Origin of the sequence: Ruminococcus sp. RTP21484sp1_RTP21277st1_D2_RTP21277_210401, from assembly GCF_040924225.1 — a bacterium.
Taxonomy (GTDB): Bacteria; Bacillota; Clostridia; order Lachnospirales; family Lachnospiraceae; genus Blautia_A; species Blautia_A faecis.
Genome location: NZ_JBCOMJ010000013.1, coordinates 57672 through 115342, shown reverse-complemented (window position 1 = coordinate 115342; position 57671 = coordinate 57672). Strand labels below are relative to the sequence as shown.

The window sequence follows — 57671 nt, the reverse complement described above, 5'->3', positions numbered from 1 at the left end:
GTTTCAGACTTTTTTCCAGTCCATGGACAATTGCATTTTCTACCAGTGGCTGGATGACCATTTTGGGTATCAGGCAGTCATAGGCATCATCAGAAAAATTATATTCAATGGTGAAGCGGTCTGCGAAGCGTTCCTTTTGGATCATCAGATAAGATTTTACGATTTCCAGCTCTTCCCGCAGAGAAACCAAGTCGTTCCCTTTAATGCTGTATCGAAAAATCTGGGAAAGTGCACCTGTAACCAGAATAATCTTATCAGTCATGCCTTCTGCAGCCATACCGCAGATCATGGTAAGCGTATTGTAAAGAAAGTGCGGATTAATCTGGCTTCGCAGAAATGCAATTTCTGTTTTGCGGTTGTTGGCTTCCAATTCATACATTCTGGTATAGGAATCAAAAATGGTATGATTCAGTTCTTCGGTTTTGATCAGCATTTCGTTAAATGCGTTAAAAATATCGTTGATTTCAGTAGACCCAATTAAGCCCTGATGAATCTGGGCACCTTTTCTGATTGCTTTTCTGTTTCCGGCGGAAATACTTTTCATAAAATCGATCAGCTGTTTCAGCGAATCCAAAAATGGCTTGTAAAGGAAGGTTACAAAGAGGAAAACCAGCAGAAGTATAGCACCTGTAGCGAGAAACTGACGCTGGGAAATAGTTTGGATCTGGCTGGTTAGCTGACTTTTGTCTACAAGCACATAAAGGGAAAGTCCAAGCTTGCGAAAGGAATAGCATTTTGCGATATAGGTTACCGGGGAGCTGTTTGCTTTTACTTCGTAGGTGTCTGTTTCAGACTGAGGTGCGGGGGTGCTAAGAACGGTACGGTAAAGGCTTCTTGTTCCATAAATCAGCTCTTGCTGTGCATTTGCAAACAGGATTTCCGGTTCATAAAGCTTCTGGCTATTCATATTGGTCATAGAGTTGCTAAGCAGATGATTAATGTCAATGGCCAGAAAAAGGATGCCAAGGCGCTGGCTCTGTCCGGTACCTAAGGTACAGATCGGTATGGCAAGGATATGGCAGTTGGTTCCGTTTATTAAGGAGGTGCCAACGGTGCAGTAGGGAAACGAGGTTTCCTCAAGCTTATCGGCAAAGGGCTTGTAGCTGAAAGCAGATCCTCCAAGGGAGGCAAAGGTACCATCCTGTCCGTAAACTGCAATATCAGAAATATATGGATTCAGAAGGAAGGTGTTTTCCAGCTGTGTTCGCAGCTCCTGATAAGCTTCATAGGAACTCTGCCTGTTCTTACTGCTGAGAAAATCCTGAACTACAGAGCTGTATGCAACGCTATAGCATATGTTTTTGTAGCTATCGTAGGCTTCCAGGGTATTTTTGGCAAGCTGCGAGGAATAAGAGTCCAGACTGCTGCTAAGAAAGTCGGTCTGTACCCGAACGTAATTCTGAGTGTTGTATAGTGTAATGCCTGCCGTGCAGACAATAAATAATACTAAGATAATAGAAAACTGCCGTCTAAGGGGAAGCAGGATTGTTTTGTGCTTTTTCATATATAATGCCTGTCCTTTCTTAATCATATTTTACAATAAATTCTTTACAGGGTGTCATGGAAAATTATTGGACAAACCTGAGAATATTCCATGTTTAGCGGAAAAACTCTGAAAAAAATGTAAAATATACATGAAAAAATTATGAATCTTCCATTCAAACACTGCGATTTATACAATACAATAATTACATCAGAAACACAAGACCGGAAGGAGAGAGAAATATGGCGAAAAGGTCAAACACCACATCCATTCCATATGCGGCAAAGAAAAAAACATTCTGGCAACTGCTATGGAAACAGAAAGCCCTTTGCATTATGGCACTGGCACCGATGATCATGCTGATCATTTTCAAATATGTTCCAATGTATGGAATTCTGATCGCATTTAAGAATTATAAAGCATCAAAAGGTGTCTGGGACAGTAACTGGCTGGAGCCTGTACTGAAAAATTTTATCAAATTCTTTAAAAATGTAAACAGTGGACAGATTATATGGAATACGCTGAAAATTGGAGTTCTGAATTTGTTATTTACGTTTCCGGCGGCAATTATCTTTGCTATTCTGCTGAATGAGTTAAGAGGAAAGGTATTTAAAAGTGCAGTACAGACAATTTCCTATATTCCTCATTTCCTTTCTGTAGTAGTTATCTGCTCTATGTTAAACGGATTTGGTTCTACCAGCGGACTTTTCAACGATATAAGAAATCTTTTGGGAATGGCGAGAGTGGATATGAATAATGGAAGTCAGTATTTCCTTCCTTTATATCTCGGTTCGCAGGTATGGCAGACAGTAGGATGGAGTTCCATCATGTATTTGTCTGCATTATCCAATGTAGATGTAACCTTGTATGATGTAGCAAATATTGACGGTGCAAACCGCTGGCAGAAAATCAAAAATATTATCTGGCCGACTATTAAGCCAACTACTACGATTCTTCTGATCATGAATCTTGGAAATGTGCTGAACAGTGATTATACCAAGATCCTTCTGATGCAGAACGACACAAACAGAAGTCAGCTGGAAGTAATCGGAACCTTTGTTTACCAGAAAGGTATCGTGGAAGGTAAATTCTCGTATGCAACAGCCGTAAACCTGTTTATTTCAGTCATTGGTTTTGCTCTGGTATTTGGAGCAAACATGATTACCAGAAAAATCAACCCGGAAAACAGTTTGTGGTAGGAGGAAAAATTCATGTCATTTGGAAAAGCAAAAAAACAGAATAACAAAATACATATTGGCAGCAGAGTATTTGACGTGTTCCTCATTGTGTTCATGATCATTGTAGCGATTATATTTCTATATCCGTTCCTGAATGTAATTGCCACTTCACTGTCTAGCAACCGCATGATCACAACCGGTCAGGTTACCTTCTTTCCAAAGGAATTTCATCTGGACGGATACAAAGCCTTATTCAAGGATGAGAATATACTGGGAGCTTACTGGAATACGATTGTAATTGCAGTGGGAACTATGATTGTCAGCCTGGTTTTGAATTCTCTTATGGCTTACGTTATGATGGCACCGGAATTCGTACTGAGAAAACCATTGTCCATTATCCTGCTGATCACTATGTTTTTCAGTGGTGGTACAGTTCCTGCTTACCTGTTGATTCAGAATCTGGGCTTGTATGACAGCTGGTGGTCACTGATTTTGCCAAATGCGGTAAGTGCTTATAATATTTTCATTTATCGTTCGTTCTATCAGGGAATTTCCCCGGAGATCAGGGAAGCCGCCCGAATTGACGGAGCCAGTGAGTTCCAGATTCTTACAAAGATTTATGTGCCCCTTTCAAAAGCATTGTACGCAACCTTCGGTCTGTTTTCCGTTGTTGGCGTATGGAACAGCTACTATGAAGCACTTCTTTACATTAAGGATCCTGCAAAACAGCCGATTCAGATGCTTCTTAGAAAAATTGTATTTACATCCAATACTTCAAACATGAGTAATGCACAGCAGATGATCAGTAATGGTAACCTAAACAGTCTGAATGTACAGTATGCCTGCGTAATCGCAACCATAGGACCAATCCTTCTGGTATATCCGTTCATCCAGAAATACTTTGCACAGGGCGTACAGGTAGGAGCTGTTAAGGGCTGATATTCAGATTATATGGAAGCTGGGGGACAGCTTTCCTTATAAATAAAAGACACACGTTTACTATTCAACAATGTCTACAAAAGAAAATGGAGGAAATTATGAAGAGAGAAACCACCAAAAGACTTACCGCTATGGGAATGTCAGTAGCAATGGCTGCAGGACTTTTCACAACCATAGGAACAACTGCTGTATGGGCAGAGGATTCAGCACCAAAAGCAACAGCTGCAGATAACGGCATTGAGCTTCCGGAGCTTGAGGACGGAACCTTACATCTGGAAGTAAGCATCGCAGATTATCAGCAGTCTTCTGATGGAACACTGGTTCAGGAAAAATGGCAGGAGGCTATGGAAAATTACCTTGGCTGCAAGCTTGACATCACATGGACAAGAACAGCTGCAACGGACTATACGGCAAATGAGCTGGTTGTACTTCAGTCCGGTTCAGTTCCGGATATTGCCACTGTAACAAAGGGATCAGCTGTCAATGAGTACGGCGAGGACGGAATCTTATTAAATCTTGCTGATTATTCCGATTATATGGTTTACTATCCGGAATATATGAAAGAGACAAACGGTGGCGAGGATTTCGCAAAGAATGAGGACGGATCCATGTATTACTTTATGGACGGCTTCTATAACCCGGATGATATCCAGGGAGCACAGTCCTTCACAGCATTTGCGTATCGTTTTGACCTTCTTAAGGAAAACGGCTGGCAGCCGGCTGCTACACTGGATGAGTTTACACAGCTTTGCTCTGACATGCAGGCAAAGATTGACGATGGATCACTTGATCTTGATTATGTTATTATCAACAACACAAAGGATTACTCCCTGTACCGTGGATTTGTTGGAATTTTCCACACATGGGATTGCCTGTACTACAACGGTGAGGAATGGGTATTCGGACCGATTGAGGATAACTTCCGTGAGTGCCTGAAATATCTGAACAGCTTATATGAGGCAGGATATATTGATCCTGAGTTTGCAACAGCAGACTTCAATCAGGGTCAGACAAAAGCTACCACAAATGTTGGCGGTATTTGCCCGACACTTTGGTCTGGATCTGTAGCGAGCTGGAATACTGCTAAGACAGATGAAAATATGGAATGGGGGCTTGCATATCTTCCGGAGAATACAGAGTATGGTACTGCCTGGAAATGGGGTTCCAGACAGGCTGCAAAATCTCTGAATGCAAATATGGGTATTTATATCAGTGCAGAAACCGAGCATCCGGAATATGCAGTAGCAATGATTGACTATCAGTATTCTGATGAGATGGTAAACCTTATGAACTGGGGTGTTGAAGGCGAAACCTATACAGAAACTGATGAAACTAAGACTTTCGTAGATGATATTTTGAACGATGCAACACCTGCAACAAAATCCGCTGAGTATGGACTTACCTCTTCTAGCGTTTGCAGAACCGGTATTCCATTTAACCCGATTGATTTCAACGCAATGCTTGAGGTTGCTTGTAATCCGGAGCCATGGTGGAATGCTGAAAAAGGTTACTATGAAGGAAAATACTGGGTTGAGTCTGATGCCAACGGCGGAGAGGATTCTGTTTCCCCATACGACAGAGCACCGGTTACTTATCTGACTGCTGAAGAGTCTTCTACAAAAGCAGAGCTTGGATATGGCGGAACCTGCGAGACACGAGCAAAAGAGCTTGCGCTTCAGTTTATCACAGGTGAGAACGACATTAATGATGACGATGCATGGGAAGATTACATTGATGACATCAAGAGCCAGACAGATGAAGACTTTGATGAAATCCTTGAAACTCTGAATGAGAAAACTGTTAAATAAGACAAACAATAAAGCTTTAAAAATTCTGCTTTCATAAAGAGAAGCCCTCTTCAGCGGAAAGGCACAGGTTATGTGTTTTCGCTGGGGAGGGCTTTTCACATGTGGGAAAGTCTGCTATGATAAGGATATTGGAAAAACAAAGTAAATGTTTTGAGAAAAGGTTGAGAAAAAATGAAGTTATTATTGGTGGATGATGAGGCACATGTGAGAGAAGGAATCTGTGCCCGGATATCCTGGAAAAAACTGAGAATTACAGAATTAAGGACTGCCAAAAATGGCTATGCGGGTCTGGAGCTGTCACGCAAATTTAAGCCAGATATTGTTCTGACAGATGTGAGGATGCCCTGCATGGATGGAGTTGAAATGGCATTTGCAATCCGGAGAGAACTGCTTGACTGCTGCATTATATTTATGAGTGGTTATTCTGATAAAGAATATTTGAAGTCCGCAATTGCATTGAAAGCTATCAGTTATGTGGAAAAGCCGATGAATCTGGACGAACTGTCCGATGCTATTGCCAAAGCAGTTCTGCTTCAGGAGGAAATGAAACTGAAGAAACAGGAAAGCGAAGAGCTGGCAGATCGGCTGAAAAAGAGCATGGATGCTTACAAAAACCAGCTGATGATGGATCTGACGAAAAAAAGCTTTGGCAGTTGGCATAGAGAGTCAGAAGTATACGCCGCTTTTCCCGGATTATTTGGAAAAAAGGACTATTTTGTATGTCTCATTGAAATTCTGGGATATACAAATGAAAATTCCGAAGGTGAGATCAATCTCCAAAAAAAGATTGCAGGGAAGTTGGCAACTGGTCTGGAAAATGCCGGGATTGCCACCTGTATTGGGCGAAAAGATGAAAATCTTCTATTGGTTTATGTTGGTCTGAATGAAATGAATGGAGAAAAATCAGTAGAGCGTCAGAAGCAGATTGCTGATACTTTGGGAGAAATTTTGGAGGAAGACTGTTTTTACGTTTTGGCAGCAGGAAGCTTAGTTGAAGATGTACTTCATATTTACCAGTCCTATAATGATGGAGTGGCACTCCTGATAACGACGTTTTATTATGAGAAAAACTGCCGCCTGGTTTATGAAAGGCTACAAGAAGGAGCTTATAAATTAGGAGAAGAAGAACTGCAGCAGTTTACTAGGCTGGTGAAACATGAGGACTTTGAGAGCACTGTGGATTTTGTTACAGGAATTGTAAGCAGGCTGCGGGAAAATCCGGATAGTTTTATTTATGAGGTAAAGGATTTCTTTGCGAGAATGTTAGATGTTCTTTTCCAGACTCCAAATGGACTGGATGATTTTGGAGAAAAACGGGAAAACAGGGAGAATATCCGGGATTCTATAAGAGAAATGAAGTTTTTGACGCAGCTAGAAGCATTGGTGGTGGAGCAGCTGCAAAGCTATTTTGACAGTAAGGTGCAGACTGGGCAGAAATTATTAATTTCTGACAAAATCAAGTATTATGTTTCCTGCCATTTTCGGGAACCGGATCTGTCCCTTGCAACTATTGCTCAAAAGCTTGAACTGACCAGTCCTTATCTTTGCAGCACGTTCAAAAAAGAGACCAATACCACGCTTACTAATTATATTATGGAATATCGGGTAGAGCAGGCGAAGAAATATCTTCAGAAGGAAAACTATAAGGTGAAAGAGGCTGCATTGCTTACAGGATATAGCGACTGCAATTATTTTATAAAGGTATTTAAGAAATGCGAAGGTATTACTCCGGCGGAATACAAAAAAGAAATTATAAAACTGTCATCAACAGGTGGAAGCGGAGACTGTTATGAAGACAATAAGTAAGCTGTGGAGGCAGAGCAAATTAAAAACAAAGCTTTTGTGGATTTACTGTTTGCTGATTCTTGTTTTTATGGTATCTTTGACAGCACTTGCGTTTTCTGTTTTCAGTAATAATCTGCGGACAAAAATCATGTATTCTGCCGAGCATGGAATTTCTCAGACACGAGATTTTATGAATTATAAATTTTCTCAGCTGTTGGATGGTCTTTCACAGATTGCTAATGATAGCCGAATCCGTGAAATTACCAGCAACAGCAGCCGTCAGGAAATCAAACAGGAATACTGGGATATGCTAGAGATTAAAGAGAGACTTACCTCTTACCAGAGCCGGGAAGAAATCCAGCGGGTGCGCTTGTATGTGGATGGAGATCACATGTATTCAGCGGATAAGATCAATCTGTTCAGTGTAGAAGAGGTTTCTTCTCAGAAATGGCTGCAGGAGCTTCAAAATAGTACAGCAGATGTGGGTGCATTTTCCAGTGAGGAGCTGGAAGATACAAGCAGTCAGCCGGTTTTGGCTTTTGTTCAGAAAATCAAAAGCATTGTGGATTATCAGAAGGTGACTGGATATGTGCGGGTGGATTTTGGAAAAAAGAATATTCAGGAGATGCTTCTAAAAGCAGATCCTACGCCAGATAGTGTGACATGCCTTATCAACAGCAGCGGACAGGTAATCGCATCGTCCAAGGAATTGGAATATCCAATGGTAAAGCCGGACTTTGAGGCAGCAGTGGAGGCCTACCTGAATGATACGTATGAGATGAAGGAAGTAGAAGCAGAGGGACAGAAATATCTGATTTCTGAAAATTATCTCTATCATTCAGGCTGGGTAATGGTGACTGTGATTCCATACAGAGGAGTGATGCAGGAGGTCTACAGCAGTCAGAAGAAATATATTTTGATGGCGCTCGTTGCCCTGATTCTGGTTGGAATACTGATTTATGTGATTGCAAACTCTGTTACCAGCAGAGTGGAAAAATTAGCAGCTCATATGCAGAAAGTACAACAAGGGAATCTGGAAGTGATTCAGGAAGATGCAGGAGAGGATGAAATAGGAAGCCTATACAGGGCATTTAATGAAATGGTTCGAGGAACCCGTAATCTAATGGATGAGAAATACGAGCTCGGTAAACAGGCGAAGACAGCAGAATTAAAAGCACTGCAGTCACAGATCAATCCTCATTTTTTGTATAACACTCTGGATATGATTAAGTGGTTCAGCTATAGCGGCAGGAACGAGGATATTGATAAGGTGGTTACAGAACTTGCCAGATTTTATAAGCTGACACTGAATAGAGGGAAAGAAATTGTGACAGTGGAAGATGAGATTGTGCATTCCAAGGCTTATGTGAGTATTCAGAATTACAGGTTCGAGGGCACCATTGAGCTTGTTACGGATTTTTCAGAAGAGGTTCTGACACGGTCCATACCCAAGATCACTCTTCAGCCGCTGATTGAAAATTCTATTCTTCATGGAATTCTGGAAAAAACGGATGAAGGAATAATCCGAATTACGGGGGAATGTAAAGGTGATGAGACCATTCTTTATCTGGAAGACGATGGGATCGGTATGGAGCCGGAGCAGGTGCAGAAAATTCTTACAGGTCATGGAAGTTCAGTAAGGGGCAGTGGATTTGGTATTTATAATATTCATAAACGGCTGAAAATCTTATACGGGGAAAAAGCCGGACTGGTTTATCATACGGAACCGGGCAAAGGGACTATGGTGGAAATTCACCTGGGCAAAGAAGTATTGTAGGAATTCTTTTCTAATAAATATTGAACAGAAAAAGGAAGGCAGATGCAGATTTCTGCCTTCCTTTTTCTGTTGCAGTTTGGTGAATGGTGGAATTTTAGACTTTTAAGTACATCAGCATAAAATAATACGATAAAATGGTAATATCTTACGATTTTTGGAGAGAGTTGGTTTTGCTATAATCATATCATCAAGAAAAGGGGATGGAGTAGAAATGAAAAAAGTTGTACCAAAGAGAAGCTATCCAAAGAGTAAAATTGGTTTTTTTCAGCAGATGAAAAAAAGCCGTACGTTGCTGCTTATGCTTATGCCGGCAGTGGTGTTGGTTTTTATATTTGCTTATATTCCAATGGGCGGTGTGATTCTGGCTTTCAAGCAGTTTCGTTACGACCTTGGAATTTTTGGAAGTCCGTTTGTGGGATGGGATAACTTCAAATTTTTCTTTCAGTCTGGGGATGCGCTGAATGTTACCAGAAACACAGTGTTGTATAACCTGGCATTTCTGATTGTAAATACCACATTAGAGGTTGGATTTGCAATCGTGCTTAGCGAAATGGTAAATAAGGTAGTAAAGAAAACCTTACAGTCTGTAATCTTTCTGCCATATTTTATTTCCTGGGTAATTGTAAGTGCTATTGCATACAGCCTTTTTAACTATGAAAACGGTGGTTTAAATGCACTGCTGAATCTTCTTGGAATGGAAAGTGTAAATGTATATGCAAAGGCTGGCTGGTGGAAATTCATTATCACAGGATTTTCTGCGTGGAAAGGTGTTGGATACGGAATGGTTGTTTATCTTGCATCCATTGCCGGGGTGGATTCTTCGCTTATAGAAGCAGCTCAGATTGATGGGGCGAACATTTTTCAGAGAATCCTTTACGTGACGATTCCAAGTATTAAGCCGACCATCATTACAATGTCGCTTCTTGCAATTGGAAAGATTTTCAAGGGAAGTCTAGATCTGTTTTATCAGCTCATTGGAAACAACGGAGCACTTTTTGATGCCACAGATGTAATTGATACTTATGTATTCCGATCGTTGATCACAGACGGAGATGTGGGAAAAACAGCAGCAGTTGGTTTGTATCAGTCGGTATTGTGTTTCGTAACTATTATGGTAGTAAATGGAATTATAAAAAGAACAGAACCGGATTACGCTCTGTTTTAGAAAGGAAGAACTACGATGCATACATGGAAAAGAATGTCTATAGAAGAAAAGACCTTCCGGGCAGTTGGATACACACTGATTACTGGCTTTGCAATTCTTTGCCTAATCCCGTTTCTAATTATTATTGCCTCTTCCTTTTCAAGTGAAAGTTACATTATCCAACATGGATATGGGTTGATTCCGGGGGATTTTACACTGGAAAGCTATGCTTCTATTTTTAAAAATCCGGCTTCTGTATTTCGGGCTTATGGCGTGACAACAGTTGTTACAGTAGTTGGAACAATCGGCGGTATTTTTATTAACACAATGACAGGATATGTTTTACAAAGAAAGGATTTTCCGTGGCGAAATAAGTTCTCATTTTACTTTTTCTTCACAACATTGTTCAGCGGTGGATTGGTCCCATGGTACATTTTGTGTATCAAATATCTGAAGCTTGGAAATTCTTTACTGGCACTGATTCTGCCGACTATGGTTTCTGTGTGGAATATTTTACTGGTAAAAGGGTTTATGGCGGGAATTCCATTTGAGATTACAGAATCGGGGAAAATTGACGGGGCAGGAGACTTTCGAATTTTTGTTCAGTTAATCCTGCCTCTTGCAAAACCTGTTATCGCAACAATTGGACTTTTTACAGCGCTGACTTACTGGAACGACTGGTATAACAGCATGCTGTTTATCACAGATGAAAATTTATATAGTTTGCAGTACCTGCTGTATAAGTTGGTTGGAAGTGCCCAGGAAATGCGCAGGATTATGGATGAAACGGGAATGAATATGGATGTAGTCCCAGTTGAATCTATGAAAATGGCATTGACTGTGGTTGTAACCGGACCGATCATTTTACTGTATCCATTTGTACAGAAATATTTTGTAAAAGGCTTGACTGTTGGAGCAGTCAAGGGGTGATATCAATAATTAAGAAAACAAAAAAATTAAATTATAAAGGAAGGAAAAAACAAAAATGAGAAAGTGGAAAAGAGCAGCGGCGATTGCCCTGACAGCAGCTATGGGAATGAGTACCTTTGCAGGTTGCGGACAGAAGGAAGAAACAAAAGAAGAAGCCAAAACGGAGGCAAATGCAGAGGAGACAGAAGAGAATACTTCTTCTGAGGACGCTAAAGATACAGAAACCTCTTCTGCAAAAGAGTACAACGGACAGGATGTATCAGATAAGGTTGAGCTTGTTATGTATGTAATTGGTGATGAAGCCGAGGATGAGCAGAAGGTTTTGGGGAAGATTAATGAGAAATTGGAAGAAAAGATTAATGCTACTTTGACAGTAAAGCATATGTCTCTCAGCGACTACGCACAGAAATATTCTCTGACAATTGCTTCAGGAGAGGCAATCGACATTATCTACGCATCCAGCTGGGCAGGATATACCACAGAAGCTACTAAGGGAGCGTTTGCTGAGGTTTCCGATGAGGTTCTGGAAAAATATATGCCTCTTACGAAGGAAAACGAGCCGGAGATTGCATTTGAGCAGGCACAGGTTGGCGGAAAGGCATATTTTGTTCCTGCAAATAATGCTGCAGTAATTGGAAATACAGTTTTGATCCGTGGTGACCTTCGCGAGAAATACAACATTGACAAACTGGAAAACTTTGACGATCTTGAGAAATATTATGAGGCAGTAGCTGAAAATGAACAGGGCATTTTTCCATATGCAGCATCCCAGAACAATGAGCAGATGCGTGTTATGATGCTGGATAATAACTATAATATCTTAGGATTAAATGGAACAGATGATAAGCTGTTCTACTACAGAGCAGATGAGGAAGCTGGTGCAGATAACGTAGTATGGCTTTATGAGACAGATGAGTACAAAGAGTGGGCTGCAAAAATGAAAGAGTGGTCTGATAAAGGCTTTTGGTCCAAAAATGCAGTTGCAAACAACACAAGCCCAAGAGACGCATTTACAAATGGAACAAGTGCGTCTCTGATTTGGAACCTTGGTACCTGCGGAGCTGTTGCAAGCGAAGTAGAGAAAAGCCATCCGGACTGGAAACCTGAGATTTATGATTTCAACCTGGATAAGAGAAAATTTCTTGGTTCCTATACAGGTGACGGTGCTGCTGTCCTGGCATCTTCCAAGAATCAGGAAAGAGCGTTCATGGCAATTGATCTTCTGAAATTTGATGAAGAATGCTATAACCTGGTAAGACTTGGAATTGAAGGCGAGAACTGGATCAATCCAGATGGGGAAGCAGATGCAGACACAAGCCATAAGACATGGAGAGCTGGTGACCGTGAGACTGCTTATCCATTTGGCTCTGCACTTTCCTGGCCATTCAAGAACAGCATGTATGAAAGAGATAGAGAAGACAAGTTCGTAGATGAGGTTGAGCTTACAAAAGAGTGGAAAGCAAAACAGGAGAGTGTATCTTTAACAGGATTTACACTTGATGATTCCAGTATAAAAAATGAACTTTCTAATTTGAATAATGCAAAAACAAAATATGTACCACTTCTGGATCTTGGTCTTATAGAAGATGTAGATGCAACTCTTCAGGAGTTCAATGACCAGGCTGAGGGGGCTGGGCTTGAAAAGGTGATAGATGCTTACAAAGAGCAAATTGAAGAGTATCTTAAGAATAAAGCAGAGTAAAAAGGTATGCAGCAAGGCAATTGTATATCCAGATTAAATGAAATAAGGTATAGAGAAAGGATTCCGGTATCAGGAATCCTTTCTCTATACATAAAAAATTTTAAGGCCTGGATATGAAAAATCTACATAGGAGATATACGTTTTTTCCATTCAAAATATATCAGGTAAATTTTATAATAAATTATTCATAAAGAGGGAGGAATATGCAATGAAACTGTACGATCTGATGACAGATAATCGCCGGGAAAATATCCTGGTAGGAAGTAAAAAACCTGTATTTGGCTGGAGAGTTGAGACAGAAAAAAGGAATGTGCGCCAGGAAAGCTATCGGGTGCAGGTCTGGGATGAGCAGGGAAATTCTGTTTGGGACAGCGGAACTGTAGAAGCTTCCCGGATGGCTGGAATTCAGTATGAAGGAAAGGAGCTTCAGTCAGGAAAAAGAATGACCTGGCATGTAAGCTGTATATTTTCCAGCGATGAGGGTGTGATAACTGCAGACGAAGAGAGCTCCTTTGAGACAGCCTATTATAATCGCGAGGACTGGAAAGGGAAGTTCATTGGCGAGACAAAGGACCATGAATATCACCTGTACCGGAAGAAATTTGGCTGTAAAAAGGCGGTGAAGCTAGCCAAGCTTTATGTGTGTGGAATGGGGGCTTTTGAGTGCTGGATTAATGGAGAAAGAGTGTCTGATCATGTAATGGAACCGGGCTGGACAGATTTTCGAAGGACCTGCTTTTATACGGCATATGATGTGACGGAATATTTTGCAGAAGGGGAAAATACAGAGAACGTAATTCTGGTAAAGCTGGGGGATTGTATGTTCAATGTTCCGGGAGGACGTTATGTGTATTTCCAGCGTTCCTACGGAAAGGCCAAGCTTCTGTGCCAGCTGGAGCTGGTTTATGAGGATGGAAAACGGGAATATGTGGTGACAGATGAATCCTGGAAAAGAGCCAAAAGTCCGATTGAATTCTGCTGTATTTACGGTGGAGAGGATTTCGATGGAAGACGGTGGACAAGGGAATATTTAACATCAGAAGCGTCGGAAATCTGGGAAGCTGCCGTGTGTGTGGAACCACCTTTAGGGGAACTGAAACCAGCACCAATGGAACCATTAAAGATAAAAGAAATCTATCAACCGGTTGATGTGAGAGAAGTGGAAACAGGGGTATGGCAGTATGATCTGGGAAAAAATTTTTCCGGGTGGGCAAGGATTTTCCTGAAAACAGATGGCAGCAGAGCAGGACAGAAGGTGGTGCTGAAAACTGCAGAAAAGTTAGATGAAAACGGACGGATTGATCAGTCTGTAACAGGAAAAGATTACGCCTGGACATACATTTTAAATGACAAAAAAGAACAGGAATTTGCACCGGATTTTACGTATACAGGGTTCCGTTATGTGGAGATAACAGGTGCTGTTCCAGAAAAAGAAATCACTTTACAGGGGGAATTTATTTATCCGGATATCGACCAGGCGGGAGATTTTTCCTGTTCGAATACCCTGTTTAATCAGATACATGAGATTGTTTTACAGGCAATCAAAAGCAATACAAAAAGCTATTTTACAGATTGCCCGCACAGGGAAAAGCTGGGCTGGCTGGAGCAGACACACCTGATCGGACCTTCCATTATGTATAATCTGGATGTGCATAATCTGTATGCAAAAATTGAAGGAGACATGGCAGATTCCCAACGGGAGAATGGTTTGATACCGGATATTTGCCCGGAATATGTGACTGGATTTGATAAGTGGCATAAGGGATTTCTGGATTCACCTGAGTGGGGAAGTGCCTGTGTGCTGGCTCCCTGGTATGCATATAAACGCTACGGAGATCTTCCATTGCTGGAAAAATATTTTCCGGTAATGAAGAAATATGTGGAGTATCTTTCGTCTAAAACACACCATGAAGTGCTTCATCACGGGCTTGGAGACTGGCTGGATATTGGTCCTTGCACCCCGCATTCCCAGAACACTCCGGTTCCCGTTGTGGCGACTTGTATTTATTATTATGACCTTCAGATTATGGCAAAAATAGCACAGCTTCTCGGGAAAAAAGAGGTTGCAGAAGCGTATCAGAAGAAAATGAAACTGGTATTTGAGGAATACAATCTGCAGTTTCTGGATGACCAGACCGGACGTTATGCAAACGGCAGTCAGGCGGCACAGGCCATGAGCCTGATCGTGGGACTGGTGCCGGAGGAGTATCAGGATAAAGTGGTTTCGCAGCTGAAGGATGACGTGGTAAAAAGAGGCTATGCCATCACAGCTGGTGATGTGGGACATCCGTTTTTGATTGCTGCACTGATGAAATATGGCATGTCAGATGTGCTCAATGAGATGACGAATATTACAGATAAACCAGGATACGGCTATCAGGTCGTAAATGGAGCAACAACCCTTACTGAGGAATGGGACGGACCAGAGCCTGGAAACATTCACGGTTCCCAGAATCACCTGATGCTGGGAAGTATTGAAGAGTGGTTTTATGGATCTCTTGGAGGGATGGAACTGGTTCGCGACGGGCTTTCATTTGAAGAAATCCGAATTCAGCCACACCTGGAAAAAGCCGTGGACTGGGTAAATGCCTGGACCATGCATCCGTATGGAAAAATCAATGTAAAGTGGAAAAAGGAAAATGAGAAAACCAGGGTTTGCTGCCAGATTCCGCCGGGACTTACAGCGCATTTGGAATCACCGGATGGGAAGGAAATCATGACTGTGGGAAGCGGATATTATGAGTATGAATTCTGAGAAAACATTATATAAAAAGAATACAGAACCTGTGCTTACGAAAGAATTATTTCAAAATCCAACCAGTGAATATAGGGGAACTCCCTTCTGGGCCTGGAACTGTAAAATTACAAAAGAGCTGATTGACAGTCAGCTGGACTGCTTTGAAAAAATGGGATTTGGAGGCGCCCATCTGCATGCCAGAACTGGTCTTGAAACGGACTATCTGGGAGAAGAATTTCTGAATCTGGTGCGTTATACGGATGAGGAAATGAAAAAGAGAAACATGCTTTGCTGGCTGTATGATGAGGATCGTTTTCCTTCCGGAGCAGCAGGGGGAATCGTCACAGAGAATGTGGATTACCGTGCCAGATATCTGCTTCTTACCAGGGAACGCAAGGAAAATATGTGTGCTTCCCGGGAAGAATTTCAAAGAGAAGCAGCCAATGGAAAAAAGCCTGCAGGTTATTATGTGTGTGCCTATCGTGTGTTGATTCAGGAAGGATTTCTGAAATCTTATAAAAAAATAGATGGTCCATGTCCCTTATACAACAGTAAAAAAGAAGAACAGGAACAGGGAAAACTGTGGTTGGCTTACATAGAATTAATGCCGGAAAGTCCATGGTTTAACGACCAGACTTATGTGGATGTATTGAATAAAAAAGCAGTAGAACGGTTTATAGAAGTGACTCATGAACGTTATTATGAGACACTGGGAGATGAATTTGGAAAGTCCATCCCAGCCATTTTTACAGACGAACCGCAGATGAAAGGAAGTATGGTATTTTACAACGGAGATTGTGAGGAAGATATTACCCTTTCCTTTACAGATGACCTGGGAGATACCTATAAAGAGAAATATGGAGTAAATCTTCTGGAAGTTGTTCCTGAGCTTTTGTGGGAACTGCCAGGGGCAACTTATGGAGCGTACAGTGTACACCGTTTGCTGTATCATGACCATCTTACAGAACGCTTTGTGTCTGCTTACTGTGATACCATTGCAGATTGGTGTGAAGCTCATAATATTGCCATGACAGGACATTACATGTCAGAACCAACCTTATACTCTCAGACACTGCGCCTTGGAGAAGCAATGCGCTGCTATCGAAAACAGCAGCTTCCAGGTGTGGATATTCTCTGCGGAGACCCGGAATATTCCACAATCAAACAGGCGGTAAGCGTTGCCAGACAAAATGGCAGAGAGGGCGTTGTAAGTGAGCTATACGGAGTAACACATTGGGATTTTGATTTTAAAGGGCATAAGCTGCAGGGAGACTGGCAGACTGCGCTTGGGGTTACGATAAGGGTTCCTCATCTGGCGTTCATGTCCATGGAAGGGGAAGCGAAACGTGACTGGCCCGCATCCATCAACTATCAGTCCCCCTGGTGGGAGCAGTACTCCTATATAGAAAATTATTTTGCAAGAGTAAACACTGCACTGACCAGAGGAAAAGCACTGGTGCGGGTGGCTGTGGTGCACCCGATCGAGTCTTATTGGGCTGCATATGGAAATACAGTGCAAACTGGTGAGATTCGAGAGCAGATGGATGAAGACTTTAAAAATGTGATTCAATGGTTGTTATTTGGCCTGGTGGATTTTGATTTTCTTTCAGAATCTCTGATGCCGGAACAATATCCAGATGGAGAACAATTACCGTATGAAATGGTCATTCTTCCAAATCTGCAAACGATTCGAAGCAGTACGCTTGCTATTTTAAATACTTTTGTAAAAAATGGAGGAAGAGTTGTTTTTCTTGGCAGCATTCCCATGCTGATTGATGGAGTCCCGGGAGATAAGGCGAGACGATTTGCTCAGAAAGTGGAGCAGATTCCGTTTCAGAGAAAGGCACTTCTGGATATTACAGAAGACTGCCGGGATATTGAAATTCGTCTGCAGAATGGCAGGCGAAGTGACAATCTGTTTTATCAGATGCGCCAGGACCATGACTGCAGATGGTTATTTGTGTGTCATGTAAACAGAAAAAGAAACCGCGCAGATCAGGGGGAGCAGATGATCATACGGATTCGGGGAAGCTTTGAAATTGAGAGTTATTATGCACTTGACGGAAGCATTTGCCCAGTGGAAACCTGTCAGAAAAAAGGTGATACGGTGGTAACGCTGACCATATATGGAGAAGACAGTCTGCTGTGGAAACTGATTCCGGTAAAAGCAGAAACAACAGCTTCTTTACATAGGAAAAAAGAAAAACCTTCCGGAAGCTTTGCTATAAAAACGGGTATTAATCATGGAACCTATGGTCTGGTGGCAGCAGCTCCGCCACGTAACAGTGATACTTGCAGAAAGAAAAATTTGCTTACCATTTATGAACCGGAAAGCTATTTGCTGGAAGAACCAAATGTTCTGCTTCTTGATAAATGCAGCTGGAGACTGGATGGAGCAGAGTGGCAGCCAGAGCAGGAAATTCTCAGACTGGATAATCAGATTCGCACCCTTCTTCATTTTCCACATCGTCAGGATGCTTATACACAGCCTTGGAGAATCAAGAATGCTCCGGAAAATCATGTGGTGGAACTGCAGTATGAGCTTTATTCAGAGATAGATGTAGAAAATTTTGCGCTTGCTATGGAATGTCCGGAAAAAGCTGAAATTTATTTTAATGGAGTAGCTTGTAAGCAGACAGATGGTGGATTTTTTGTGGATTCTTTTATAAAAAAAGTACCAATGCATAATTTGAAAAAAGGAAAAAACAAGTTGCTTTTGAAAATTCCTTACGGGAGAAAAACAAATCTGGAAAACATTTTTATATTAGGAGATTTTGGGGTGCAGGTCAGTGGGACATTTGCCTGTATTACCAGTAAGCTGTCTCATTTGTATTTTGGAGATATTACCAGACAGAGGATGCCATTTTACGGTGGAAACATAGTGTATGTTATGAAGTTTGAGCTTAAGAAAAATCAGAAGATCTGTATAAGAGTACCTCATTTTTCAGCTCCGGTTATGCAGGTAATATTGGATAAAAAGCCCAGAGGATTAATTGCATTTTCACCGCATGAGCTTGAAGTTGGTGAGCTGGAAGCAGGCATTCACAGGTTAGAAATCAAAGTATACGGAAATCGTTTTAATAGTTTCGGAACACTTCATAATAGCAATGATGAATTTAAATGGTATGGACCGGATTCTTACAGAACAAGCGGATCTGAGTGGATAGAAGGCTGGGAATTAAAACCATTTGGAATTCTGTCGCGGGTAGAAATTCTGGAAACCTAAGGATATGAAACATTAATTTATAAGCGTAACAACGCAGAGTGTCGGGGGAATAAGCAATGAGAAAACAGGAGCTGATATGGCTGGATACGGTAGAAAATCCAGAGGGACAGATGGAATTAATCATAAAATACAGAGGGAGCACAAATGAAGAAAATGCTGCAGTCTTTCTGGAAATCAGAGATAAAAATAATGTCCTTTTGAAAGAAAAAGGTGAGCTCAGACAAGACACTGCCAGGGTGAAAATAGCTGTATTTAAATGCCAGGGAGTACAGTGCTGGACACCTGAAGATCCGGCTTTGTACCAGGTGAATATAGTGCTTGAGTTATCAGATAAGAATAATGAGAAGACCTATATAAGGCATGGACAAAAGCTTGGATTTCGTTCTTTGAAGCGGAAAAATCAGCAGGTTTTTTGGAATCATAAGCCTGTAAAGCTGCTGGGAATCTGTTACCGTGAACCAGATTTTAAGATGGAAAATTGGGAGACGGTTTTGCGTCGTGATCTGGAATTATTTAAGGCAGCACACGTTAATTTTATCCGCAGTATTTACTATCCATTCAGTGAAAAAATGTTGGAGCTGTGTGATGAAATGGGCTTCTGGGTGGAAAATACAGCTCCTTTTTATGAACTGGGACAGACCCCAAAAAACATCAGTGAGCTGCCACATATGCAAAAAGAATTTGAAACAGCAGCAAAAGAATTGCTTGCAAATGGAAGCCATACCAGTGTGCTTCTCTGGTCACTGGGACATGATTGCGCATGGGGAGTAAATTTTGGAATCATTCGTGACCGCATCAGGGAACTGGATGATATTCGCCTGATGACCTTCCATTTGCCAATGTCCATTCCAGAAGAAGAACCACAGATGGATGTATGGCCGGTTCATGATATTGACTGGCGACTTCCTTTTGACAAGACATATGATCAGATGGTGATTTTTCACACACCCGGGGCAGAAAATGAGATTGGATATATGATTGCAGATGCAGACTATCCAGTGCCTGTACTTCACGAGGTCTGGTCACCGGTAGTATGCCATAACCGGGATGAAATTCAAAGAGATCCTGGAATCCGTGATTTCTGGGGAAAAAGTATTCGTACTTTTGTAGAAAAATCAGCTCGGACTCCAGGGTGCCTCGGTGGAGCAGTGCTGGCTGGCGTGGATGAGGACGGCAGCTTTGAAGGGCTGATGGATTATGAATGGGGAATTCTGGACGCGAATCATAATCCGAAGCCAGAATATTATCACTTGAAAAATGCATATGGAGCAGCTTCAAAAGAAGCATATGCGGAGTTGGAAAATGAGAATTCTGTGGTGGAAACAAAGATAAATTGTTTCAGAAGGCAGAATGAAATCCATAATATAAACTGGAAAATTCAGTGGACAGAAGATGCCCTTCACATAGAAAATGACAATATTTTTTATATTTTTTCCAGAAAAAAATGTCTATTAAAGGAAGCTGGGCTTATACAAAAACAAGGAAAAAAAGTACTGATAAAAGGCGGCCCGTTTTTGAATACAGCAGGATTCTTACTTGGGAAATGGATAGGGAGAAGCCTTGAAATTTGTTCTGTGGATGAGGCGGAAAATGTACAGATAAAGATAAGCGGAACCTATGAAAATACCCTTGATATTTGTTTTTATCTTACTCTTTTTCAGAATGGAATACTAGAAACTGCATATGAAGTTCAGAAACTATTCCGCCATATGTCACACCGTGTGAAAGCAGAAATCGGCATTTCAAGTGGTGGCTTAGGAGAGAAGGGTGGAGCTTATTATGTAACAGAACCGGATAGAGTACGAATGGTTTCTCAGGGGTGTAAGGTTCGGTTAGAACCGGCACCTGAATTAACAGAAGGAGCTATTGTAAATAATTTGGATCCGCGAATAAATTATGTAGGTAATTGGATAAAAATGGAAGATTACTGTGGAAATCTTAACGGATCTGAAACATTAAGCAATACAGCAGGAGATTACGCGGAACTGAGTTTTACAGGGACAGGAATCACTGTTTATGGACCATGGGATATTTTATATGGGATGTGTAACGTATATTTGGACGGAGAACTCTGGAAGAAAGATGTGAGTCAGTACCCACCGAAAGTGGATTTTCCGGGAATGAGCAGAGGCTATGAAAAACGCTATAGACAGATACTGGCAGAGGTACATGGACTGGAAGAAAAAAAACATACACTTCGCATAGAGGTAACCGGAACAAAAGAAGCAAAAGCGCAGAATACATACACTTCGATTGATTATGCAGTATTGGAAGGAAGCAGTTATACAGGTGGATTCAAAATGAATATTGCAGTAGACTTTAATTATCCCAGAATGGTACGAGGCTGCGTTCGAAGACCTGATGTAAAGCTGATTCCAGGCGTGCGGGAGTCTTTCAGAATACAAATGCTGTTGGAGGAAGACAAATGAATATGACTATAGATGAATTAAAAAATTATTCTATGCCAAGAGTGATTCCCCTTCCAAAATGGAGTAAAGCGGCAGAAAATTCAGTAATCTGCCTGGATGGAAGCTGGAAAGTAACAGACAAAAAAGATGGTGCAGTACAACAGGTTCAGGTGCCCTTTGACATGGGAATTCTTCACAAAAAGGGATTATCACAGCACTACAGATATGAGAGGGAGATACAGCTTCCAAAGAGAGAGGAACAAAGTCGTATTGTGCTGAAATTTCAGGGGATTAATGGTTTTGCTACAGTCTATGTGGATGGAAAACAGGTGGCATATCATGAAAACGGATTTATTACATGGAATGTGGACATTACGGAGGAAGTATGTGGAAAACAGACGCTTTCACTTGCTATCGATGTGGATGAAGAATCAGATATTGTCAGTGCCTATAGCCATGGCGGGATGCTTCACAGCAGCTGGCTGTATGTATTGCCGGAAGCTTATGTGAACGCACTTTACTTGTCACCATTGTTTGATGAGGACATGGAAACCTGCAGTCTGCGGGTGGATATAGACCTGGCAAATATGCCTGAAAGCATAGATGGGAAGGGGAAAATACGGTCTGCGGAAATGGCTGCCGGGAAGGAAAAAGGTCGGCTTGCTAGTGCTGCTGTATATAAAGCTGAGTTTGCTTTATATGATCCAAACGGTATAAAAACAAAGGAGAAATCTCTGGTTTTAGACAATAAAATAAAAGGCTATTACACCGATCAGCTGTACGTAGCCAACCCGGTTCTCTGGGATGCAGAGCACCCAAGACTATACAGATTTGAACTTATATTATATAAATTAGATTCTATCTCTGGTACCTGGGAACCACTGGAACAGATAAACAAAAAGGTAGGACTTAGAAAGCTGGAACGCAAGGGTAATCGTCTATTTGTAAACCATAACGAGGTGAAATTACGCGGTGTGTGCCGCCATGAAATCAGTCCAAGAAATGGACGTGCATTGACCAATGAGCTGATTGAACAGGATGTAGCATTGTTTAAAGAAGCAAACTGCAACTATATTCGAACCTCCCATTATCCGCCAAGCGAATATTTTCTTGACCAGTGTGATGAGCATGGAATTTATGTGGAGGATGAACTGGCACTGGCATTTATTGCAAGGACATTGCCCTATACACAGCGCGATCCTAAGGAAACAAACCGTTATCTCAGTCATTTTGCAGAAACAATGGCGAGGGATTACAATCATCCTTGCGTAATTATCTGGTCTCTTTGTAATGAGTCCTTTGGAGGTCATAACTTTGATCTTCTTAATCGCTTTGCGCATTTGAAGGATCCTACCAGAATGACAAAATTCAGCTATCCAATGACTATTCGGGAAGAACATGAAATGCCGGATATCTGGAGCATTCATTACTCTGAATATAATGCTGATCTGGCAGGAAAAAAGGACAATTTAAGTGTGGGAGGTGCACCTGGAAAAGATATGCCTGTGCTTCATGACGAATATGTGCATGTAGCCTGCTACAACCGTGAGGAGATGCGAAGAGATCCAAACATCAGAAGCTACTGGGGCGAAAGCATCCGTATTTTCTGGGATAATATCTGGAATACAGAGGGTGCTCTTGGCGGTGCAATCTGGGCTGGAATCGATGAAACGGATCTTTATGATGGTGGGAACGGACAGATGGAATGGGGAATTATTGATGTCTGGAGAAGAAAGAAACCGGAGTTTTACATGACCAGAAAAGCCTATTCTCCAATTAAAGTTATTCACAGCGAAGTAAAGGCTCAGGAGAAAAAGGTTCTGTTGATTATAGAAAATCGGTTCTGTCACACTAATTTAAATGAGGTCAAAGTGAAGTGGAAATGCGGTGATGAAAGCGGTATCTGGAAGCTTCCGGAATGTGCGCCGGGAAAGGTAATTAAGGTTTTACTATCACTGGAAAATGCAGAGGATCAGTCTCCGGTGACACTGAAATTTCTGGACGGAAATGACTGCCAGATAGATGAAATGAAGGTGTTTTCCCGAGATTATGTGGAAGCTCCGCTGTTTGAGTTAAGTGCAGATGAAACAGAAAATATAAAAGCTTTAAAGATTCATAAAGAAAACCAGGAAGTTTTCATAACGGGAAATGATTTTAAGTTTTCTTTCAATGTTAAGACCGGTCTTCTGACCGGCGGCTGGGCAAGGCGGAATAATAAAATTCTGGTTGGCGGTCCAATATTAAATGTACCATACCTGAAGCTTGGAGCCTGGTATATGACCTCTTTTGCGGTGAAAGAAAAACAGAATTTTGTAGAAGTTCGAATTCAGGGCGGATATGAAAAAACGCTATCTATAGAGTGGATAATAGAGATTCAAAATGACGGAACCTTCTACACAACATATGAGATTCTTCACCTGGAAAAGCATCTCCCCAAGCAGATAAAGCTTCGTGTAGGTGTAGATTGCGGCGGGCTGGATGAGCTTGGAATAGCATATATTCTGGATCCATCTGTGGACACTTTATCCTGGAGAAGAAATCTGGATCCAGATCAGGAGGGACGAATTTCTCTTTATCCCACGGACCATATTTCACGAAATCAGGGAACGGCAAAGCGCTTTACCAGATCCAATATCTGGGGTGAAATGCCAGTGACTTCCTGGGGAGAAGACATGCGAGATGATATTCTTTTTGGGCGTTATGATGGAGAATATCATGGAAGTAATGATTTCAAAAGTACCAAAGAGGATATTGCAGAAGCGTATGTTTATAATGAGAACCGAACTAAAATACAGGATGCATTTAATAGGGAAAAAGATGCTGATAAAATCGGAATGCTGAAAATATTCGGTGCCAAAAAGAAGTCCGATCAGAATGAAAGTCGGGAAGTCTCCAAAGCTAATATCCGTTTGGAAGTGCTCGATCCGAAAGAAGAAAAAATTCTGGAATCTGATTCGCGAATTGCCTATACCGGAACCTGGTATCAGGTAACGGATAAGAAGGAAAGTGACCACGGAACGGAGATGTGGAGCAGGGAAAAAGGCGCCGCATTTACCTGTAAATTTCAGGGCACCGGAATCCTATGGTACGGCCCTCAGGATCCTGCGTTTGGTATGGCAGACGTATATATAGACGGGGAAAAGAAAGCATCCCATATCAGCCAGAGAAGTGCCGGAGTTGATTTCTCCTGCTGCTCTGCAGGTTACGATAAGTGCTATCATTTGCCGATTTTTTCTATTAAAGACCTGCCTTATGGAGAGCATACGATTCGTATTGAGGTGTGCGGGGAAAAAGCAGAAGACGCCACGGATTGTTACATAGTTCTGGACTATTTGCGAGTACTTGGAAGGAATCATACAGAGCCCGTTAAGCTGATGATAAACCAGGATTTTTCCTACCCGCATATATCCTGGGGAAATGTGAGAAAGCCCCCGCTTGTTATGAGAGATGGCACCTGTGGCACTGTTAAGATGAAGCTGTGCACAGTCACTAAAACATGCCAGGTTGATAAATAATAGATTATAAAACAGGAGAATACATAAAATGATCGAATTAACAGACCCGAAAATACAGAAGTATCTGACTCCTTACCGTTATGAAAAACCAGTACTTCATGGATCCGGAATTCTTGGTGCATTTGATGAAAAAGCAGTAGATATTCCATTTGTTTTCTGGCATCAGAACAAGTATTATATGTTGTATACAGGCTTCGACGGCAAAGGATATCAGTCAGCCTTAGCAACCAGTGATGATCTTCTTCACTGGGAGCATAAAGGCGTAATTCTCAAACGAAATCTGGATTCCGACCGTTGGGATCGCATTGGCGGTGCAGCCACCTGGATGATTAAAGAAAGTGATGATTTTAATCAGATTCCAAAGCTTGGAAAAGTAGATGGAAAATATTGGATGGTTTATCATTCTTATCCTTCCACAGGCTATGAAAATGGCCCCGCTGAAATTGGTCTGGCGTGGACAGAAGACGAAGAGCTGCTGGACTGGCACTTTCCGGATAAGCCTTGCTTCTCCTGGAAAGACGGTGCCGACTGGGAAGCAGGCGGACTCTATAAAGCCTGCATTATCCGCAATAATGACATTTGGTACATGTTTTATAATGCAAAAGACAAAGAAGAACGCTGGACGGAACAGACAGGTGTTGCAACCTCAAAGGATCTTCTTCACTGGGAAAGATATGAAGGAAATCCAGTGATGAAGGTAAACCGGGAATCCTGGGATGAGCGCTTTGTATCTGATCCATATATTGTGAAGGATGGGGATATTTGGGTAAATTTTTACTTTGGCTATGGCAAGATTTATGAGGATGGACACAGTCACGCCCAGGAAGGACTGGCCCTGTCTGCTGATCTCCTTCACTGGGAAAAAGTAAGGGAACCAATCCTCTCTTTTGGCCCGGAGGGAACTTATTACAGCGGTCATGTTCATAAGGCATCTATTGTAAAAAAAGATGACACATTGTATCACTTTTACTGTGCAACCTGCCCTTGGAAAGAGGGAGATCCAACTAGTGCATACGGTGAATACAGAACCATATGCGTAGCAGCAAATAAGAAATTTTGACCTGATTCTGACAAAAATAATCGCACATAAACGAACCAATATTATGATACAAAAGAAACAGGAGATCGTATGAAACATTTACAAGCTTTGCTTCAGGGAAAGTGTACCAGCCACATTTTGCCATTCCTTTGGATGAAAGGGGAAGATAATGAAACAATCGGAAAAGAGCTGGATAAAATAGAGAAATGCGGTATCCGTGAGGTGTGTCTGGAATCCAGACCACATCCGGATTTCTGTGGTCCTAAGTGGTGGGAAAATCTGGATTTTATTTGTGCAGAAGCTGAAAAAAGAGGGCTTCGTCTCTGGATTCTGGATGACAAAAAGTTTCCAACCGGATATGCTAACGGCGGATTTGAAAAGCACCCGGAAAAGTCAAAGCTGTACCTTGGAGAGCAACATATGGACATTATGGGTCCCTGCCGCAGCGGTGCAGTCCTGGTGGAAAATTTTATTCCTTCAGATGGAAGACTACTGGGAATTCTGGCAGTACCAAAGCCAGATGGACAGACCTTGGCAGTAAGAGGAAGCGACATTTTGGATCTTACAGATACCATGGAAAACGGTTTTGTGTACTTTGATCTTCCGGAAGGAGCTTATCGCCTTTTTATCTTATTTACCACCAGAACCGGGGGCGGAAGAGATCATTATATGAATCTGATCGATTCCTCATCTGTCAAGGTATTGTTGGATGAAGTTTATGAAAAGCATTACGCTCGCTACAGTAAATATTTCGGAAATGTGATTGCTGGCTTCTTCTCTGATGAGCCAGAGCTTGGCAACGTAAAAGGCTATCCCTTTGACAACATGTTAGGCCAGAAAGATATCAGATTGCCTTGGAGCGATGAGCTGGAAAGAAAACTAACAGAGACCTGGAAAGAGGAATTTCTCACCAATCTTCCTGCATTGTGGTACGATTCTGAAGAAAAAACCACAAAGGTTCGTACAGAATATATGGATGCAATGACCCATTTGGTACATACCTGCTTCAGCGGTCAGATTGGAAGCTGGTGTCAGGTACATGGTGTAGAATATATCGGACATATTATTGAAGATGACAATGCACATGCACGGATGGGCTGCAGCATCGGACATTATTTCAGGGAAATGGAAGGACAGCATATGGCTGGCATTGATGTTGTTCATCATCAGATTGTACCGGGATTTACACAACCGGTTCATCAATGGATTGCAGGAGACCGCGACGGCGAATTTTTCCATTTCGGACTGGCCAAATTAGGAAGCTCGGCAGCTCATATTCAGAAAAACAAAAAAGACCGTGCGCTGTGTGAAATCTTCGGAAACTATGGATGGGCAGAAGGTAATTCCTTTATGAAATGGCTGACTAACCATATGCTTGTAAGAGGAATTAATGAGTTCACGCCACATGCTTTTTCCATGAAATATCCAGATCCTGATTGTCCGCCGCATTTTTATGCAGGCGGTAATAATCCGGGATTTGAGTGTTTCACCTGGCTCATGCAATACATGAACAGGAGTGCCCATTTTCTCAGCAGTGGAACCCATCTGGCAGATGCGGCAATCCTTTATCACGGAGAAAGCGAGTGGTGCGGCGAAGCAATGTACTTCCAGAAACCAGGCCGTGCCCTTATGGAAAAACAGCTGGATTATGATGTGATTCCGGCAGATATTTTTGCAGAAGCTATTGTAGAAAATGGAGTTCTGAAGATTCTGGACAAGACCTACGCAAGTCTGATTATTCCATATGTGCAGTGTTTGGATGAGCGTGTAGTACAGTTTATAGAAGCCAATCAGAAAAATAAATTAAAGGTTTACATAATTGATAAATTGCCTGAAAAAACTACCAAAGGAACAGAACTGCCAGAAGTATTTTCTAAGTGGGTGGAAATTGTAACATTAGATAATCTGGCCCAAAAAGCTGTGGCAGAAAGTGAAAAGCATAGGATGCGTAAACTTGCAGTTACAGATAACGGTCAGGGAACAATTTCCGAAAACCTTCAGGATCTTCGTATGATCGTGAACCAGACAGAGGAAGGGCTTTGCGCAATGCTATTTAACGAAAGCGTGTTCAGAAGAGCTGATTTTGCTTTGCTTGTACAGGCTGAAAAATTGGATGGACTGACCCTTTATGATTCCTGGTTTAATCGCGCTAAAAGCTTTGATTTGAAGTCTTATCCGGCACAGGCTGAAGGATATGCGTATCAGATTCCGGGAAGTCTGGAGCCTGGAGAGAGCTGCTTTTTGTGCCTGGAATCAATAGAGCATATTAAAGAAGAAGGACAAAAAATTGAGCCTGATATACTTTGTCTTGAGAAACAGACTACCCTCTATATTCCGTGGAAAGTAACAACCAAAGAAGGAAAAACTCTGCAGCTAAAAGCAGATAAAGAGCTTCCAAACATGAACGGAAGGGGCTATTTCCCTGCTTATACGGGAAGCTACCTATATACAGGAAGCTTCACCTGGAAGAAGAACGAAGGAGAGCATTATAGCTTGAAATTCCCGGAAGCGGCGGATTGCCTGAGAGTGAAATTAAACGGAGAAGATGTGGGCTATTTGGCTGGCTTCCCTGCGAAAGTGGAGGTTACAGATGCACTTCTGGACGGTGAAAATCATCTTGAAATAAAAGTGGATACTACTCTTGTCTGGAAGTTGAAAGATGGTGCATCCACTCATTTGCAGATACCTGCGACCGGAATTACAGAAGCACCGGTGATAGAGACGTATATGCGATATTAATTAGATGAGTTTGAAATGCTGTTAAACTTGAAGTTTGCGGAACATGAGAATGCTGTAAATTACAGAAACAATATGAGAGGAAAATTAAGATGAAGAAAGCAGACAGAATATATTATGGCGGAGATTATAATCCTGACCAGTGGGATGATCAGACAATAGATGAGGATATGCGTTTGTTTAAAAAAGCTGGAATTAATTTATTAACTCTTCCAGTTTTTTCATGGGCAAAGCTTGAGCCAGACGAGGGTGTTTATAATTTCGAATGGTTGGACCGAATCATTGATAAAATTTGGGAAAACGGTATTCATGTATGCCTTGCTACTCCAACTACTGCACAACCGGCCTGGCTGTCCACCAGATATCCAGAAGTACTTCCTGTTGATATTGCAGGAAGAAAAAGAACTCATGGAATGCGCGTGTTCTTCTGCGTAAACAGCTTGAAATATCGAGAAAGAGCAGCTGCAATTGCAGAGCAAATGGCTATGCGTTACGCCCATCATCCAGCACTTGCGATGTGGCATGTTTCCAATGAATATGGAACCTATTGTTACTGTCCGACCTGTCAGGCAAAGTTTCGTGTATGGTTAAGAAAACGTTATGGAACAGTGGATGAACTGAATAAAAGATGGCACACCACGTTCTGGGGAAGAATTGTCAGTAGCTTTGAAGAAGTAACACTACCTACAGAATTAAATGATGATTATCGGTTTAATCCGGCAATTCAGTTAGACTATATGCGCTTTGTAACAGATTCAACAGCGGAATGTTTCCAGAATGAATATGATATTCTGAAAAAATATAATCCGGAGATTCCTATTCAGACAAATATGTCCGGTTTTATCAAGAAATTAGATCAATTTACCATGACTAAGAAATTGGACATAGTAGGATGGGATAACTATCCGTGGCCAGATGATCCGGCGTATTTCGTGGCAATGAAGCATGATATTATGCGAGGCTTAAAAGGAGGCCAGTCTTTTGTTCTAACAGAGCAGTCTCCAAATCAGCAGAACTGGCAGCCTTATAATCTGCTAAAACGTCCTGGTGAAGTGAGAAGATTATCCTATCAGGCAATGGCGCATGGAGCAGATACCTGCCTGTTTTTCCAGATGAGACAGTCTGTTGCCGGACAGGAAAAATTCCACGGGGCAATTATTAGCCATTCAGGAAGAGAGGATACAAGAGTTTTCAGGGAATCAAGTGTATTGGGAGCTGAGCTAGCGCATATAGGAGATACTTTTTTGAATGGAAGGACACCTGCAAGGGTAGGAATCCTTTTTGACTGGAACAACTGGTGGGCATTGGAACTTTCCAGCGGTCCGTCTAAGGATATGGATTATCTAAAAACAGTTTCTCTTTATTATGAAACCCTGTATCGACAGAATATCGGAGTAGATTTTCTGCCATTTGAGGCAGAGCTGGAGAAATATGATCTCGTTATAGCACCTATGATTTATATGGAAAAAAATAATATTGGCGAAAAGTTAAATGCATATGTGAAAAATGGCGGAACTCTGGTTACTACAGTTATGTCTGGACTTGCAGATGAAAATGACCGTTGCGTATTCGGTGCTTATCCAGGAAAATTAAAGGACATGCTTGGAATCTGGGTAGAAGAAACGGACGCTCTTCGCCCGTATGAACAGAATCATATGAAAATCGAAAAGGCGGATATGGTTTCAAGAGAAGAATATTCCTGTGACTTTTTGTGTGATATTATTCATCCAGAAGGTGGTGCGGAAGTTCTTGCAACCTATGAAGATGACTTTTATGCAGGAATTCCATGCGTGACCTGCAATACTTTCGGAAAAGGAAAAGCTTACTATATTGGAACTCAGCCAGAACAGAAATTTCTGGAAGAACTGATGGAAAAAATTTGTAAAGACTGCAATATCGAAAGCGTATATTCCGCAGATGAAGGTGTGGAGCTGACAGTCAGAAAATCCGATAAAGGTAGAATTGTTTTTGTGATTAATCATAACAGTAAAGAGGCAGAAGTTGATTTTGGAACAGATAAACTGAAAAGCCTTATTGATGAGCGGAAATTTACCGGGAAGAATACGATTCAGCCAGGAGACGTATTTGTAACCATAGTTGAGGAATAGTTTGGAAGAAAATGGAGAAGTGTTGAAATGGAAAAGAATATTTTATTTCCCAAGTTAAATGGTTTCGTCCATGGTGGAGACTATAATCCGGAACAGTGGCTGGATCGTCCTGACATTCTGGAAGAAGATATCAGAATGATGAAAAAAGCAGGTGTGAACTGTGTTACACTTGGCGTTTTTTCCTGGTCCGTATATGAGCCTAGGGAAGGCGAATTTCACTTCGAGTGGCTGAAAAAAATTATGGACAGTTTATATGAAAACGGCATTTATACGATCCTTGCCACACCATCCGGCGCAAGACCTGCATGGTTGGATAAAAAGTATCCGGAAGCAATGCGAGTTGGAAAAAACGGCCAGCGAAATCATCATGGGGTGCGTCACAATCACTGCATGTCCTCACCGGAATATCGCAAAAAAACAGCACTTATGGACAAACTGCTGGCTGAAAAATTCGGACAGCATCCTGGTCTTATTATGTGGCATGTTTCCAATGAGTTAGGCGGAGAGTGCTATTGTCCTCTGTGCGTAGAGCGTTTTCAGAAGTATCTGAGCGAGCAGTTTGATCATGAAATCGACAAATTAAATCAGGCATGGTGGACAACCTTCTGGAGTCATCGTTACAATGATTTTGATCAGATTGAGCCGCCATTTGCAAATGGTGAAGGCAGTATTATGGGGCTGAACCTGGAGTGGAAACGATTTACTACCTGGAATATGAATGATTTTATGAATTCTGAAATTCAAGTCCTCAAAGAGATTACCCCGGATATCCCTGTGACAGCAAATTTTATGATGCTTTACAATGGTCTTGATTACCGAAAAATGGCACCGTTTCTGGATGTGATCTCCTGGGACAGCTATCCACAATACAACAATGATTATGAAAGCTTGTATGAAACTATGACAGAAAATGGGTTTCATCACGCAGTGATGCGCGGGTTGAAAAAGGACAAGCCCTTTATGCTGATGGAAAGTGCACCTGGGCTGGTAAACTGGCATCCGTATAATAAAGTAAAAAGACCTGGCGTTCACAAGCTTGCGTGTATGCAGGCAATTGCCTGTGGTTCCGATACTGCTCAGTATTTTCAGTGGAGAAAAGGCCGCGGCTCCTTTGAGCAGTATCATGGAGCTGTTGTAGATCACCTTGGAAAGGATGATACCAGAATTTTCAGGGAGGTGGCAGAGGTTGGTGCTTTGCTCAAAAAAATTGCCCCTGCAGCAGGAACACTGGTAAAAGCAAAAACAGCTCTGTTATTTGACTGGGACAACCGTTGGGCAATCCAGGATGTAAAAGCATTAAGTGAAAACACAAAAAATTATGAAAAAACCTGCATTGGAATCTGGAAAGAATTTCAGAAGCTGGGAGTAGAAATGGATGTGGTTAGTTCCAATGATGATCTTAGTGATTATAAAGTAGTTGTAGCACCTATGCTTTATCTTCTCCAGTCGGGAACCGCAGAAAACCTGCAGAAATTTGTGAAAAACGGCGGTCAGCTTCTAGCCACTTATTTTACCGGATATGTGGATAAAGATACCTTGTGTTATCTTGGCGGTTTTCCAGGAGACGGACTGGCAGAGTTGTTCGGAGTGATTAGTGAGGAAATTGACACCTTATATCCCTCTGATAGAAACAGCTTGTGTTTTCTTGATGGAAAAAAATGGACTGTATATGATTACGCAGAAATCTTACGGGTTCAGGATGCACAGATCCTGGCTTCCTATGGAACTGATTTCTATGAGGGAAGTGCCGCATTAACTGTAAAAGAATGGGAAAGCGATACTCATACCGGAGAAAATGGTCGTGCCTATTACATAGCAGCAAGAGTTGCGCCTGAAGAAATGGGAAGTCTGTTTGAAACAATGCTTGCTAATGCCGGAATTGCAGTTAAGGATCTTCCGGGAGAAGTGGAATACCATCAACGTCAGGGAGAAGACACTACCTATGAATTCTATCTGAATCATGGCAAAGAAAAATCGCTGATAAAGAATGTAACAGGTAGGAATTTGCTCACAGGAGAAGATATTAACGAAACATTATCGCTAGCTGCTTATGATGTGGCAGTGATTTGTAAACAGTCATAACAATAATAAATGTGACACTAAATAAAGAAATTGGACTTGACGATGACTGCTTTGTAATCGTAAAATTTTTGTATAGATTACAAAAAAAGATGGTATGAATTTATAGGCTTTAATGGGTATAATTTACAAGTGAAAATAGAAAATTCAAAAATCGGAAGGGTTTGAAGATTGTTAAAACAGAAAAAGAAGGAGACATTTGAAATGAAATTAGGAATTGTTTATACTAGCACAACACCAGAACTTATTGAGTGTGTAAACGAAGAAATCAGAAAAAATCTTGGAGATACCCCGGAAATTCTCAACTATCAGGATCCGTCTATTCTTGCAGAGGTAAGAGAGCATGGTTATGTAACTGCAGGTGCAGCAGCTCGCCTTGTGGGAATGTACATGCAGGCTGTTTCTGACGGGGCAGATGCAATTTTAAACTGCTGCTCTTCTGTTGGAGAAGTTGCAGATGCCGCACAGAATATTGGACGCTACACAGGCATCCCGATTGTTCGTATTGATGAGGAAATGTGCCGTGAAGCAGCTCGCCTTGGCAAGAGAGTAGGCGTACTCGCAACTCTTCCTACTACCCTGGAGCCTACCAAGAATACAGTCTCCCGTGTTGCAAGAGAAATGAACAGCCATGTAGAACTGGTTGATGGACTTGTAGATGCATTCGGCGCAGACCAGGATAAATTTAAAGCTCTTCTTTGTGCAAAGGCAGAAGAAATCGCAGATCAGGTAGATGTGATTCTTTTGGCTCAGGGATCTATGGCATATGCAGAAGATGCAATTCATGAGAAAATTGGCAAACCTGTACTTTCCAGCCCACGTTTTGGTGCACAGGCACTTGCAGCTGCATTGAAGGCTAAAGGATTATAAGATTAATCATATAGAGAACAAAACTGCACAATTAAAGGAGAAAAATCATGCTGACAGATACAACCAGATCCCCTTACGCGAAGGTACATGCGTTGGACGGGATGAAAGTAAAATGGACAGGCGGTCTTTGGAAGGAACGCTTTGATACCTGTGCGAACAGCACTGTGCCTCAGCTGAAGCACATGTTTGACAGCAAGGATATCAGCCATGTAGTAGAGAACTTCAAAATCTGCGCCGGAGATGCGCAGGGAGATTTTGACGGAACTGTTTTTGGAGACGGAGACTTTTATAAATGGATGGAATCTGCCATTTATACGGCTTATCAGACAGATAACCAGCTTCTGAAGGATGAGATTGAAAAATATATTGATCTTATCGGAAGAGCACAGCAGCCGGACGGCTATCTTTCCACCAAGCAGATCATTGGAGAAAGAAGCGGGAACGGCGTTTCCAGAATGGGAGATATTAACGATTTCGAGGTATACAACTTCGGACATATGTTTACAGCGGCCTGTGTACATAAAAGAATTACAGGCAAGGACAGCTTTCTTGCAATTGCAGCCAGAACAGCAGATTATCTGGAGCATCTGTATGAAGAGGCAGAACGCACAGGAGAGGTTCAGACTGCAGTTTGCCCTTCCCATTATATGGGACTTGTGGAAATGTATCGTACCACTGGCGAAGAGCGTTATCTGAAGCTTGCGAAGCAGGCAATCGCGCTTCGTGACAGCGTAAAGAACGGCTTGGATGACAATCAGGATAAAATTCCTCTGAAGCAGCATGAGAAAATTCTTGGACATGCAGTTCGTGCCAATTATCTCTATGCAGGTGTGGCGGATCTTTGTCTGGAAGAGGAAGATCCGGATTATATTAAGGTTCTCCACAAGGTATGGAGAAGTCTTGTGGATAAAAAGCTTTATATAACAGGCGGATGTGGAGCCTTGTATAATGGCGCTTCTCCGTATGGATACTTTTTTGACCATCAGCTTGTTCATCAGGCATATGGCTATGAATACCAGCTTCCAAATATTACTGCATACAATGAGACCTGTGCATCTCTGGGCGGCGTTTTCTGGGCGTACCGCATGTTCCAGCTGGAGCCAAAGGCAGAGTACTTCGACATTCTGGAACGAATGATGCTGAATACCAACCTGGCTGCACTGAGTCTGGATGGTAAGAGATTTTTCTATGAAAACATGTTAAGACGTGCCCAAAAGCTTGACTATAAGCTGATCTGGCCTCTTACAAGAAGTGAATATATTCTCAGCTACTGCTGTCCGCCAAACCTGGCAAGAACCATTGCACAGTCCAGTGAATATGCATATCTGACATCGGATAACAGTGTATGGACTGGTATGTACGGTGCAAGTGAGGCGCAGGTGAAGCTGGAAAATGGTGGAGAATTTACACTTGTGCAGTCTACAGATTATCCGTTTGACGGAACAATCCGTTTCACAGCAAAAGATGTGAAAATAAATGCCCCGGTCCATTTAAGACTTCGTGTTCCGGGATGGTCAGCGGGCGGTTCCATTAAGGGCGCTGGTGCAGACCGTGAACTGACGAAAGAGGATGCTGGAACTTACCTTGATATTCTGGTGGAAGATCCTCAGAATATGGATGTGCAGCTGAGTCTGGATATGAAGGTTCGCTATACTGTTGCAAACAATATGGTGGAAGAAACTGTGGGACAGGCTGCAATTGAGCGGGGACCATTGGTATACTGCTGTGAGAGTGTAGATACCCATGCAGCAGATCTGGATGATGTTTACCTGGATCTGAACGCAGAATTTACTCCTGTGGAGTTTGAAATCCAGGGAAGAAGAATGATGGCTCTTGAAACTGAGGAATATGCCATTGACCGCTCTGAATTTGACAGAAATGCGCTTTATCAGCCGTTGAAATATCATGGCATGAGCAGAAAGCATGTACGTCTGATTCCGTATTATGCATGGGATAACCGTGATTACGGAGAAATGAGGATCTGGTTCCCTGTCGCATATACCGTATAACAAATTGAGTGTTACTGTTCACTGGTAACATTCCGCGAGGTGTTTTTTGTGAACAAAGTTCACAGAAAACCCGAGAGTTAAGTTTGCGCAGCAAACGCTACTTCTTGTGCTTGTCACAAGAAGGTTCGTCCTTCTGTGCATCGCGAAGCGTGTTACTGTGAACGGAGTGAACAGTAACAATTGAGTTATCACAACCTGGGATATGAATGTAAAAAATCCTGCCGTGCAGAATCCGATGGCGGTGGAATAGCAAATGTCACTCAATTTCTTATTATACTTTGAACGAACAGAATGGAGAGCTATAGAAATTATGGAATGTAAAGTAATTCCTTTTCATACCGTCGAGGAGAGAAGCAAAACAGATGCCGACAAAGCAGAAGCCCTTCTTTCCCAGGCAATGGAAGGATTTCATAAAAAACTGGTAGTGCTGGATGATGACCCTACTGGTGTGCAGACCGTTCATGATGTGTCTGTTTATACGGACTGGGAGGAAGAATCCATCCGCAAGGGCTTTGAGGAAAAAGAATCCATGTTTTTTATCCTCACCAATTCCCGCAGCTTTTCCGTGGAAGAGACCACAAAGGTACACCAGGATATTGCCGCACGTGTGGCAAAGGTGGCAGGGGAGCTGGGACAGGATTTCATGATCATTTCCCGTGGAGATTCCACTTTAAGAGGTCATTATCCGCTGGAAACACAGCTTCTGGCGGAAGGACTGGCTGACGGGAATACAGCCGGACCAGAGAAAACGGCAGCAGACAATGGAGTTTCTGCAGGGAGCACAGCTGTTGACGGTGAGATCATCTGCCCGTTTTTTCCAGAAGGCGGCCGCTACACAATGGACAATATCCATTATGTAAAAGAGCAGGACAACCTGGTTCCAGCCGGTATGACGGAATTTGCCAGGGACAAAACCTTCGGCTACAAATCCTCGGATCTTACGGAATACGTCGAGGAAAAAACAGAAGGAAAGTACCATAAAGAGGACTGTATCACCATTTCCCTGGACGAGCTGAATGCTCTGGATGTGCAGGAAATCAAGGAGAAGCTGATGTCCGCACAGAATATGGCGAAAATTATCGTCAATGCAGTATCTTATGCAGATTTGAAAGTTTTCTGCGCAGCACTGGTGCTTGCAATGAAAGAAGGAAAGCATTACATGGCAAGAACAGCAGCAGCTTTCACCAAAGTAATGGGAAGGATTTCTGACCAGCCTCTTCTTGGAAGAGAGCAGTTGGAGGGTGACACGAAGAACGGAGGAATCGTTCTGATCGGTTCCCATGTAAAGAAGACCACAGATCAGCTGAACTGTCTGAAAGAACTGGACGGACAGGCTGATTTTATGGAATTTCAGGTAAATACCGTGTTCGAAGAAAATGGTCTGGAGAAAGAGGTAGAGAGAACGGTGAAGGCAGCAGAGGAGAAAATCCTGTCTGGAAGAACCGTTGTAATTTATACAAGCAGACAGCTTCTTGCGCCGGAGAATATGACTCCGGAAGAGAAACTGCATATTTCTGTAAAAATTTCCAATGCAGTGACAAGTATTATCGGAAAGCTTTCTGTGAAGCCGAAATTTATCATTGCAAAAGGCGGAATCACTTCATCTGACGTAGGAACCAAAGCTCTTCGCGTAAAGAAAGCCCGTGTTATGGGACAGGTGAAGAAAGGGATCCCGGTATGGATGACAGGAGAAGAAAGCAAATTCCCTGGAATGCCATACATTATTTTTCCGGGAAATGTGGGTGAAGTAAGTACGTTGAAGGAAATTGTAGAGGAATTGATCTGATTGGAGGTTTACATAATGAAAAAAGTAATTATATCTCTGGCACCTGTACAGGCAGGAACCAGTGTGGATGCAGTAAAACTTGCAGAGGATGTAGAGAAAAGCGTAAAACTTGGTGCTGCTATGTGTCACCTTCACTGTCGTAAACCAGACGGAAGCCTTACACCTGACATTTCTTATATGTCTGAGTGCTTTGACGAGATTCTGAAACGGACAGATGTGGTAGTTCAGGCGTCTACAGGCGGTGTTTCGGATATGAATATCCAGGACCGCTGCAATCCGCTTGATTATCCCAAGGTAGAGAGCGCATCTCTCAATGGCGGAAGTACAAACCTTGGCGAAGCAGTTTATATTAATTCTTTTGATGATATCCGCTACTGCGCAGACGCTGTTTATAAGAGAGGAATCCTTCCGGAAACAGAAGTTTTTGATATTGGAATGTTACATAACATGGCAGTGGTAAAATCTGAGCAGCCATTTGCAGATCCAATGCTGTTTAATCTGGTATTTGGTCACAAAGGCGGCATGCAGCCTACTCCGGAAATGCTGGCAGCTTTCCGTTCCTTTGTTCCATCTGATGCACTTTGGGGTGTTACCCATTTTGGACGTGATAACTGGACATTTCTGGCTGCTGCAATTGCTATGGGAGCAACGGTAGTACGTGTTGGTTTTGAAGACAGCCACTATCTGGCAGAAGGTGTAGATGCCGAGTACAACTGGCAGGTGGTTGAGAAACTGGTAAATCTGATCCGCGCCATGGGTCTGGAGCCAGCGACTCCGGATGAGGCAAGACAGATGTTGAATCTGAGAAAACGCTAAAATACGATTTAAAAATATAAAGTGTTGGATCGTAATTATTCAGTAGATGTTATTCTGCGAAGTGTGTGACCATGAAGGTACTGAACAGTTACGATATACCAAAGAAATATATGTCAGAAAGGATGGGTTAAAACAAATGTTGGCAATCAAGAAAATATATATGGATTATGAAACAGCCCCGGTTGGTGTTTCCCATATGCCCCAGTTTGCCTGGGAGCTTGTAAGCGATAAGAAAAATGTAAAACAGAAATCCTACGAACTTCAGATTGCAAAAGACGCTGATTTTACAGATCTGATCTATAACAGCGGAAAAACAGAGTCTGAGGAATCTGCACATGTTTATGCAGAAGGTGCTTCTCTGGAGAGCGGCAAGCGCTATTTTGTCCGTGCAAAAGCCAGTGATGGTCAGGAAGAAACGGACTGGAGCGAAACCGCATCTTTTGTAACTGCCCTTGCAGGAAAAAATGGTGAGTGGGAGGAAGGCGCACCAGCATGGAAAGCTCCTTTTGTATCCGCCGAAACTGACGATTCCTATAAGAACGTTTCCAAAGGAACCTATGTAAGAGGAACCTTTGAAATCAAAAAAGATATAAAAGAAGCCTATGCCTTTACCACAGCCCTTGGCCTGTATCAGTTTTACCTGAATGGCAAAAAAGTTGGTGAGGACGAGATGACACCGGGATGGACATCCTATAGAAGACATCTCCTCTATCAGACCTATGATGTAACGGAATATCTGCAGAAGGGCATTAACGGTGCTGGAGCAATGCTGGCTCCAGGCTGGTATAAAGGTGTTATGGGGCTGACAAAAGCCCGTAACAACTATGGTGATCAGACGGCTTTTACTATGGAACTTCTGATTCGCTACACCGATGGAACAACAGAATCTGTTTATACGGATCCATCATGGAAAGGCTGCGATTCACCGGTGGTATTTGCAGAAATCTATGATGGTGAGACTTATGATGCAGCCCTTGAGATTCCGGACTGGTCAAAGGCAGAAACCACAAAAGGCGACTGGAAGCCGGTTCAGCTTGTATTCTTTGATACACAGGTTATGCGCGCGCAGTACGCTGCGAAGGTTCGTGTAATGGATCGTATTCCAGCGAAACGTATTTTCAAAACACCGGCAGGAGATACAGTTATTGATTTTGCCCAGAATATGGCAGGACGAATTGAAGTAACTGCAGCCGGAAAACCAGGCGATGTGATCGAACTTCACTGCTTCGAAGTTCTGGACAAAGATGGAAATGTATATCTGGACAATCTTCGTGCAGCCAAAGCAACGATGAAATATACTTTTGCAAGGGAAGAGACAGTTACCTGGCATCCGACTTTCACTTACATGGGATTTCAGTATGCGCTGATTGTTTCCTATCCAGGCGAGCCGAAAGCTGAGAATTTCACAGCCTGCACCCTTCACTCCAACATGGCTTCAAACGGAAGTCTGGAGTGTTCGAATCCGCTGCTGAACCAGTTGCATCACAATTTCCTGTGGGGGCTGAAGAGTAATTTCCTTGATGTACCTACAGACTGCCCGCAGCGTGATGAGCGTCTGGGATGGACTGGAGATGCGCAGATCTTCTGCCGTACCGCCACTTATCTGATGAATACCTATACGTTCTATAAGAAATGGCTCCATGATCTGGAGGTTGATCAGACACCAGAGGGCGGTGTACCGCATGTTGTTCCGAACATTGAGGAAGGCCGTACAGATGGAAACTGGCTTCTCCGCCAGGGACCTCATTCCGCAGCAGCCTGGGCTGATGCAGCCATCATCAATCCATGGACCATGTATCTGATGTATGGTGATAAAGATATTCTGAAAAAACAGTACAACAGTATGAAGGGTTGGATTGACTTCATGCGTGCCCATGCTGTTGATTATATCTGGAACTACAAGCTGCAGTTTGGTGACTGGGTTGCTCTTGATGCAGAGGAGGGCAGCTATTTCGGTGCAACACCAAATGACCTGACCTGTACTGCCTATTATGCATACTCTACCGGACTTTTTGTCCAGATGGCGAAAGCCCTTGGAAAAGAGGATGTGGCAGCAGAGTATGAGGAGCTTTATCATAAGATCGTAAAGAAATTCCAGGAGACCTTCTTCGATGCAGAAGGAAATATGACAGCACAGACACAGACCGCACATATTGTGGCACTGTATTTCCAGCTGACTCCTGAGAAATATATCACAAAAACGGTAGAAGGTCTGAAGCGCCTTCTGGACAAAGAAAACGGACATCTGGTTACCGGATTTGTGGGAACTCCGTATTTCTGTCATGCACTAAGCCAGAACCACGCTCTGAAGGAAGCCTATGACCTGCTTCTGAAGGAAGACTTCCCATCCTGGCTGTATCAGGTGAAAAAAGGTGCCACCACGATCTGGGAGCACTGGGATGGAATGAAGGATGACGGAAGCATGTGGAGTGCAGATATGAACTCCTTTAACCATTATGCTTATGGTGCTATTGGTGAGTGGATGTACCGTGCAATGGCCGGAATTGAAGCTGATCCGGAACATCCGGGCTTTAAACATGCGATACTCTATCCGCGCATTGGTGGAAATCTGAAGTACACTGCCGGAAAATATCATAGCATTTATGGTGATGTTGGTGTAAAATGGGAAGTCCAGGGGAAACAGATTACTTTAACTGTTCAGATTCCGGTGAATACAACAGCAGAGATCCGTCTGGACCAGGCAAAAGCTGTTCTGGAAAGCGATGGACTGACATTTACCAGGGAAGCAGACTATATGGCTGCCGAAGCGGGAAGCGGTACATACCATATCGCATTTGAACAGTAATCATAACGCAGAATGCGAAAGGGTGATGAGAATATGGAAAAGAAAAAGGAACCTTCAGGAATACAGAAAGCGTGGAGACAGCTGAGTATTCAGAATCAGATTTTTTTATCCATGTTTCTTATCACCCTTTTGGGTGTGGGCGTTTTGATGAATATTGTATACAAAACCTCTATTGATGCTATTGAACAGAATTACAGGGCATCTTATCAGTCTACGCTGAAGAATTCCAGCCGCGTTATGGATATGAATCTGAAGAACATTGTAGACGTAGGCCGAAATTTTCTGAATGATGAAGCTCTTCAGCAGATTCTGGAAAAAGGCAACGAATACGGAGGAAGCAAGTTTGCATCCACAGACCGTGAGAAACTTCGTGTGATTGCAAATGAAATGGCAAGTCAGCAGGTGTGGGTGAATTATATAGTATTTACGGATCTTTATGGTCATGTGTATCAGCTGAACAATGTGAACCAGGGTACTTATGATTTCTATAATTATTATAGTGATAAGGATATTCTGGAAGAAAGCTGGGTGAAACAGGCAAAGTCCGCGCGGGGAAAGGAAATTTTTTTCCGTGACAGTATTTTAAAAGCAGGAACAAAGAAAGGATTTTCTTATGCGAAATATATGATCAATCCCTCTGACGGACAGGGAATGGGCTATATGGTGGTCGGACTGAGCCAGAAGCTGTTGGGAAAATCCTTTGTCATGGGCAATGAAAGCTTTGATTCCAGTAATTTTATGGTTGTAGATGAGGATGATCAGCTGGTTTATTTTGTGGGAAATGAGGAAAGGGAGAATGCAATTATGCAATCCTATTCTAATCCGGGAGAGAACCATCTGTATCTGTTTTCTTCTGTCACCAATTCTACTACAGGCTGGCATATTGTAAACGTAGTGGAGAAAAATGAGATCAGTGAAGAGAGTAAAAATATCCGTCTGACCTCGTTTCTGGTAGCAGGCTGTGTTCTTGTAGTGGGTTTTCTCATGGCACGAATCATTTCCAGAACCATCAGCCATCCCCTGAAGCAGCTGGAAAATACCATTGCACAGGTTGGGGAAGGAGAGCGTCACATTACAGAAGAGTTTGACTACAGTGAGGTTGGCCGGATCGGACAGAAATTCAAGGAAATGGTCAATACGAATCTGGAGCTTTCCGAGCATCTTATGGCGGTGAAGCTGAATGAACGGGAAGCAGAGCTGCTTTTGCTTCAGTCCCAGATCAATCCCCATTTTCTTTATAATACACTGGATTCTTTGTACTTTGTTGCAATCATGCATGGGGATGACCAGATGGCAGAAATGGTAGAGGCACTTTCAGATAACTTTAAGCTGGCGCTGAATAATGGAAGCAAATATATTAAAGTTGTGGATTCTGTGAAATGGATGCAGGGCTATATGAAGCTTCAGAATATGCGCTATAATAATCGTTTTGAACTGTTCGTGGATATCAGCAGGGAAATTCTTCAGCGTGAAACGATTACCTTTATTTTTCAGCCATTTATTGAAAATGCTATGTATCACGGTCTGGAGCCGAAGATTGGAAAAGGAAAGATTTCCCTTCGCGGCTGGCAGGAGCAGAATAATATGATTTTCACTATTGAAGATGATGGTGTGGGAATTGACGATATGTCCAGACTGGAGAACGGTTATGGAGTGCGCAATGTAATAGAGCGTATAAAGTTGAATTATGGGGAAAAATACGGTGTAACATTTGAGAGCAGCCCAGGCAATGGAACGAAGGTAACGATTGTGGTTCCAGTAAGATAAGGGATAGGGAAATGCAGATACAAGGAGGATTTTCATGTATCGCTTAGTGGTAATTGATGATGAATATATAGTTGTGCAGGGAATTAAGGCTTTAATTTCCCGCCTGAAGCTGGATTATGAGGTAGTAGGGGCTGCTTATGACGGAATCCAGGGACTGGAAGTGATCCGAAGTGAGAAACCGGATGTAGTAATTACGGATATCCGAATTCCGGGGCTGGATGGTCTGTCTGTGATCGAGGCAGCGAAAGAAGAATGTCCGGATACATATTTTATTGTGATCAGCGGCTATTCTGAATTTGTGTATGCGCAGAGGGCGCTTACTCTTGGAGTAAAAGACTATATTGATAAGCCGGTTACAGCAGATAAACTGAAAAATGCCCTTACCAGAATTGAAGATGAATGGGCGAAGACCCGTCATGAGGATAATCGTAAAGCACAGGCTAATCGTGAGAAATTTCTGGAATTGGAAAGAATTTTTGAGAGCAGTGTAAAATGTATTACAGACTGTGATGCTGCAGCATTTCGGGAAGAATGCAGGCGGGCAATCAGATGCCTGCAGGAACTTTACCCGGAGCTGCAGGATTTTCGCAGGGAATTTTACAAGCATCTCTGTGTGCTCAGCGATGTACTGATCGAAAGCCAGAAGCAGGTGGAACGAAGTTCACTTGTCTCTTTTCAGGAGATGGAAAAATGTCAGAGCATAGAAGCAGTACAGGCCTATGGGGAAAGCGTTCTGTCTGATATCAGCAAGCATCTGACTGCGGACCAGACCGGAAGCAAACACAGAGTTATCCTGGAGCTTCTTACTTATCTGGACGAGCATTATGATCAGGATATCGGGCTGAGTGAGCTTGCAGACAGAGCCGGAATGAGCACGGCGTACTTAAGTGTTCTTTTTAAAACAGAGGTTGGTACATCTTATGTGAAATATCTGACGGATCTTCGCATAAAAAAGGCGAAGAAGCTGCTGCAGGATGGATATAAGGTGAATGAAGTCAGTGAAATGGTGGGATATAATAATTACAGATATTTCTGCGATATTTTTAAAAAACACGAGGGCATGACTCCCAATGAGTACAAGGGAAACGTGTGGAAAGCAGAATGATAAAAATAGGATTTGCAAAAATGCACATATTCGAATTGCTGAATATGTGCATTTTATATATTTAGCACAATTGAATACCTGAATAAGCAGAATTTTTTATAAAAAACAGTCTAAAAAAACTGTACATTACCAAAAAAATTAGGCACTGGTAAAAAAACAGAACAATGGTATTATATAACCATAAGATATTTCCCGGGGATACAAAGAAACAAATTAAACGTGACCGAAAAGTAAATGGCTATCAAGAGTAACTCATAACAAAATTCAATAATTTTGAAAATTCTGGAGGAATTTATAATGAAAAAGAGAGCATTAGCTATTTTAATGGCAGCATTAACAGCAAGCACCATGTTTGCAGTTCCTACATTTGCAGCAGACTACTCAGGAGAGGATCCACAGCTTGAGAAAAACGTCAAAATCCTTACTATCTGGGCAGAAGATAATGACAATGGTATGCTGTTAAACAAAATCTGCGAAGACTATCAGAAAAATGTAAACCCGAATTTCACATGGGAATATGAGATGGTTGCTTCTGACAACCTTCAGCAGAAAATTGCTACACTTGCAGCATCCAACGATCTTCCGGATCTGTTCGCTTACGAAGCAGGTGCTCCGCTCAGCGTTCTCATCGATTCCGGAAAGGTTAAAAATATTACAGAAGCTGTTGACGAGATCGGAACAGCAGATTATTTAAACAGCGGTGCTGTTGAGCTTCTGAAAGGATTATCCGGAACAGATGATCTTTATGATCTTCCTCTTGGACTGAACGTAGAAGGCTTCTGGTACAACAAAGCCCTGTTCGAGCAGGCAGGATGCGAAGTTCCTACTACATGGGATGAGTTTGAAGAGGTTCTTCAGAAACTTTCCGATGCAGGTATCCAGCCTCTTACAACCGGCGGATCTGACAAATGGGGCGCAACCCGTCTGATTAATGCATACGCAGTAAGAACCGCAGGAAACGACATTATGACAAAAGCAGCTGACGGCGAAGTTCCTTATACAGATGAGAAGCTTGTTGCAGCAGCTGATAAGATTGCAGAGTGGGCAGAGAAAGGATACTTCGGAGAAGGTATCACAACAGTTGATATGAACACAGCTGGTTCCATGCTGATGAGTGGAAAAGCAGCCATCTTCTACAATGGTTCCTGGTTTACACAGAACCTGACTGATGATTCCCAGAACCCGGCAGGCGAGGACGGAATCGGATTCTTCAACATTCCGGTTGCAGATGAGTCCATCAGCTCCGCTACTTCTTACTCTATGAACTGTGGTAACATTCTTGCACTTGACAATGACAAATATGATGAGGCTACTGGCTGGTTCCTGAAATACTTCATGGAGAACATCGGAAACGTAGCTATGGAAGATCAGGGAACTGTTAAAGGTTACACATATGATGTTGCAGCAGATGATATGGATAACTACACCAAGCTTGTTCTTGACGAGATTGACAAATCCACAGAAGGATTTGCATGGTGGGAAGCAAAAATGCCTAGCGAAATCTCCAAGACAGCTCAGGAAAATGTACAGCCTCTGTTAAACGGCGAAATGACTGGCGAAGAATATATGCAGTCCATCCAGGATGTATATGACATGCAGTAAGTAACAGCTTTGGCAATATAAGCTTTGAACTTCAAATGGGAGTGTTTGCCAGCAGACACTCCCGTTTTTGTTGAAAAAATTCGAAATTTTAATGGTTTTTGACACAGAAAGGAAGGAATTTTATGAACAAGGTATTAGGTAATAAGAAAGCGATATCCCTTTTCGTAGTTCCGGCACTGATTATTTACACCATTATTGTAATGGTACCGGTTATCTGGTCGTTGTATTATTCATTCTTCAGCGGCAGCCCGGGACTTCAGTGGGAATTTGCCGGATTTGACAATTATGCAAGACTTTTCAGAGACAAGAACTTCTTAAATGCATTGACAGTAAACTGTAAATATGTATTGGTAGTAACCGTTGGCCAGGTTGGAATGGGACTTTTACTTTCCCTGATGTTTAAATTCTGGCTGAGAAGATGCAAAACTATCGTAAGAACTCTGGTTTTCTTCCCGGTAGTACTTCCTACTGTTGCAGTAGGTCAGCTGTTTGCAAAGATATATGAGATTCAGCCAAATTATGGTCTGTTAAACTCATTGCTTGACTCTCTTGGTTTTACGAACCTTGTTCAGCCATGGATCGGCCAGTCCAGTACAGCTCTCTGGGCATTGTGCGTAATGGATATCTGGGTAGCCATGGGATTCTATTCCGTAATTTTCTATGGAGCACTCCTTGATATCTCTGATGATATTCTGGAAGCAGCCAGAATCGACGGCTGCGGTGGATGGCAGTTATTTAAAAACATTCTTCTTCCGCTTCTTCGTCCAATGGTAATTACCAGCCTTGTATTCAGCTTCTCCGGAACTGTAAAAATGTTCGAGTCTGCTATGGCTCTTACAAAGGGCGGACCTGGAAGTGCAACAAAATCACTGTCCATGTATATGTATGACGTTGCATTTACTTATAATAAGGTTGGTTACGCCAGCGTTATCGCAATCGTGATCTTCCTGATCTGTGTAGTTGGATCTCTTGTTATCAACAGATTTGATGTGAAAGACTGAAAGGAGGAAATATTATGAAAAAAGTAAAAGCAGCTTTTCGAGGAATTGTAATTTTCCTTCTTTGCGTAATTGAGATCTATCCGTTATTCTGGATGCTTACTGCATCCTTCAAGAAACAGGCTGAGTGGAGTGAGAAGCCAGCTTATGCGTTAAATGATGGCTTTTATTTCCAGAACTATTCTGATGCATGGACAAGGGGACATATGTCCACCTTCTTTAAGAACAGTTTGATCACTACATTAGTAGCACTTGTATTTATTGTATTTTTCTCAGTAACTGTAGGATTTGCTGTAACAAAGATGAAATGGAAATTCAGAAATGCAGTTGCACAGTATTTCCGTTTCGGTATCATGATTCCGGTAGCAATTGCTTTGATCCCGCTGTTCCAGATTTACAGCAGATCAAATCTGTTAAATACCAGAACATGTCTGATCATTACGTACATAGCATTTGGTCTGTCGCTGTCCATTTATCTGGTTCAGGGATATCTTCGTTCCTTCCCGGATGATATTATGGAGGCAGCTGTTATTGATGGCTGCGGTATTTACAGACTGATGTGGCATATTGTAACACCACTTATGAAGAACTCTATTGTAACCGTACTGGTTCTTCAGTTCTTCTTTAAATGGAACGACCTTCTGTTTTCCATGACATTTATCAGTGATTCTGCACTGAAGACTGTTCAGACAGGACTTCTGTACTTCTCTGATGAGTTTGGATCCAAGAACTGGGGTGCAATTTTCGCTTCTGTATCCATGAGTGTATTCCCACTTCTGATTCTGTACATGGCACTGAATAAGAAACTGATGGAAGGTATGACAGCCGGAGCTGTAAAGGGTTGATTTTATGGAAGATAAAAGGACAGAGCAGTATAGACAGGAATTAAAAGAATTTGTAATGTCTCATACGGAGGATGTGCTTAAGAATCCGCGAAGCTTTATCCGTTATCCGTTTATTGATCCGGGCTCTGTTTACGATGGAAATGTATGGGACTGGGATACCTACTGGTCCGTATATGGCTTTCTGAATCTGGCGGATTCCTACCAGGATCCGTCTGTGAAGCCAAGAATTATAGAGCATGCACAGGGAAATATCCGCAATTTCTTCGACCACCAGTTGGAGGATGGATATATTCCCATGATGATCGAGGTGGCAGACTGGCCGGAGCCTTATCTGAATATGAGGCATAAGGAAGGCAAGATTATGAATATGCATAAGCCCTTTCTTTGCAGTCAGATGTGCCTGATCAGTGATTATACTGGTGATTATGCCTGGACGGAAGAATTTCTTTCAGGCGTGGCGAAGTATTTTGAATGTTATGATCACTATTATTTTCATGAAAACAGCGGACTGTATGTATGGCAGGATGACATTATGATCGGTATGGACAATGATCCGGCTACTTTTGGCCGTCCGCCATTTTCCACTGCCAATATTTATCTGAACAGCTTTATGTGTGTAGAACTGGAAGCTGGTGCCAGATTATACAGACAGTTTGGCAAGGAGGAAGCGGCAAAGAGACTTCTGGATAAGCGCGAGGCACTGATCGGTGCTATTCAGCAGGAATGCTGGGACAAACGTGATCATTTCTTCTATTCAGTTGATGTGGATATTAAGACAAGGAAATACGACTGGTTCCACCAGGGGCTTGGAGTTTTCTGGAAGACATTGCCCATCAAAGTACGTGTATGGTCTGGCTTTATTCCCATGTATGCAGGAATTGCTACAAAAGAGCAGGCGGCAGACATGGTGAAACATATTTTTGATCCCGATACCTTTGGTTCTGACTTTGGTCTGACCACGCTTTCAAAGGATGAAAAAATGTTTGACCTGTCTGTTACCAATAATCCGTCCAACTGGCTTGGCCCGATCTGGCTGGTTGCAAACTATGTGGTATTCCGCGGACTTTTGAACTACGGATACCGCATGGAGGCGGAAATTATGTATAAGCGCACCATGCGCCTTCTGGGAGAGGACCTGGAGAAAACAGGATGTCTTCATGAGTATTACAATCCATTTAATGGAGAACCGGTTATGAATGGTGGCTTTATTAACTGGAATATACTGGCATTGAATATGGCAGATGAGCTGGAAGGAAAGAAACCAATGTGTCTGCCAGAGCTGCTGGAAAAACAGGCAGAAAAGCAATCGTTATAATAAGATTTTTCTGCTGTGAGGTAAGTAAATACAGGAAAAGGATTGCAGAATACGTGGAATTTTGCAGTCCTTTTTTGGTTTGACCGGTAAAAAACATCTTTCTGAAATAAAGTGTGTACAAAAAAATTCAGAAAGCTTATACTTAGAATGTGTTTTAAGTTTATTTTGTAAAATGAAACAGATAAAGGAGCAAAAACATGATTCAGAACCCGATTCTTCCGGGATTTTGCCCGGATCCAAGTATTATACGTGTTGGAGAAGATTATTATATCGCAAATTCAAGCTTTGAATGGTGGCCTGGTGTGAAAATCTATCATTCTAAAGATCTGAAGCATTATGAACAGCTGCCATCGCCGCTGAACAGAATGAGCCAGCTTAATATGGTTGGTGAGGGTGATTCCTGTGGCGTATGGGCACCGGATATTTCCTGGGACGGGGAATACTTCTGGCTGATTTATACGGACGTGAAAACCCGTACCGGAGGACTTTTTAATACCCATAATTATCTTGTAAAATCAAAGGACATCCGTGGCGGCTGGTCTGAGCCGGTTTATCTGAACAGCTCAGGTTTTGACCCATCTGTATTTCATGATACAGATGGCAAAATGTATATTGTGAATATGATTAATAATTTCAAGGGAATTCTGGTGCAGGAGTATGATCCGGTACAGGAGCGCCTGGTAGGGGAAGCGAAAAATGTTTTTCCGGGAACCGGAAGAGGCTATACAGAAGGACCACACATTTACCATATTGGAGAGTATTATTATTTGTTAATGGCAGAGGGAGGAACCGGTTACGACCATATGGTGACAATGGCCCGGGCGAAATCTATCTGGGGACCTTATGAGGAAGATCCGGGTAACCCTGTGCTGACCTCAGATATGGAGAATCCAGATGCGCTGCAGCGTTGTGGGCATGCAGATATTGTGTGTACCCAGAAAGGTGAGTGGTATATGGTACATCTTTGCGGTAGACCACCGAAAGGCAGCGGACAGTGTGTATTAGGCCGTGAAACGGCAATCCAGAAAATGGTTTGGAACGAAGAAGGCTGGATTAGAATGGCCTGTGGCGGCAACTTCGGCCAGTGGGAGACTGAGGAGCCAACAGGAATTCCGGAGTATCTTTTTCCAAAGGAAGAGGGTAAGGATTATGGAAGAGATGACTTTGATTTAGAAATTGCAGACAGTGTTGGAAATAATGAAATTGCAAAGAATGCGGACATTGCTGAAATTCCTTCGAAAACAAAAGAGTATCTGAATGAGAAGAATGCTGTGGACGAAGAATGTGATAAAAAGTTAAGTATGCCAGTGAAGAAAACCTCTGCGCTTTTAGATGTGCGCTATACTTCCCTGCGCCAGCCCTATGATAGCTACACCAGCCTGACAGAACGTCCTGGCTATCTCCGTCTCTACGGTCAGGAATCCCTGAATTCCTGCTATAACGTAAGTCTGGTGGCGCGGCGGCAGCAGGACCGCTATGTTCAGGTAGAAACCTGTGTAGAGTTTGCCCCGACCTGCAGAGAGCAGATGGCAGGACTTGCCTATATGTATGATACTGGTAATTTCTACCTTCTGGTAAAGACCAGAGAGGAAGAGTTTGGCTCCCAGACACTTGATTTGAAAAAGCCTGCAAAGCTGCGCCTGATAAAGAGCAATCACTTTGATGTAGAAGATGTGATTCCGGCAATCTCCATCCCGGAAGAAGGCCCCGTATACCTGCGCGTGACCACCACCCAGGAAGGACTTTACGCAAAATTCTTCTACTCCCTGGATGGAAAAGACTATCAGGAACTGGCTGAAGTCCCCACCAACATTCTCACAGACGAGCAGAGCGATGGATTCACCGGAGCTCACTTCGGAATGTACTGTCACGATATGACAGGGGGGAGACGGTATGCGGATTTTGATTATTTTGAGATTGTCAAAACGCGTAAAGAACAATAGGAAAGGTATTTAGCCACTTTTTCAAATACGCTCTGGACAGATTAAAAATTCATACATTTTCTTAATAAAGTAACGTTGCAAACCCCATGTTTTCTGACGTATTATGATAGTAGAAAGCATGGGGGATTTTTATTTATACGGGCAGTAAATCAAAGTTCATATCCTCACAGGATGTCAGATTCGGCAGTGATATCGAGACAAATCCGCAGCGCGTATTTGGAATTTTGAAAGAGAGATATATAAAATATAAGAGATCTAAAATGGAGAAGGAGACAAGAAAAATGAAATTAAATTATGCAAAAACAATAGAAAAATGGGGCATTTTTGAAGTGACCATAAGCGGTCCAAAGGAGGGAAATCCATTTTGTGATCAGTGGATCAAAGGCACTTTTTGCTGTAAAAATGAGAAGAAAACGGTAGATGGTTTTTATGATGGAGATGGTGCTTATAAAGTAAGATTTATGCCGTCTTTTACAGACAAGTATACTTTTGAAATTGAGGCTTCCTTTGATATTAACGCGGGGGAAGAAGTGCCGGATGAAGAAGCGCCTGAACATAAGCTTGGAATTGCTTATGGTGGGAAGGAAGTAGAAAAATGTGCTGTCAGAAATATGATGACTGGTAGTTTTACTGTAACTTCTCCTTCAGCAGACAACCATGGTCCGGTTCGTGTTGCGGGTACCTATTATCTTTCCTATGAGGATGGAACACCCTATCACTGCATCGGAACTACCTGTTATGTATGGAATCTGCAGAATGAAGAATTACAGAAACAGACACTGAAAACTCTGGAAGAAAATGCGTTTAATAAGATTCGTTTCTGTATTTTCCCCAAGCACTATGACTACAATCTTCATGAGCCGATTACCTATCCTTATGAGGGAACACCCTGCGACAGTTCTGTGTTAAATGAGAATAATTTCGCGGAATATAATGGCTGTGCTCCGGGCAATGACTGGGATTTTACCAGATTCAATCCAGCCCATTTTCAACATATTGAAAAGTGTATTCAGGCACTTATGAATTTGGGAATCGAGGCAGATCTGATTGTTATGCATCCGTATGACAGATGGGGATTCTCCATGATGAAAGCAGAGGATGATGACCGTTACTGGAAGTATGTGCTGGCCCGTTTTTCCGCATACCGAAATGTATGGTGGTCCCTGGCTAATGAATATGATCTGATGCATGAGAAGACTCTTTCTGACTGGGAAAGATATGCCAGCATTATCTGTGAGAAGGATCCTTACCATCATCTCAGATCCATTCATAACTGCAAAGCGTATTATGATTATAACTTGCCCTGGATTACCCATTGCAGCATCCAGAGAACGGAGACATACCGTTCCTCCGAGCTGGTAAATGAGTGGCGCGAGAAATACCATAAGCCGGTAGTTCTGGATGAAATCTGCTATGAGGGCAACATTCAGTTTGGCTGGGGAAATATCAGCGGTGAGGAAATGACGAGAAGATTCTGGGAGGCATTCTGCCGCGGAGGATATCCGGGACACGGTGAAACATATCTCAGTCCGGATCGTATTCTCTGGTGGTCTCATGGCGGCGTTCTTCACGGAACCTCACCGGAGCGTATCAGATTTCTTGCAAAAATCATGGAAGAAACACCGGGACTTGGTGTGGAACCTATGCTCTGCAAATGGGATGAGGTTGCCTGCCGTGCTGCCGGTTTCCCGGCAAGGAAAGACTATTTTATTTACTATTATTCCTTTATGCGGCCGGGCTTCCGAGACTTCTACTTTGATGATACTACAGAGTATCAGGTGGAAATTATCGATACCTGGGAAATGACTATTACCGATGGTGGAGTTCATAAAGGAAAGTTCCGAGTAAAGCTGCCGGGGAAAGAGTATATGGCGGTGAGATTGCGAGTAGCGAAGTAATAACCATATTCATACAAAAAGCTCAGTTGTGTATGCAGCTGGGCTTTTTGAGCATAAATATCTTGAATCGTTTTTCAGAATTTGTTATGATTCATAGCAGAATTTAAATGAAATAAACAGAATTATTTTAACGCAAGGGAGGAGATTTTTTGGAAGAAACAAACATCAGTCAGGAGCAAAATCCCCTGGGAGCAGCTCCAGTGGGAGGACTGATATTGAAATTTGCAATTCCGGCAATTATCAGTATGCTGGTCAGTGCAATGTACAATATTGTGGATCAGATTTTCATCGGCCAGGGCGTTGGGATGCTGGGAAATGCTGCTACTAATGTTGCATTTCCTGTAACAACGATTGCAACGGCATTGGCACTGCTTCTGGGAATTGGAGGTGCCTCCAATTATAACCTGGAAATGGGTGCCGGAAGAGAGCAGAGGGCAAGCTCCATAGCAGGAACTGCGCTTTCCACACTGGTGATTACAGGTGCGGTTCTTGCATTGGTAGTGCTTCTGTTTTTGCGTTCGCTGCTAGGTCTATTTGGAGCAACAACAGATGTTATGCCTTATGCTGTAGACTACCTTGGAATAACTGCTGTAGGACTTCCGTTCTATGTTTTGTCCATTGGAGGAAATCATATTGTCCGTGCAGACAGAAGCCCAACATATTCTATGACCTGTGTTCTTACAGGTGCGGTTATCAACACAATTCTGGATCCTCTTTTCATTTTTGGATTCGGATGGGGAATCAAGGGGGCTGCCTGGGCAACTGTAATCGGGCAGGTGGTTTCCGGTATTCTTGTGATTATATATTTTGGAAAATTCCGTAAAATGTATCTGGAAACAGGAATGCTAAAGCCATCTGCAGAGTGTCTGAAAGCCATTGTTTCCCTTGGCATGGCTTCCTGTATCAATCAGATTGCCATGGCAATTGTGCAAATTGTGATGAATAATATTTTACGTTATTATGGTGGATTATCTGTTTATGGAAGTGATATCCCTATTGCCTGTGTAGGCGTTATTTCAAAAGTAAACCAGGTGTTTATGGCGATTTGTATTGGAATTTCACAGGGCTGTCAGCCAATCTGGGGCTTTAATTATGGGGCAAAAAAATACGACAGGGTAAGACTTGCATATCGTTATTCCATGATTGCATGTACTGCGATTGCAACCGTATTTTTCCTTTGTTTCCAGTTATTTCCCCACCAGATTGTAAGCATTTTCGGAACCGGAAGTGACCTTTATTTCCAGTTCGCAGAACGCTATCTGAAGATATTTATGTTTATGACTTTTGCAAATGGAATTCAGCCAATGTCCTCAGGATTTTTTACATCTATCGGAAAAGCAAAGCTTGGAATCGTCATGTCCCTGACCAGACAGGTGCTGTTTCTTTTGCCATTGATCGTTGTTTTCTCATTAATAATGGGAATTGACGGGGTGATGTATGCTGGACCGATCGCAGATGCAGCGGCATTATCATTGGCGATATTGTTTGCACGAAGAGAGCTTGTGGCCATGAAGAAATAATAAAAAAGACTGATATAAATGATACTGTACTTCAGGAGGTTGTTGGAGTCCGGTATGTTATATCAGTCTTTTTTATAAATACAGCTGATTAACCGTTAGGTTAAATCTGTGTCAGATATTAATGGCAGGAATGACTTCCGCAGCCATGATCGCCACAGCTGTGACCTGCTTCATGATCATGGTGATCGCAATGTACATTGGGGTTATAGCCAAGATTTCCTGCGAGTAATGCGTTTACAGCTTCATCAGCGTTGCCGCTGACACCACCGAAAAGACGGATTCCAGCCTGGGCAAGTGCATTCTGGGCACCGCCGCCAATACCGCCGCAGATCAGGGTATCTACGCCATGTGCAACCAGGAATCCAGCCAGTGCGCCGTGACCGCTTCCATTGGTATCGACTACTTCGGCACTTACAACCTTGCCATCTGCAATGTCATAGATCTTGAATGTTTCTGTGTGTCCAAAGTGCTGAAAAATTTCTCCATTTTCATAAGTAACTGCAATCTTCATAATGATATCTCCTTCATTTTGTAAATTTGATTTGGGAAGTGAACTATTAAATCGGTCAGCGGCTGGCAGTTCCTGTGAAAGGTCTAAGCTGGTAAGCGGAGTCTGTTTAGATTCCTTTCGGCAACAGCATTTCCCGCAGCGCGTATGCTCCCGTCCTTCGCAGAGCCGGTAATTTCCCCCGGCTATGACAAGGCGCTGTCCAAGGACGATGCACCGGGCAATTTTTTCCCGGGCAGTTTCATAAATTTCCGTGACAGTTGTCCGGGAAATGTCCATCTGGGCAGCACATTGTTCGTGAGTTTTCTTCTCCAGATCTACCAGACGGATGACTTCATATTCATCCAGAGTCAGAGTGACAGCTTCCGACTCTCTGGGACATTCTTCAGGAGAAAAAGTTTCATATTGGGGTGCCTGGCAGATTCTGCGGCATCTGGGCGGTCTGGGCATATATGTCACCTCCTTGTTTTCGACATATGTCGATTATAAACCAGAAGAAGAGAAAATTCAATACTATTATTTTCTGAGCGCTATTCAAAGTTGCTCCAATATGGTATAGTTTTGTTACTATTCATTTGCAACGCTCTGCGAGGTGTTTTTGGTGGATAAAGTTTACAGAAAACCAGAGAACTAAGTTTGCGTAGCAAACGCTATTTCTTGTGCCTGTCACAAAAAGGTTCGTGTTTCTGTGCGTCGCGAAGCGCGTTACTGTGAAGGTCGTGGTTGACAATTTTTTTTATTTGGAGTACAGTCCAAGAAGAGATAAAATCGTTACTGCTCAAAAGCAATTTTTTTCTGGAATTTCGGGCACAATTGGAGCAGTAATGTAAAATTAACAGAAGAGGTACGAATATGCTGAAAGTAAAGAACCTGACTTTTGAAGTGAATGAAGAAGGGAAAAAGCGCTGTCTGGTAAATCACATCAGTTTTGATGTTCAGGATGGAGAAATGCTGGTAATCACCGGACCAAATGGAGGTGGAAAATCCACCCTGGCCAAGGTACTGGCTGGCATTGAGAAAGCAGACAGCGGAGAAATTTATCTGGATGATGAGAACATTACAGGATACGATATTGATCATCGTGCAAATGCGGGAATTGGCTATGCATTTCAGCAGCCACCCCGCTTTAAAGGTATGACCGTGGCAAGAATGTTATCTCTTGCAGCAGGAAAGAATTTAACGGAAAAAGAGAGCTGTGACCTTCTCTCCGCTGTAGGACTTTGTTCCGAAGATTACCTGAACCGTCAGCTGGATGGAACCCTTTCCGGCGGTGAAATGAAGCGAATTGAGATTGCCACAGTTTTAGCGAAGTCTCATAAAGTAAGCATTTTTGATGAACCTGAAGCAGGAATCGACCTGTGGAGCTTTTCCATGCTGATCAAGCGCTTTGAGGAGATTCATCGTGAGAAAAAGGAGTGCCTGATCCTGATTTCCCATCAGGAAAAAATCATCAATATGGCAGATAAGATCATGGTAATTGAAGACGGTGAAGTAAAGAAATATGGTACGAAAGAAGACGTTTTCCCAACCTTATTTCAGCAGGAAAAATGTCAGAAATGTCTGAATGAAGGAGGAAAATGTTGATGGTTAAAGTAGAAGAAACAACCCAGGGTGTGCTTGATAAGATCAGCGAAGGCTTTGCGCAGAAAGGTGCTTTTAATCTCCGTCAGAATGGTATTTCCATCTGTCACGGTGACAGCGAACATATCAAAATAAAGAAAAAAGAGGACAAGCCGGGAATCGATATTTTCATTGACGGGGAGACAAAGGGAGAGAAGGTTTTCATCCCGGTAGTGGTAAGTGTATCTGGAATGACCGATCTGGTTTACAATGATTTTTATGTGGCAGACGGTGCAGATGTTGACATTGTTGCAGGCTGCGGAATCCACAATAGTGGCTGTAATGACAGTCGTCACGATGGTATTCATACTTTCCATGTGGGTAAAAATGCTAATGTACATTACGAGGAAAAACACTATGGAGAGGGGAATGGAACCGGAAGCAGAGTGCTGAATCCCGTAACTAATATTGAGCTTGGAGAGAACTCCGTATTTACGCTGGATACCGTTCAGATCAAAGGTGTTGACTCCACAATCCGTACCACAAATGTTTCAATGGATGCAGATTCCAAGCTGTTTGTTCTGGAACGTCTGATGACAGATGGGGAGCAGAAAGCGGAGTCTGATATTGAAGTCTGTATGAACGGAGCGGGATCTTCTGCGCAGATTATTTCCCGTTCTGTTGGAAAGGGAAATTCTTCCCAGGTTTTCCATCCGAAGGCTGTTGGAAAGAACAAATGTCACGCACATATCCAGTGTGATTCCATTATTATGGATCATGCAGAGGTGGGTTCTATCCCGGAAATCCAGGCGAAGCATGTGGATGCTGCAATTGTTCATGAGGCCGCTATTGGAAGAATTAACGATGAGCAGCTTCTGAAGCTAAGAACTCTTGGAATGACGGAAGCTGAGGCGGAAAATGTGATCATTGAGAATTTCCTGAGTTGAGAAAAACTTAAACAGAAAAATAATTATTCAGTAGGTATGTACTGTTTCGCGGAGAGTGTAACTGTGAGGGTGCTGAATAGTTACACAGAGAATATAGAATCTTCAGGTAGGTTTGGAAGATTTATGAAAAAATGCCAGGCAGCGTCGTTCAAAGACGCTGCCTGGCATTTGACATTATCTAATTTTTACGGATTTTTTGGAACTCCATTTGGAATAATATTTTTTGCCGCTTACAACTTTGTAGGTGCGGATCCGTACATAATATTTTTTCTTTGAAACCAGTTCCTTTAAGGTTGCGCGTGTAGCAGAGTCTTTTACGGTAAGGGTTTTCGCCTTTTTCATGCTGCTGTTCTGGTTGCCTTTATCGGAATCATCTTTACCGGAGTTATCTTTACCGGAGTTATCTTTACCGGAATCGTCTTTACCAGAGTTATCTTTACCAGAATCATCTTTACCGGAATCGTCTTTACCGGAGTCATCTTTACCAGAATCGTCTTTACCGGAATCGTCTTTACTGGAATCATCCTTACCAGGATTATCTTTTCCTGCGTCCGAGTCATCCTTGCCAGGAGCAGCTGTGATCGTAAAGGTTGTGTTAATAATGCCGGTGTAATTTCCAGCTCCAGTAATAGTTACAGTAGCAGTACCTTCCTTCACATTATCTTTATAAGAAACTGTGAAATCAGTGCCTGCCGCAAGCGTCTTGGCTCCGTATGTAACGGTAACATCCGGGCATTTCTCTGTTCCGTCACTGGTGTAGGAATACTGGGAAAGAGAAGCGG

35 protein-coding genes (2 of these 35 cut by a window edge) are annotated in these 57671 nt (G+C 42.5%); 33 read left to right on the top strand and 2 right to left on the bottom strand.

The annotated features are described in order from the left end of the window. Window positions 1–1504: the 5' portion of a sensor histidine kinase gene (locus AB5706_RS10620; RefSeq protein WP_368366072.1), read on the bottom strand. Its footprint begins 365 nt before the window's first position; only the first 1504 of its 1869 coding nucleotides appear in the window; its start codon is at window positions 1502–1504; its stop codon lies beyond the left edge, outside the window. A 221-nt stretch (window positions 1505–1725) separates the two neighbouring features. On the opposite strand from AB5706_RS10620, the gene AB5706_RS10615 reads away from it, so the two are divergent. The 30 genes from AB5706_RS10615 (at window position 1726) to AB5706_RS10470 (ending at window position 53874) form a co-directional block, all read left to right on the top strand. Further along, the gene (locus AB5706_RS10615; protein WP_368366071.1) at window positions 1726–2682 is read left to right on the top strand and encodes an ABC transporter permease; all 957 of its coding nucleotides are present in this window, start codon (window positions 1726–1728) and stop codon (window positions 2680–2682) included. Between the two features lie 12 nt (window positions 2683–2694). After that, window positions 2695–3600, top strand: coding sequence for a carbohydrate ABC transporter permease (locus tag AB5706_RS10610; protein WP_368366070.1), 906 nt, complete (start codon window positions 2695–2697; stop codon window positions 3598–3600). 98 nt (window positions 3601–3698) lie between these two features. Then, complete coding sequence (locus tag AB5706_RS10605; protein ID WP_368366069.1) at window positions 3699–5408, top strand: hypothetical protein; 1710 nt, start codon at window positions 3699–3701, stop codon at window positions 5406–5408. Between the two features lie 171 nt (window positions 5409–5579). Continuing rightward, the gene (locus AB5706_RS10600) at window positions 5580–7214 is read left to right on the top strand and encodes a response regulator (protein WP_368366068.1); all 1635 of its coding nucleotides are present in this window, start codon (window positions 5580–5582) and stop codon (window positions 7212–7214) included. After that, a complete protein-coding gene (locus AB5706_RS10595; RefSeq protein ID WP_227199078.1) occupies window positions 7198–8970 on the top strand; it encodes a cache domain-containing sensor histidine kinase in 1773 nt (590 codons plus the stop codon). The genes AB5706_RS10600 and AB5706_RS10595 overlap by 17 nt, the downstream gene beginning before the upstream one ends. A gap of 211 nt (window positions 8971–9181) precedes the next feature. Continuing rightward, window positions 9182–10135 (top strand): ABC transporter permease, encoded by a 954-nt coding sequence (locus tag AB5706_RS10590; protein ID WP_173734810.1) that lies wholly within the window; start codon window positions 9182–9184, stop codon window positions 10133–10135. Window positions 10136–10150: 15 nt separating this feature from the next. After that, entirely contained in the window at window positions 10151–11044 is an 894-nt protein-coding gene (locus AB5706_RS10585) for a carbohydrate ABC transporter permease (protein ID WP_227199079.1), read from the top strand. Between the two features lie 55 nt (window positions 11045–11099). After that, a complete protein-coding gene (locus AB5706_RS10580) occupies window positions 11100–12746 on the top strand; it encodes an ABC transporter substrate-binding protein (RefSeq protein WP_173734809.1) in 1647 nt (548 codons plus the stop codon). A 208-nt stretch (window positions 12747–12954) separates the two neighbouring features. Further along, window positions 12955–15501, top strand: coding sequence for an alpha-L-rhamnosidase (locus AB5706_RS10575; RefSeq protein WP_173734808.1), 2547 nt, complete (start codon window positions 12955–12957; stop codon window positions 15499–15501). Continuing rightward, on the top strand, window positions 15485–18709 hold the full coding sequence (locus tag AB5706_RS10570) for a type 1 glutamine amidotransferase family protein (RefSeq protein WP_173734807.1): 3225 nt from the start codon (window positions 15485–15487) through the stop codon (window positions 18707–18709). Before AB5706_RS10575 ends, AB5706_RS10570 begins: the two co-directional genes overlap by 17 nt. A 56-nt stretch (window positions 18710–18765) precedes the next feature. Further along, window positions 18766–21138 (top strand): glycoside hydrolase family 2 TIM barrel-domain containing protein, encoded by a 2373-nt coding sequence (locus AB5706_RS10565; protein ID WP_173734806.1) that lies wholly within the window; start codon window positions 18766–18768, stop codon window positions 21136–21138. Next, window positions 21135–24632, top strand: coding sequence for a glycoside hydrolase family 2 protein (locus tag AB5706_RS10560; protein WP_270430537.1), 3498 nt, complete (start codon window positions 21135–21137; stop codon window positions 24630–24632). Before AB5706_RS10565 ends, AB5706_RS10560 begins: the two co-directional genes overlap by 4 nt. Window positions 24633–24660: 28 nt before the next feature. Then, the gene (locus AB5706_RS10555; protein WP_148461467.1) at window positions 24661–25692 is read left to right on the top strand and encodes a glycoside hydrolase family protein; all 1032 of its coding nucleotides are present in this window, start codon (window positions 24661–24663) and stop codon (window positions 25690–25692) included. A gap of 69 nt (window positions 25693–25761) precedes the next feature. Then, on the top strand, window positions 25762–28410 hold the full coding sequence (locus AB5706_RS10550) for a hypothetical protein (protein ID WP_368366067.1): 2649 nt from the start codon (window positions 25762–25764) through the stop codon (window positions 28408–28410). A gap of 89 nt (window positions 28411–28499) precedes the next feature. Beyond that, on the top strand, window positions 28500–30515 hold the full coding sequence (locus tag AB5706_RS10545; RefSeq protein ID WP_148461469.1) for a beta-galactosidase: 2016 nt from the start codon (window positions 28500–28502) through the stop codon (window positions 30513–30515). A 27-nt stretch (window positions 30516–30542) separates the two neighbouring features. Then, window positions 30543–32597 (top strand): beta-galactosidase, encoded by a 2055-nt coding sequence (locus tag AB5706_RS10540; RefSeq protein WP_148461470.1) that lies wholly within the window; start codon window positions 30543–30545, stop codon window positions 32595–32597. 201 nt (window positions 32598–32798) lie between these two features. Further along, the gene (locus AB5706_RS10535; RefSeq protein ID WP_117849481.1) at window positions 32799–33464 is read left to right on the top strand and encodes an aspartate/glutamate racemase family protein; all 666 of its coding nucleotides are present in this window, start codon (window positions 32799–32801) and stop codon (window positions 33462–33464) included. Between the two features lie 47 nt (window positions 33465–33511). Next, window positions 33512–35473 carry a glycoside hydrolase family 127 protein gene (locus AB5706_RS10530; RefSeq protein WP_148461471.1) on the top strand — a complete coding sequence of 654 codons (1962 nt, stop codon included), beginning with the start codon at window positions 33512–33514 and terminating at the stop codon, window positions 35471–35473. 310 nt (window positions 35474–35783) lie between these two features. Beyond that, window positions 35784–37259, top strand: a complete 1476-nt coding sequence (locus AB5706_RS10525; protein ID WP_368366066.1) for a four-carbon acid sugar kinase family protein — start codon at window positions 35784–35786, stop codon at window positions 37257–37259. 15 nt (window positions 37260–37274) lie between these two features. Further along, window positions 37275–38075: a beta-keto acid cleavage family enzyme gene (locus tag AB5706_RS10520; protein ID WP_173715715.1), complete on the top strand. Its 801-nt coding sequence runs from the start codon at window positions 37275–37277 to the stop codon at window positions 38073–38075. 160 nt (window positions 38076–38235) lie between these two features. Then, on the top strand, window positions 38236–40881 hold the full coding sequence (locus AB5706_RS10515) for an alpha-L-rhamnosidase (protein WP_227198665.1): 2646 nt from the start codon (window positions 38236–38238) through the stop codon (window positions 40879–40881). A 33-nt stretch (window positions 40882–40914) separates the two neighbouring features. Further along, window positions 40915–42648: a sensor histidine kinase gene (locus AB5706_RS10510; RefSeq protein WP_368366065.1), complete on the top strand. Its 1734-nt coding sequence runs from the start codon at window positions 40915–40917 to the stop codon at window positions 42646–42648. Window positions 42649–42682: 34 nt separating this feature from the next. After that, entirely contained in the window at window positions 42683–43753 is a 1071-nt protein-coding gene (locus AB5706_RS10505) for a response regulator transcription factor (RefSeq protein WP_195392110.1), read from the top strand. A 297-nt stretch (window positions 43754–44050) separates the two neighbouring features. Continuing rightward, window positions 44051–45355 carry an ABC transporter substrate-binding protein gene (locus AB5706_RS10500; RefSeq protein WP_368366064.1) on the top strand — a complete coding sequence of 435 codons (1305 nt, stop codon included), beginning with the start codon at window positions 44051–44053 and terminating at the stop codon, window positions 45353–45355. 122 nt (window positions 45356–45477) lie between these two features. Next, complete coding sequence (locus tag AB5706_RS10495) at window positions 45478–46356, top strand: carbohydrate ABC transporter permease (protein ID WP_118577668.1); 879 nt, start codon at window positions 45478–45480, stop codon at window positions 46354–46356. 14 nt (window positions 46357–46370) lie between these two features. Further along, complete coding sequence (locus tag AB5706_RS10490) at window positions 46371–47198, top strand: carbohydrate ABC transporter permease (RefSeq protein ID WP_118577667.1); 828 nt, start codon at window positions 46371–46373, stop codon at window positions 47196–47198. 4 nt (window positions 47199–47202) lie between these two features. Next, window positions 47203–48513: an MGH1-like glycoside hydrolase domain-containing protein gene (locus AB5706_RS10485; protein WP_173715720.1), complete on the top strand. Its 1311-nt coding sequence runs from the start codon at window positions 47203–47205 to the stop codon at window positions 48511–48513. 197 nt (window positions 48514–48710) lie between these two features. Beyond that, on the top strand, window positions 48711–50456 hold the full coding sequence (locus AB5706_RS10480; protein WP_368366063.1) for a glycoside hydrolase family 43 protein: 1746 nt from the start codon (window positions 48711–48713) through the stop codon (window positions 50454–50456). Between the two features lie 281 nt (window positions 50457–50737). Beyond that, complete coding sequence (locus AB5706_RS10475) at window positions 50738–52354, top strand: DUF5605 domain-containing protein (protein WP_368366062.1); 1617 nt, start codon at window positions 50738–50740, stop codon at window positions 52352–52354. A 149-nt stretch (window positions 52355–52503) separates the two neighbouring features. After that, the gene (locus AB5706_RS10470; RefSeq protein ID WP_368366061.1) at window positions 52504–53874 is read left to right on the top strand and encodes an MATE family efflux transporter; all 1371 of its coding nucleotides are present in this window, start codon (window positions 52504–52506) and stop codon (window positions 53872–53874) included. 118 nt (window positions 53875–53992) lie between these two features. Here the strand turns inward: AB5706_RS10470 and AB5706_RS10465 are convergent, their stop codons facing one another. Next, window positions 53993–54832, bottom strand: a complete 840-nt coding sequence (locus AB5706_RS10465; protein WP_195589344.1) for a DUF134 domain-containing protein — start codon at window positions 54830–54832, stop codon at window positions 53993–53995. A 402-nt stretch (window positions 54833–55234) separates the two neighbouring features. Here AB5706_RS10465 and AB5706_RS10460 point away from each other — a divergent pair, with 402 nt between their 5' ends. The 3 genes from AB5706_RS10460 to AB5706_RS10450 all read left to right on the top strand — a co-directional run. Then, window positions 55235–55966, top strand: coding sequence for an ABC transporter ATP-binding protein (locus tag AB5706_RS10460; RefSeq protein ID WP_148461484.1), 732 nt, complete (start codon window positions 55235–55237; stop codon window positions 55964–55966). Beyond that, on the top strand, window positions 55966–56889 hold the full coding sequence (locus AB5706_RS10455) for a SufB/SufD family protein (RefSeq protein WP_118577643.1): 924 nt from the start codon (window positions 55966–55968) through the stop codon (window positions 56887–56889). The genes AB5706_RS10460 and AB5706_RS10455 overlap by 1 nt, the downstream gene beginning before the upstream one ends. Before the next feature lie 351 nt (window positions 56890–57240). Then, window positions 57241–57671: the 5' portion of a pentapeptide repeat-containing protein gene (locus tag AB5706_RS10450; RefSeq protein ID WP_368366074.1), read on the top strand. It continues 145 nt past the right edge of the window; 431 of the gene's 576 nt are visible here — the first part of the coding sequence; it begins with the start codon at window positions 57241–57243; the stop codon falls past the right edge of the window.

Bases quoted from the DNA above. Each gene is read 5' to 3' on its own strand.
- AB5706_RS10580 (WP_173734809.1), top strand. From the start codon at position 11,100: ATGAGAAAGTGGAAAAGAGCAGCGGCGATTGCCCTGACAGCAGCTATG.
- AB5706_RS10590 (WP_173734810.1), top strand. From the start codon at position 9,182: ATGAAAAAAGTTGTACCAAAGAGAAGCTATCCAAAGAGTAAAATTGGT.
- AB5706_RS10610 (WP_368366070.1), top strand. From the start codon at position 2,695: ATGTCATTTGGAAAAGCAAAAAAACAGAATAACAAAATACATATTGGC.
- AB5706_RS10465 (WP_195589344.1), bottom strand. From the start codon at position 54,832: ATGCCCAGACCGCCCAGATGCCGCAGAATCTGCCAGGCACCCCAATAT.
- AB5706_RS10480 (WP_368366063.1), top strand. From the start codon at position 48,711: ATGATTCAGAACCCGATTCTTCCGGGATTTTGCCCGGATCCAAGTATT.
- AB5706_RS10585 (WP_227199079.1), top strand. From the start codon at position 10,151: ATGCATACATGGAAAAGAATGTCTATAGAAGAAAAGACCTTCCGGGCA.
- AB5706_RS10490 (WP_118577667.1), top strand. From the start codon at position 46,371: ATGAAAAAAGTAAAAGCAGCTTTTCGAGGAATTGTAATTTTCCTTCTT.
- AB5706_RS10500 (WP_368366064.1), top strand. From the start codon at position 44,051: ATGAAAAAGAGAGCATTAGCTATTTTAATGGCAGCATTAACAGCAAGC.
- AB5706_RS10550 (WP_368366067.1), top strand. From the start codon at position 25,762: ATGAAACATTTACAAGCTTTGCTTCAGGGAAAGTGTACCAGCCACATT.
- AB5706_RS10600 (WP_368366068.1), top strand. From the start codon at position 5,580: ATGAAGTTATTATTGGTGGATGATGAGGCACATGTGAGAGAAGGAATC.
- AB5706_RS10510 (WP_368366065.1), top strand. From the start codon at position 40,915: ATGGAAAAGAAAAAGGAACCTTCAGGAATACAGAAAGCGTGGAGACAG.
- AB5706_RS10570 (WP_173734807.1), top strand. From the start codon at position 15,485: ATGAGTATGAATTCTGAGAAAACATTATATAAAAAGAATACAGAACCT.
- AB5706_RS10560 (WP_270430537.1), top strand. From the start codon at position 21,135: ATGAATATGACTATAGATGAATTAAAAAATTATTCTATGCCAAGAGTG.
- AB5706_RS10455 (WP_118577643.1), top strand. From the start codon at position 55,966: ATGGTTAAAGTAGAAGAAACAACCCAGGGTGTGCTTGATAAGATCAGC.
- AB5706_RS10555 (WP_148461467.1), top strand. From the start codon at position 24,661: ATGATCGAATTAACAGACCCGAAAATACAGAAGTATCTGACTCCTTAC.
- AB5706_RS10475 (WP_368366062.1), top strand. From the start codon at position 50,738: ATGAAATTAAATTATGCAAAAACAATAGAAAAATGGGGCATTTTTGAA.
- AB5706_RS10595 (WP_227199078.1), top strand. From the start codon at position 7,198: ATGAAGACAATAAGTAAGCTGTGGAGGCAGAGCAAATTAAAAACAAAG.
- AB5706_RS10515 (WP_227198665.1), top strand. From the start codon at position 38,236: ATGGATTATGAAACAGCCCCGGTTGGTGTTTCCCATATGCCCCAGTTT.
- AB5706_RS10565 (WP_173734806.1), top strand. From the start codon at position 18,766: ATGAGAAAACAGGAGCTGATATGGCTGGATACGGTAGAAAATCCAGAG.
- AB5706_RS10615 (WP_368366071.1), top strand. From the start codon at position 1,726: ATGGCGAAAAGGTCAAACACCACATCCATTCCATATGCGGCAAAGAAA.
- AB5706_RS10545 (WP_148461469.1), top strand. From the start codon at position 28,500: ATGAAGAAAGCAGACAGAATATATTATGGCGGAGATTATAATCCTGAC.
- AB5706_RS10540 (WP_148461470.1), top strand. From the start codon at position 30,543: ATGGAAAAGAATATTTTATTTCCCAAGTTAAATGGTTTCGTCCATGGT.
- AB5706_RS10460 (WP_148461484.1), top strand. From the start codon at position 55,235: ATGCTGAAAGTAAAGAACCTGACTTTTGAAGTGAATGAAGAAGGGAAA.
- AB5706_RS10485 (WP_173715720.1), top strand. From the start codon at position 47,203: ATGGAAGATAAAAGGACAGAGCAGTATAGACAGGAATTAAAAGAATTT.
- AB5706_RS10520 (WP_173715715.1), top strand. From the start codon at position 37,275: ATGAAAAAAGTAATTATATCTCTGGCACCTGTACAGGCAGGAACCAGT.
- AB5706_RS10525 (WP_368366066.1), top strand. From the start codon at position 35,784: ATGGAATGTAAAGTAATTCCTTTTCATACCGTCGAGGAGAGAAGCAAA.
- AB5706_RS10575 (WP_173734808.1), top strand. From the start codon at position 12,955: ATGAAACTGTACGATCTGATGACAGATAATCGCCGGGAAAATATCCTG.
- AB5706_RS10505 (WP_195392110.1), top strand. From the start codon at position 42,683: ATGTATCGCTTAGTGGTAATTGATGATGAATATATAGTTGTGCAGGGA.
- AB5706_RS10530 (WP_148461471.1), top strand. From the start codon at position 33,512: ATGCTGACAGATACAACCAGATCCCCTTACGCGAAGGTACATGCGTTG.
- AB5706_RS10495 (WP_118577668.1), top strand. From the start codon at position 45,478: ATGAACAAGGTATTAGGTAATAAGAAAGCGATATCCCTTTTCGTAGTT.
- AB5706_RS10535 (WP_117849481.1), top strand. From the start codon at position 32,799: ATGAAATTAGGAATTGTTTATACTAGCACAACACCAGAACTTATTGAG.
- AB5706_RS10605 (WP_368366069.1), top strand. From the start codon at position 3,699: ATGAAGAGAGAAACCACCAAAAGACTTACCGCTATGGGAATGTCAGTA.